The organism is Pseudomonas sp. 10C3 (assembly GCF_036346185.1).
Classification (GTDB): Bacteria; Pseudomonadota; Gammaproteobacteria; order Pseudomonadales; family Pseudomonadaceae; genus Aquipseudomonas.
The window spans coordinates 57,672-114,960 of sequence record NZ_JASJVE010000019.1; the positions used below are offsets into that span (position 1 = coordinate 57,672).

Consider the following 57,289-nt stretch of genomic DNA (forward strand, 5'->3'; position numbering starts at 1 on the left):
AATGGAAGCCAGAACGGACAGTGAAGCCTTGCATGATCTGCGAATCAATCTGCGGCGTATCAGAAGCCTGTTGAGGCCATTACGCAAGATAGAGGGCATTGCGCCACTAAATGATGCTGCTGCCGAGGTGGGGAGGCTGACGACTCCTGCGCGGGATCTTGAGGTGCTGATCGAAGAACTCGAGGTACAAGGGGCTATAAAACAGGCGAATATCCGAAAGGCGATTTTGCAGGCCAGCTACAATCACATCGTCAGAAGCCGGGAGATCAAACAGCTCTTTTCACAACTGGATGAGTGGCCATCAGCCTTCCGTAACGCCGAGCGGGCGGACGAATTAAGCGGAGTTCAGAAAAGGATCCGTCAACATTTGGATAGACAGGTCGAATGTCTGAAAGTCGCGTTGGCGGATGCGCAGTTTGATCGCCACCAGTTAAGGATCCTGGTCAAGCGTACGCGCTATCTGGTCGATACCTTTCCTCAGAGTTCTCCTTTGTCCTCGGAGGCCGCAGCTTCGCTCAAAACCGTGCAGTCGGCCCTTGGCTCCTGGCACGACCATTTCCAGTGGTGCCTCAAAGCCAAACAGGAAAAGGATCTACAACCTCTTGCCGATGCCTGGCAGGCATCAGCCGACGCCGCGCTTTTGAAAGCAGAGGATCACTTGGAACAGCTTTTACGTCTGCTTGCGAAGAAATAGTGATTGAAAAAATGCCTTTACCGACGTAATGCAATGTCGCTTATGAAGTGCTCACCGGCAGTGATGCTAGCAATTCATCACAGCTTACCGGCAGGTAATGGGGCGCATCGAGTCGCGCTTGCGGTCGCTCGACAAAGGCTACGGCTTCCTCCTGACTGCGAAAACCCACAGCACAGGTGCCCAACCTTACCTCCCAGCCGGCTTTTCCCTGTACCTGTTCTATCTCAACTTTCATCCGTAAAGTCCTCAGCGAAAATGACACGAGGTGTTAATGATAGCCTTTTCGTATGTTGTTTAAAAAACCTCTTGACAGCTCTATTTAGAGGCTTTCCGGCTTATTGCATCGCTAATGCCATGCGGCTTGCATGGTAACACCTCAACCTGCGCGACCTTTTCGTACGGATCCCGGAACTTCATGAATGGCTTTCTAGCGCTTGAAGAGACTTTCATGATGAGTTTTAGCACGCCCTGAACTCCCAAGAGCTTTACTGATGATCAGTACAGAGATTATCCGTTGTCGGTAATTCTGCTTTGTTAGCCAGCTTGTGTTTGCTGGCGATGCCATACACATGTGTTCCCCGTGAAAGCGTCAGGCCAAAGCAGTTTTCCTGGTTGCTAATCATCATCCTGCTGCTGAGTGGTTCCTGGCATATGATGCAAAATCACAGTCAGGACTCTTTCCGTTACTCGCCCCAGCCATATGAGTCGTCCCAGATCGCCTACGCACCATAGTGGCCGCCTCCTTAAGTCCACCTTAAGTCCACCTTAAGTCCACCTTAAGGGTGACGTTGGTAGTCTTGTTGTCCTTGCAATCCTGAGAAACCTTGTTCTGAGGTGTTTGATTCAAGGGGTCAGGGTGTGCTTGGGCTGAGTGCTGAGAGGCCGAGCGAATTCAGAATTATCTGTGTCTTGTACGCCATATGCGCATAGTCAAGGGGGCGACACACCGCATGGCACTCCAGCGAAGCGCTGGCTTATGTGAGGGGAGAGATCAGGCGATGCGAATATTACTTGCAGAAGATGACCCGATGATCGGCAGCGGCTTGCAAAAAGGCTTGCGCCAGGAAGGGTACATAGTGGATTGGGTCACGGACGGCAAGGCCGCTGTCCTCGCATTGGAAACTACCCCGTATGCGTTACTGCTACTCGACTTGGGACTTCCGCGCCAAGATGGAATGGATGTTCTCAAGGTACTGCGTAAACACGATGAGCGCTTGCCGGTAATCATAATCACCGCCCGCGATTCGCTACCAGATCGAGTTGCTGGCCTTGATCACGGCGCTGACGATTACCTGGTTAAACCGTTCGCCATCGAGGAACTGGTTGCACGCATCCGTGCCGTCAGCCGCCGTCAATCAGGCCGTGTGCAGACCGAGCTTCGAGGCGGCCCCCTGCGACTTGATCCTGTACGACACCTGCTGTGGTTACGCAACGAGCCTGTCAGCCTGTCGGCCAAAGAATATGCGTTGCTGCACGAGCTGATGAAGGAGCCGGATACGGTGATATCCCGCGAGCAGCTAGAGGATCGCCTGTACGGTTGGGGAGACGAGGTCGGTAGCAATGCAGTGGAGGTTCATATCCATAATCTTCGTAAAAAGCTTGGGGCCGAGGTAATCCGTACTGTCCGAGGTGTCGGATATCACATTGGAGAGGACGCATGAGTTCGCTCCGTCGACGTCTGCTGTTATGGCTGCTGCCAGCCACTTTTCTGGCTGGGCTGCTGGCAAGTATCGGCACCTATTGGGGGGCTGTCCTTGAATTGGATGATCTGCTCAACGACCAAATGCGTTACCTCGCAGAACACATCAATGTGGATCCTGGTGAGCATGTGGTACTGACGGATACTGGCAGGAAACCCAGTCCACTCAGTGATGATAATGCGGACGAAGTACTGCTTCAGGTTTGGAGCGCAGGAGCCTTGAGTTTTACGACTGACCCCGCACTCACGCTGCCGCCGCCGCAGCAAACAGGCCTCAGTGATGTTCGGGTCGGAGATCAAATCTGGCACACGTTTATGAGCCAGCGCGGCGACAAGTTTATCCGGGTGGCTCAAGCAGAAAATAAACGCTGGGAAGAGCTCGCCGGTTTAGCCGTGCACCTACTATGGCCAGTGGTGTCACTGATCCCCTTGCTAGCCCTGTTTTTGTGGTTTGGTATCACCTATGGGCTAAAGCCATTGCGGGCAGTGGCGACAGAACTGTCTGAGCGTAACGTGAATAGCTTGCAGCCTATCGCTTCGAAAGGGTTGCCTGGCGAAGTGAAGCCCTTGGTCGATGCTCTCAACGATCTGCTGGAACGCCTGGCAAATGCCTTCGCCATGCAAAAGCACTTCATCGCTGATGCCGCGCATGAGTTACGCACCCCGGTAGCAGCGCTCTGCATCCAGGTTGAATTGGCGCAACGTGCCACTCAGGAAGTAGACAGGCAGGTATCACTTTCTGAGGTGCAGTCGGGTGTCATGCGCCTTACTCACCTGACACAACAGTTGTTGACCTTGGCTCGCCTGGAGCCTGACGCGCAGTCGCCAGTCATGCAAAGCGTTGAGTTATCCGCTCTCTGCAAATCGGTGATCACTGATCAGGTTCGTAGGGCTGAAGCCTCTGGTATTGATCTCGGGCTGACCGAGCATGCCGCATCTAGCATTTTTGGGGATCCCGAAACGCTGCGAATCCTGCTCAATAACCTGGTCGACAACGCCATTCGCTACGCAGGTGCCCAGGCAAAGATTGACGTGGCAGTACGCGATACCGACCAAGGGGTCGTGCTTGAGGTCTGCGACAATGGCCCAGGAATAAGTGCAGCGGAGCGTGAGCGAGTGCTTGAGCGATTCTACCGAGGCAACAATCAAACGGGCTCTGGCAGCGGGCTGGGGCTTGCAATTGTTAAAACGATTGCGGAGCAACACGGAGCTCAGGTCGTACTCGATGCTGCACCAAATGGCTTGGGGCTGCGGGTTCAGGTTATTTTTCCGTTTCAAACGGAAAAATACGCAGGGTAGAAAGCTCTCTAAAAGGCTCGGTGCGAAAACAATAAGTGTTCCGCAAATACATATAGCTGATTTTTCCAAGAGGCCGTCAGGAGGTTTTTTGCGCATTGAAATCGGAGATAAGATGCCCTCACGTTTTCCTGCACCCACATCGCGGTGACCAACGCCGTCGTGAAGACGAGGGGAACTCTGAGGATGGCTCTGCTCAGTTCCGTATCGACAAGACCAGCTCCTATCCCTGGTAAAGCACATTTCCTACCGCTCTGCTAACAGGAAACCATTTGAACTCTTTGCGGAGCCGGCAGCATTCTTTGATTATTTGCGTCGCACGCGGCGCGGGCGAATCAGGATCCAGCCATTCGTTGGCGATACGAAGATGTTCAATCCCGAAGATGTGAAGTACGCCAATGGCGTATTGGCGGAGTTACCGTATCCAACAGACTATGTGCGTTTGATGACAAAGGCTGCGGTTAAAGCTGTGGATCGGGTGTGCTGACCGGCTTCAAGTACAGCAAAGCTGAGGTGCTCCTGCTCAACCCATGCCAGAAAGGTGAATACATATATGATGTCTTTTCGATCCATCAAGCAGTATTTACAGAAAAATAATATCGATCCCCTATCCAGACCGGATCATCAATCTGCACGTGGCGGAGAAAACCCAGGTCAGCAGCGATGTGCTCCGCGTGCAACTTCAGTCCGTGCGGCCGATGCTTCTGCGAATTTGTGCCTGGCAAGTATCTCGAGTTGTGGCAGCCTGATTCACCGATCATGTCGCGTGGTATTCGATTGCTAATACGCCTCAAGGCGATAGCAACGTGGAACGACACATCCGGCGCGTCGAGGTTGGTCGCTTAACTATTTAGCTATTTAAGGATATGTATGTGCGTCACAAGGGTGTTGCAATCATGGTGCGGCAGTACTGGGGTACTAAAGTCAGAATTTCAAATTAATCGATAAAGTTTCGAAATGAAATTGGAATGATTCGTCCCTTTGTAAAAAGTGCTCAACCACAAGGAAATCCCCGATTTATTTAGGTTTTGTGGTTTCACGTCTTAGTGAGAAGCAATAACGAGGCAGGTACCGCTTTAAGCCATGTAACGTTACAGTATTGCGTTGGACTTGGGTTATGCCTCTCACTCGATCTTCACGTGTATGTGAGGGTAAGAAGTAGGATGTCGCTCAACCGAGTAGCTATAGGAGATCCGGATTGGCAAAAGACTCTACTGTATGGAGTAGTGTTTTTTGGACGGCTGGTCAGTATTGTAAGTGCTCAGATTGAGCTGGTGAGTTGGGATGTGGCGGTTCGTCGGTATATTTTGTAAATTAGCTGGGAGGCTGCAATTTTTCATGTTAATGAGCTAGCAATTAGTTAAACTTCGACAATCCGATAGCAAATCAAAAAAGGACAATCGATGACTATCCACGTTCTTCCATTGCAAGATCAAGCGGCCCCGGAAGGCATCTGTTTCGGGTGCGGAAGCGCACACCCAAGCGGTCTCCACATAAAAAGCCACTGGGATGCCGACGGAGTTCATGTTGTGTGCAAACACACTCCGGCCCCTGAATTTACTGGCTGGCCAGAGTTGGTTTACGGTGGTTTCATTGCAATGTTAGTAGACTGCCACTCGAACTGGACTGCGATGGCCTATCACTATCGTGCGGAAGGGCGGGAGCCTGGAGCATTACCTCGCATTGATTGCGTGACTGGGCAGTTGAACCTCACCTACCGTAAGCCTACACCGATGGGTGTCGAGCTCACCTTGAAGGCATGGGTTGAAGGAGAGGTAGGGCGCAAGTCACGGATTATTTGCGAGGTTTGGGCAGGTGATGTTTTGACGGTAATCGGCGACTCTGTCTTTGTCAGGGTCAGCACTGAGAAACTAAGGGCCGAAGCACAAGCGGTAATCTGAGTCGCCGTACGAGAAGCCGTAGGTGCGGTGTGAGTAGGTGGCGGATTTGCAATCCGTCACCTACTCGATCAGCTAAATAGCTTTTACAAACAAGGCGACTGCAACCACGCCGGACACAATGGCAAACCCTCTTTGTAAATGAGGCCCCGAGAGCTTGGCGGCGACCAGACGTCCGCTGATCATGCCTACTAATGCGCCAATGGAAAACGGAAAAGCAATTGCCCACTGCAAGTGTCCAGCCGCCGCGCTTGCGGCAACTCCGGAGATTGAAACCAGTGCAATAACGGCTAGAGACGTTGCCAGGACTGACTGTGCTGTCAAATCGGTATATCGCTGGAGCGCCGGCACCATGACAAAGCCGCCGCCGACACCCAGCAAGCCAGAAAGTCCACCCGCGACAATGCCAGAAACTGTGAGCGCCCACGCACAAGGAGCCGTCCAGTTTAGCTTGCCTCGGCTCGCGTCCAATAGGCAGGGCGGAGGCTTGTTCTTGACGTCTGTCTTTGACTCGGCGGAAGCAGGCAATGATCGTTGAAACACTCGAAATGCAACGTACATCAGCACAAAAGCAAAGACGATCGTCAGCGGGCGGTTAGGTGTGCGTTGTGCCAGCCAAAGGCCAAATGGGGAACACACGATCCCCGCTCCAGCGATCAAGAGCGCCGCTTTATAACGTACGGTGCCGTTTTTTAACCCCATCACAGCGCCCAAGGTTGCCGCTAATCCAACAGCAAGCAAACCAATAGGCCCGGCTTCGGCCATGCTCAATCCAACGCCAAAAACGAGTAACGGAACGGCGAGTATTCCTCCGCCAGCGCCAGTGAGAGCCAGAATCACGCCAACAGTAAACCCGAGCAGCAAGACTATGATCATCTCTCCCTCCTTGCTTTCAAGTCTGACTTCATGAGTCCGCCAGCTCTGGTTTTGCCAACCATTCATGGCCCTTCAGCATGCCCTTCCAATACAGCGGCGGAAGGATCCGCTCTTTGAGCAGCCATGCCAGTCGTGATGGACGGGTGCCTTCAATTAGCCAGGATGGAAAGCTTGGCGCTAGCTTGCCGCCATAGGTGAACTCAGCCAGCACGATCTTGCCGCGCTCCACCGTCAGCGGGCAGGAGCCGTAACCGTCGTAATGGGCGCTGCCTTTTGCTTTGCCCATGGCAGCCAGCACATTATGGGCAACGACCGGAGCCTGCTTGCGCGCTGCTGCTGCGGTTTTGGCATTGCTGGAGTTGGCAGCGTCACCTAACGCATGAATATTTGCCCAGGTCTTGTGGCGCAGGGTCGCGGGGTCGACGTCGATCCAGCCAGCCGCATCAGCGAGGGGGCTGACCCGGATAAAATCCGGCGCAATTTGTGGCGGTACCACATGCAACAAATCAAAGTTGCGAGTGACAAGTTGCGTGCTGCCCTCTGCGCTTACACAGCTGAATGTTGCTGTTCGGGCAGGCCCATCGACGCTGGTTAGCGTGTTGCCGAAATTCAGGTCGATACCATAAGCGGTGATGTACTCCATCAGCGCTGGCACGTAGTCGGGAACTCCGAACAGTACTGCGCCAGCGCTGCAAAACTCGATCTTGAATTTTTCCAGCACGCCAGTACGCTTCCAGTGATCGGCTGATAGGTACATCGCCTTTTGTGGCGCGCCTGCACATTTAATCGGCATAGGTGGTTGCGTGAAAATGGCCCGGCCACCCCGTAATTTCTGCACCATCTCCCATGTGTAAGGGGCGAGGTGATACAGATAGTTCGACGTCACACCGTTGCGGCCTAGCGTGTCGGACAGGCCCTCAATTGCATGCCAATTGAGTTTAAGACCAGGACAGACCACGAGTTGTTCGTACTTAACGACTCTGCATCCATCAAGAATCACGGCATTTCGCTCAGGTTCAAACGCGGCTACGGCAGATTTGATCCAATGCACGCCGCGCGGGATGGTCGATCCCATGGTGTGGGCTGTTTTGGCCGCGTCGAAGACACCGCTGCCGACAAGAGTCCAGCCAGGCTGGTAATAATGCACATCTGCTGGGTCGATAATGGCAATGTCGAGTTCAGGATCTCGTGCCAATAGGCTGGATGCGGTCGCGATACCCGCCGCGCCGCCGCCAATAATGACAACTGCATGCGAAGCCTCGGCAACTTCAACAGGAGTGCGCCCCTGGTTCGCGATCCGGCGAATGACACCTTTCATATCGAATCCAGCTTTTTTTGCTGTATCGACGATCTGCGGCAGGGGCTGCTGACCCGCTTGTGACAGTGCCCACATCGTTGTCGAACGCATGCCGGAGCGGCAATACGCCAACACTGGTTTCGGAAGGGATTCAAGTAGCTTGCCGAAGGCAACACCTTGCTCGTCAGTGACCTTGCCCGATTCAGCAGGGAGGTAGTGCGCCTCGATACCCATCGCTTGCGCTGCGCGCTGGATCTCGGCAAACAAAGGCTGATCAACGCCCTCGCCATCTGGACGGTTACAAACTATGGCGCGAAAACCGGCGTCTTTCAGTTCTGCCAACTGATTGGGCAAAATCTGCTCCGATACCGACAGTCCTGGCACGAGGTGGCGAATGTACATAGGTGTCTCCGTTAAAAATATTTTTGTTATGGGTATTTTTGCGGGCGACGTCAGGCGACGTTGAGCGGGATTTTCAGATAGCGTGTGCCGTTTGCTTCGGGCTCAGGAAAATGTCCAGCCCGCATGTTTACCTGAACCGATGGCAGGATTAGCGTCGGCATTTCCATTGATGCATCACGCTTGGTGCGCATCGCTACAAACTCCTCCTCACTGATACCCTTACGGACATGAACGTTGTGCGCGCGCTGGTCAGCAACGGTGCTGATGAATTGCACTTCACGACCACCAGGTTGATAGTCGTGACACATGTACAGCAAAGTATTGGCCGGCAGACTCAGCACTTTGTTAATTGACTGGAACAGCGTGCGAGCATCACCACCGGGGAAGTCACAACGTGCGGTACCGTAGTCGGGCATGAACAGGGTATCGCCGACGAAAGCTGCCGTTTCCTCACCATCGCTAACCACATAGGTCATGCAAGCTGGCGTGTGGCCCGGGGTATGCAGCGTTCGGCATTGCAACGTGCCAATGGCGAACGACTCATCATTCGTGAACAGGTGATCGAACTGACTACCGTCACGGGCCATGTCGCTACCTGCATTGAACAAAGCGCCGAAGACCTCCTGCACGGTCGCTATCTGGCTACCGATGCCTATTTTCCCGCCGAGACTTTCCTTCAGGTACGGCGCTGCCGTCAGATGATCCGCATGGACATGGGTTTCAAGTATCCAGTCGACCTTCGCGTTGAGTTCGGCCACTCTCGCAATTAACTTGTCGGCAGACGTCGTGGCGGTGTGGCCTGATTTCGGATCGTAATCAAGTACGCTGTCTACCAAGGCGCAGTGGCGGGTGGCTAGATCTAGCACAAGATAGCTGACGGTACTGGTAGCAGGATCGAAGAAACCTTCAACGTGAAGTTTTGCGGTCATGGTCTGTCTCCTTAGGGGGACTCTTACCGAGTCGCTTGCACCAAGGGTTGGTACAGGCAATAAAGATACCAACTAAAATCTCTGCTTAAAATAAATTTATCTAATTGATTTTGTTAGGTTATTTATTTTTTTGATGGGCTGGTTTCGTATTCAAAAGCAAGAAGGCACTGCCATTGGCAGTGTTTGTTGGCAGAGGTGGCAGTGCCACAGCAGTTGCCCGATCTCACTGGCTCGCTGCTTCGGCAGTCCGTCGCGAACGAGCTCATGGAGTTTGGTACAGCGTGCCGGTAATCCCACGTTTGTCCGAACATTTCCAAGGATGGGCGACCCAGAGTCGTCGTCTTATATGACCTTCATTGGAATGCGTACTCGCTCGCGTCGCCCACCTTCAGTTGGGCTCTGGCCTGCAAAAGCCCAAGGATAAAGTCATATGACAGCTCAGGGTTTTGCTCTGCAATACGGCCTAGGGTGGCCCAGTGCTCAATTTGCTTGGGGGTTGAACGATGTGCGGCTGAAGCATAAAAACGAGCAATTTCAATCAAGGCACTGTCGAGCTTGATGCTAGTACTGGGCATAGTCGGCTCCATTCAAACGTCTTGAGAAAGTCACAGTGGCTGGTAGTCGCAGCGCTTACTTGGCAAGTCTTGAAATATCGGGGCGCAAGCTAATCCTGCATGTCAAATCGATCGCCGGTGGGTTTGACGCGTGGGTTAGTGTAGGAAAGCCGATCGTAGACCCGCCTTTACCAACCTTCGAGTAACGCCTTAGGTTTTATGGACGATCCAAGAAGACTCTGGGTCAGAGGATGCAATGGCACGTCTGGCTTGAAGGTGGATCGTCCATTGAAGGGAGAAGGGCGCAATGCCTTCAGCGGGCAGGCGCGCTGACAAAACGCTGTATTTATCGCTGCGTTGCCAAGCATTGGCCTGTCGAACTGGCGGAGTAACAGGATCTTTCCAGTATCAACGGTAGACGCTAAAAAGCGGCGGAGGTGAGTGATGTCATGCTCGAATATAGAACCAACCTTCTGATTGCATTTTGACAAGCTCAGAAACGGCACCTTGTGCCAACACTCTTAGTGGCGCCGACACGTCGCGATCAAGACTTCTTAGCGTGTTTGGACATATCCAGGTTATCGCGTCCATTTCACCATTTGGATCATCAAGGGCCGCTGCAACAGCCTTTGAATTGACTATGATTCTGACGGTTGCCTGAGGAGCATCTTTCAATAGGTTCACTGCATTGTTGCGGGCACGTGCCAAAGCATCGGGAGTCGGAGCATGCAGCACAACATGAAGGTTATCGATTTCGCTGAGATCCATTATTCAAGGCCTTCAAGGTCGATTAACGTGGTAGATAACGCCTATTTTCATAGGCGTAAACGGCATAGGGCGAGTACTGCATGACATTTGTTCAATAGAAAACGGTATGACGCCATGCGTCCAAAACAGGGGTGAACATCGGCATCTAAATAGCGATCAGGTTGGAAACTACTTTGTTCCCTGACCCATCAAGACGCCATCTACTTTCTAGCCGTAGAGATTAACCCCGTCATTGGCGTGAAGCTCCACCCTCGTTTGCTCTGGCTGGCTTGGCCTTCACCGAGCGCAAGGAAAACGTTGTTCTGCTGGGCCCTTCTGGTGTTTATTTGATGTGAAGGACGACTCAGGAGAGGTAAAGGGCTGAGTCAGAACGAGTGACTCTGAGTCGGAATACACTCCACTGACACAGGTTTCCCTGCACAACTTTGAGGCTGAGCTTTGCTCATATGATGGCAAGATAGGCCATGAGCAAGACTCCCAGGACTGCGGTGAGCACATTCACTACAGGGCCAGAGTTGATGCTGTATCCCTCTGGGATTTCAACTGGTTTCAGAGCTTTAACCACGCGTTTGTACTGCCAAGATGACCAGCATGCAACCCATGAGCCCAGCATCAGAAAAGCCAGTCCTATCCAGAAGGAAAAATGTTTTTCTGGGCTGCCCGACGCCCCTGGTTTTAGCATCTGTAACAGTAACCCGGATCGTTCAATCACAAAGCCAAATGCCATAAGCGAAAGACTGGTTCGGTTCCATGCTAGCAAGGTTCTCTCAGCGGCAAAGAACACTCGTGGATCGTTCAGGTCGGACATTAAATACTCCTTGGCCCAACAATGCGTGAAATTAATCTGGTCAGATGGCGCATAAATTGGACAGTGTTTCAGTCATTCGCTTCCATGGCTATCTTCTGGTTAACACAGGCGGCGGCTTTCTAGTGCAGAGAACAAATACTTACCGGCCAACATATCCTCGCTCAATTGCTGCTCCATGAAGCCAACTGCCAGTGCTATTACCCTCTGAGTTTCACCACTGCGGCCAGTGGCCGCGAGTGGCGCACTCCACCGCTGTGTGGAGGCCTGACCGAAACGGTCAGCGGGCATACCCGCTTCCTCCACGACGGTCGTGCGCGCAGTATTTTGGTGGCCATTCTCCGGCACGGTGGCGAGGCTGAAGGTGCGCGTAAGGCTGTTAAGGGTAGCGCGCTGTGCAGTCCTTTATCAATTCCTGGTAGCGCAGAAACAGTCCAGCGGTTGTCTAAGGCTATTTGCTCAATTTCGTTTTCGTCCGAGCCCAAAGATCGAACCGAGTAAGCGACCTCCGGTGAGTTGGTGAGCGAGCGCGAAGACTGTATGGCCACACCAGTATATCCACAGCATCTCGCCGAAAGATTTATGCTGCAATGTATAGCGGGTGAAAGCCATTGGGTCTGAGGGAGGGCCTACGTGGCCTGGAGGGATCATGGCAAACATGATCATACCAGTGCAGGCACAACCCGCTCAGTGCCAGTAGGCCGAGACCATGGACAAACCCCGAGAGACCAATGCCTCGTCCTGTACGCGGTAACCGTCCGCGAAACAGCGCGAAGCTTTCGCGCAGTACCTCGCGTCGCGCGTCTCTCCCCCAAGGGAAGAGCATCTTCAGATCATAGATCGCATAGCTGTACAGCCAGAACAGCAGCAGGACGATTGCTGCCACGGCTCCAACAATGCGGTGATATGGGACAGGAACTGGGTGCCGGGGTTGGACATGTACATGCTGCTGAGCTGCTGGAAGGTCGCCGTGAGGGCGATTGCCCAGTGCAGCAGGCGCAGTTTTATGTCCCAGCCTTTCCTTATCAATGGAGTGCTCCCATTATGTCTGCGGGCGACGTGGTATCGACGGAATGGGCGACGGACTTTCCCGCAGGTTAGTCCGTCGTCTCAAGGCCTAGTCGCTCAGTCGAGCTGTTCCGATTCGGAATCCCTGATTATGAGGCGTGCTCTGCACGCTTGTATCGGGTGCCTCAACTTCATCTTGCCCCGCTCCCAGCGGAATAGACTGCCCGTCCGCATCAAGCTTGTCGATATAGCCGCAGGCGACACATTCGCGATGCGGAACACCGTCTTCGTACCACATCTGAATCTTGTCTATTTCATTGCATGCCGGGCATGTTGCCCCGCAAATGAATTGTTTCCTTGGTTCGCTCATAGATATGTTCACCGGGGAAGAAGAAAGATCTGCGGGTACTGCTAGCCAGTTGTAATGGCAGAAGTGCCGCAGGGTCGTGAAATCGCTGAGTGTTCTGTACGTTTCATACAGGAAGTCGGTCGTTTGTAAAAAGGCCTGAGCTAAGACTTTTCGATGTGGTGGTACGCTCCGCCTAGTCAGCCGGAAAGAAATCAAAGAACTTTTCCCGGATCGTTCTGGTGCTGGCTACAGGCATGTTGCGTACCATCTTGACGCTAGGCCCAACGCGCGTAATGTCGCCGGAGTGATCAGCCAGTTGTTTCAGCACCTGATAGCGCCCGAGTTGCTGGCAGAGCACGACCTCATGAGTGTTTTCCATGATTGCTCTTTGAGCATTGCGGCTCCGCTTGACCTGCAAAAATACCTACGACGGTTGCTCTGTATTTAATGTCTACAAGCAGCAGTAACTCTTCAACTATGCCTTTGCCACAATATCATTTAATCCTGCCCTATCAAGTTTTGCGGCGCCCAGCGGCCTGCGACGTTCTGGCGCAGGCGAATCCACGGATGAACGTTGCAAGGGTACTGAAATTATAGTGCGGCGGACTGTCGCAGCTGCATCGAGTTTGCCTCATGGATCAACAATGTTCAGATAAGCAAGCGGGACGATTTACCCTTTTATAAAGCGTGCGCAAGAAGCAGAAAATCCCTAATCTATCTAGGCTTTGTGGTTTTCACCGTAGTGTGAAGCAATAGGGACGCAGGTACGCCTTTAAGCCACACCTGCGCTGCCCCCGCAACTGTGAACGGTTAGCTCTCCCGTATATACAACTGGTCTGTCAGTGACTGGGAAGACGCGGGAACGCATTGATCTGTAAGCCAGGAGACCTGCCACGAATGTTGCCGAAATCTGGCATTTCCTTAGTTCGCATCCCTCTGAGGGAGAAAGATGCATATCGAACCCGGCGTGCTCAATTCCGCCAAAGTGCTTTACGCCAACGTCACCGCTACCTTGGCAGCCTTTTCACCCACGCTGATCACTCGCCCGGACAACGTAATAAAAACCTTGCTGGCGGCTGCTTTCTTTTCGGTATTTATGGAGGTCTTCCATTTGCCAGTGGGGGCGTCTGAATTGCATTTTGTTGGCGCATCGACGGTCTACTTTGTCTTCGGCTTTATCCCTACGCTGTTTGGCTTTGCAATGGGTCTCCTGCTTCAGGGGCCGTTTTCCGAACCTCATGATTTAGTGCATCTAGGCGTTAACTCGCTGTCGTTGATGCTGCCTTTGATCGCGGCGCGTGGTTTGCTGGGTCGCCGTTTTTTCTCAAAAGGCGAACGCAGCATTCGTTGGGCTGAAGTCGTCACGTTCGACGCAGTGTATTACACCGGTGTAGTGGCCATGGTCGGTTTCTGGCTGTCCTTGGGTGAAGGGCCGACGCCGTTGAACAACTGGGCGTTGTTCTCGGTTTCGTATTTACCTTTGGTTCTATGTGAACCTCTGTTCACCTGCTTGATCGTACGTACGCTGAAGCGTTATACCGACAACCTTCTGGTGGGTCGTTTCACTTGCGTGAAAACACGCAACCTCGCCTGATCGTCAAAACAGACGATATGAGGATCAAGAAAGATATTTTGGCGGTGATGGGATCCTCCCCATCACCGCATTTATTGAGCGCTCTAATTCAATGGCAACCGCTACGATGAGCAAGGCTTGCCACCAGAATATCTGGGTCGCTGCGTTTCTGGCGATAATCCTGAAAGTGCTGGCGCTGCCGATGACCAGCGCGCTCGGCACGGTCAATTTGGAGCAATTGCTGTTAGGCAGTTTTTGTTCGTCTGGCGGTGTGCAGCAAGTTTCTCTTTTACTCAAAAAGAATCAGCCTTCAAGTACTTCGAAAGTCGACCAATCGCACTGTTGCTGTTCCCAATCTGTTGGTGCAGTCCCCATCCCACCGGCCAGCTTCGTACTACCGGCCTTCCTGCTTCAAGTCGACTCACTTCTATCCCAAGTCATTTTCTCGAACTCACCTCGCTGGCGTTGGCCTTCTCTGAACCCTCGTGCCTCCCCCGTAATCAAGCCTGACCGATTGTTTGTATCGCTTTCAGAGCGCCCGAAGCTATCACCCTCAGCTTTCAGGCTTCTCTGATCTGTGTTTTTACGGTTACTTGTGACACAAAAGGAGCATGAGATGTCTCGCGCAATCTGTTACCCGCTTCCGTCTGGACACACCAGATTGGTTAGCAAGACTGCTCGAATGGGCCGTCGCGACGATTTTCTTCTCCCATTCCCCGACTACCCCTGCAATGCGCGAAGCTTCGTTCATTTGGACGCTAGACTTCTTCCGTACTGGCACACTCTGTTTGATGTTTGTCCCGGATTGCTAAAGCTTGATCCGCCTGATGGCTTGAACCTTTTTCGAAGTTTCATGACGTGGGCCTACCGCCATAATCCAGCACTCAACTGGACGTACTACCTGAGTGTGTGTCGCTGGCTATTCAGCTCGAAATACCAGGCAAAGGCCAATGAGGAACACATTGAGTCCTTCATGGTAGCTGCGGCAGCGCGCTGGATAAATACGGACGATAGCCAAGCACGAGGGCTCGTACTGGCTTGGCAAGGTGCTCCCTTACTTGTTTTTGAATGGAAAGAGCGGCTGCGTGCCTCAGCAGCTCTGGTCACTGAGCATGAGGAACTCCCGCCGACGCCTTGGGACTTTGCCTGGAGTCCGCTTACCGGTAAGGGGGGGACGGGCTTTCGTCGATGGCTACCGATACCCTTATGAACTAGGGATTTTAAAATTATGACCAGAGGTAAATACTCCGGTGTCGCTCCTGGTTCATAAACACGTATCGAGAGGAGGGTGGATGCTGCGACAAAACACCACACATAAGCACAAATTGATGATCAAAGGATGGGCTTGATGCTCAGCAGGTTTTTATGCGTCAGATTGTCGCAGTTGATGCGATACCGCTGTCCTCATAAAGTGTGCAGGCTTTGAGCGGAGGCAGACTCTTCCAAGGTAAGCTCAAGGCGGCGTCCTTAGACCAGATGATAGTTTTGGTTGTATAGCCCTCTTCCCCGGAGGGCTTTTTTTCGTGCGCCAGGCATGGCGCGTTGCGCGTATCCGACAGGCATAAGCAGGAAGGTCGTGCGAATTCCCAAGGGATATCTGCACGTTTGCCAGTGTGCTACCGAGCGTCGCGAGGTGACGGGATGAGCGTGAAGAAGTCAACCGAGGCTGTAGTAAGTCACGAATAACCTCGTCATGCGTCTTTCTGCTGACAGGGATAGCGTGGCCTGATTCGCGATCTCGGCGGCGATGCCGCCTTCGATCGGGTGGTCTCATTCCTTGCCCAGCTGCTATCACCGTTCTACTGCTCTGTCTTCAGGTCAAAGAAGTGGTGTGCTTGTCCTGTGCTTCAGCATTGGCCTGGCGCCAATGGTAACCGTCGGTGCGGCGGCAGCCATTGGCGCCAAGCAGTCCTCCAACCGCTGGCCTTGGATGGGCACCGTTGCTTGTCGCGCACCTTATCTGTCCAGCGCGCTGATCATCGGAGTCGGTCTCTACGTAGGTATCCATGGCTGGATAGGCCTGAACAACATAAGGCGACTCTTAAGTGTTTGAACTCACCAGCTATGTTGGTCTGTTCCTGGCGGCATTAGGTGCCGCCGCGTTGCTGCCAATGCAGTCTGAATCGGTATTGGACGGGATGTTAGTTCAGGCCAATACGTTGCCTCGACGATACTGGTGGCCGCGATCCTCAATGCACAGGTGTTAATCCACTTAGCTTGATGGCTGTCCTAGCTGCCTTTGAACTCAAGTATCTCAACAGCGTCGTAGCTTCCTCTTGTTGTACATTTCCAGTTGAGATAGCAGCTGAATACATTGTCATTTTTTGCACCTGATCTGGAATCAGTCCAATCACATCGATGCCTTCCACATGTATGAGTTCACTTAATTGTTGGAAGCCTATTTCCGCTTCGCCACGGGCGACTGCTTCTCCGACGGGCTCGGCGGAAATCGTTCGGGTCTTGATCCTCAACCTTTCTGAGATGTGCATTTGAGGAAAGAGAATACGTGACAGATATGTTCCGCTGGACGTATCCGATAGAGCCAGGGACTTTGCGTTGAGTAACGTTTTTTTGAATTTCTTCATGTTGCTTATATCGGGTTTTTTAGCACCTTTGCGGACGGCCATGGCAATGAATGACTTACCAAGATCGATTCGACTCGTTTTTTGCAAATGACCTTGATCTATCAGTTTTCGCAGCTCCCAATCCTCCATGATTACGACATCCTCATTTTCACCGCGCGCCAGCCGATTGGTGATTGCCATTGGGGTATTGCCGGTAGGTGGGGACTCTTTGATGATCAGGCTGAATCCCGTCGCTTTTTCATAAATGGGGGCTATGGATTGAATCGCCGCGATGAAGCCTCTGGTCGTAAATATGGTAAGCGTTTTGGTGGGAGTGGCATCCTGTGCCTCAATACCATCTGCAAATAAAAACAAGCAAGCCAATGCGAGCCTCGATAAGGTCTTCGTCATGACGAGGCATCCTGAATTCGGCGTAGAAGTGGGGTTTAGCAGCGGAGGCGCGAAAAAATAGCTGCGTTTTCCATAACGACAAAATTAAAGCGAATTAAGAAAAATTTAGTTTACCGTCCGATGCGCGCTACCTAGGCTGCATCAATCTTGAAAATATACGACACTTGGAGCTTGCCTGAGTTTTAGGCTTGTAATCGTTGTACGGAGTAAAAATGAATCGCGCGCTAGTGATAGAGGATGATGAGGTCACAGCCAAGGCCATTGTTAACGCGCTAACCTCCCATGGGTTTGATGCCCGATGGGCAGCTAACGGTCGCGATGGATTGTCAGCGGCCATTTCTGGCGGCCATGATGTGATAACGCTTGACCGGATGCTGCCTGATTTCGATGGTTTGACGATAATTAGTACGTTGCGAAGCCTCGGTATTCAGACGCCTGTCTTGATGATCAGCGCATTGTCTGATGTAGATGAACGAGTCAAAGGGCTTCGTTCGGGAGGCGATGACTATCTGACCAAACCTTTCTCTACGGTCGAAATGATTGCCCGCTTGGAAGTGCTGCTGAGGCGTCCTACTGCTGGCGTGAGTGAACGTCGCTTAAGCTTCGGGAACCTCCACATGGATCTCATTGATCAATCACTCAGTCGCGCTGACGTGCAGATACCGCTTCTCCCGACCGAATTCAAATTGCTCACTTATTTCATGCGCAACGCGGGTCAGTTGGTCACAAGAACCATGCTCTTTCAGGCAGTTTGGGGATATCACTTCGATCCAGGTACGAACATTATTGATGTCCATATCGGTCGGCTTCGAAAAAAAATCGAGGGTGGCGGCTCACCTGTCATTCACACAATACGCGGTTCTGGCTATGTTCTTACCACCCAAGAATGAGCGCTGGCGTTCTTCCAATAGCCGCCTTATTGGGATCTATGCCGTGTTTTTTATCGCCTGGGGAGCCGTTTTTACGGGTGTGCTTTATTGGAAAATCTCTACCTATCTCGGGGCTGTTGCTGAGCGGACATTGATGCAACGGGCCCACTATTACCAAAAGATTGATGATGCAAGCCTAGAAGGTGAACTCGCTGCCAGCGAGGTGTATTCGACTTCAGGGATCGACGCATACGGCTTGTTTGAAGCCGACGGCACCCATATCGCCGGTGACCTGCTCCGCTTGCGAGCAAGTCTGCCAGATGACGGCCAGGTACATTATCTGGAGCGAGGCTTGAGCATCGCCTTACCAAGAGAGCAAACCCGAAGTAGCCATGCATTGATGCAGCATCGCGGCGATGGTCGAATTTTGATCCTGTCGCGTGATGGGGGGTCTATTTCCGCAGTCGGCGGCATCATTGCGCAGGCATTATTTTGGGGGTTTTCCCTTACCCTTATCCCTGGGCTGATAGGTTGGTGGCTCTTGAGGCGAAGGCCCTTACGCAGAGTACAACGACTTCAAAGCTGCACTGAGAGTATCGTCTCGGGCAACCTCGGTGAACGCCTGCCGCTATCTTCACGCCTCGATGAACTCGATATGCTGGCCAATGCCGTCAATGTGATGCTTGAGCATATCGAACAGCTTATGCACGAGGTTAAGGGGGCGTGTGATGGCATCGCGCATGATCTACGCACTCCCTTGACACGCCTGCGTACTCACCTTTACCAGTTGCAGCAGTTGCCCCTTGATAGCTCTCATGCAGCGACCCTGGACATGGCGTTGGAAGAGAGTGAATCCATCATGTTGCGTTTTCAGGGGTTGCTGCGAATATCTGAACTTGAAGATACAAGGAGAAGGTCAGGTTTCGAATCGTTTCAACCAGCATCGCTACTGACACAGGCGCACGAGTTTTTCGAGCCCTTGGCGCAGGAGCAGGGGCTGACACTGCTCCTGGAGTTGTCTGACGATATTCCAGCGTTATCTGGTGATGTTTCTCTTCTGTTCGAGGCGCTGGTTAACCTTTTGGATAACGCTATCAAATTTACGCCCAAGGGAGGGGTTATTCACTTGACTGGCGCTCTGACGGACAGTTCTATCAATATTGAGGTCTCGGACAATGGCCCTGGTATACCGGAAGCTGAGCGTGAAAATGTGATCCGCAGGCTGTATCGCGGGGACTCTACTCGTCAGAAACCTGGCCATGGATTGGGGCTTTCTCTGGTTTCGGCGATTGTTAGGTTGCATGGGTTCGTACTACGCATCCAGGAATCGCCGCGCGGTGGCGGAGCCACAGTCTCGATTATCTGTCCATTGCCCGAGATGATCGTCGCCAACGTCTAATTAAATTTATTTTAATCTGGGTTAATTTGAGCCTTCCCAAATCCTCATCTAGTTTGGCGCGTCTTTCTGCTAATCCGAGGCTGGCGCTTGTGAAACACCCTAAATTGCGGCTTACACTCATTCTTGTGTGTTATTTTTTGACACCAGCTTGGGCGGCTCCAATATCCACCCCAAGTCCTGTTTCACCGACTGCCCGAGCGATGATCCCAGCACCACCGCAATTGGGCGCGAAATCCTGGGTGCTGATGGATGCAACCACAGGCACGATTATAGGTAGTCAAAACGCTGATATGCGTTTACCTCCGGCCAGCTTGACCAAGTTGATGACGGTGTATGTCGCTACCAATGAAATTCAGGCTGGACGTCTTAAGGCCGACGATACGGTTACTGTCAGTGAAAATGCATGGAAAACCGGTGGTTCTAGGATGTTTCTGGATCCGGGCGCAGTTGTTCCAGTGCATGACCTACTGCGTGGTGTGGTGATCGATTCTGGCAATGACGCCAGTGTGGCGCTGTCTGAGCATATAGCGGGTAGCGAAGATGCATTTGCCGGGTTGATGAACGCCACAGCAAATAAACTTGGGTTGACTGACACTCACTTCATGAACCCTACAGGCTTGCCGGCACCTGGGCACTATTCTTCGGCTCATGATATGGCCCGGCTTGCGCGGGCGATTATCAATGATGAATCAGCTTACTACTCGTTGTACGCGCACAAATATTTCACCTGGAACAGCATTCGCCAACCCAATCGCAATCTTCTCCTCTGGAGCGACCCAAGTGTTGACGGGCTCAAAACGGGCCATACTGAGGAGGCAGGATATTGCATGGTGACCTCTGCTCTTCGTGATGGGCGGCGTCTTATTAGTGCGGTTTTTGGCTCGACCACGTTGAACAATCGTGCAGAAGATACTCAAAAAATACTGAACTACGGCTTCCGCTTTTTTGAGACGAAGACCTATCAGCAAGGCGGGCAAGTTTTAGCTCAACCACGACTGTGGAAAGGCGAGAAAAACATAATTTCTGTTGGGTTGCTCGATGATGTGACATTGACTCTACCCAAGAATAGTAATCGCAAGGTGGAAAGCCGTCTGCACATTAATAACGCTCTAGAGGCACCTATTGCTGTCGGCGACGTAGTCGGAAGTTTCGAACTGTATGACGGTAAAAATAAACTCACGACCCAGTCACTCATCGCACTAGAAGCGGGAGAGGCTGGTGGTTGGTGGACGCGTGCCTGGGATGCATTCCATCTTTTTTTTGCAGGACTATTTGATTTGAAGGATGACTCCGGAGATGTCAAGGCCTGAATCTGAACGGGTGATTTCGAGTCGCAATACACCTCACTGACAACCTCTGCAGTATGTGGGTTGGCAGCAGCCTTAATCTTGATGTGCCGCACTAACGGTGTGGCCGGTATTTCTTTAGAAAACCTGTTCGACCCGGTTCCGCTGGGCGTAGCGCTGGGCCTGTTGGTGGGCAAACAGGTTGGCATTTTCCTATTGTCTGCTCTGGCCATTCGTATGGGCTTGGCCAGGCTGCCGGAAGGGAGTTCCTGGGTGCAACGCTATGGTCTAGCACTGTTGTGCGGCATTGGTTTCACCATGAGTCTATTTATCGGCAACTTGGCGTTCGCCGGATCAGCTCATTTGATTGATGAAGTCAAAGTCGGGGTATTGATCGGTTCGATCCTGGCTGCGACTGGTGGCGTCGTTGTCCTACGCCGCAGCAGCGTACTAGCAGGCGCCGCCGTAGCTAGACAATCCCGCGTGAGCTGATCACAGTATTTTTCAGTGCAAAGAAATTCTGTGGTTTAGAGACCTCTCTCAGCGAAGCAGCAATAGAGGCATCGTGACTGTTCGAAGCATCGTTGTAGTCGTGCTGCCTACGAAGAACTCACGTATGCGTGAGTGCCCGTAGGCTCCCATGACCAGCAAGTCGATACGGTGTTCTGTCTGATAGGCATGGAGCATTGGCTCAACCTCTCCTTGCCTGATTTCTGCGTGAACATCAAAGCCTGCGGCCACCAAAATAGCCTTCGCCTTTTGGAGATGTGCGAGGCTGTCATTTGACTCCGCCCCTGCCATGACCAAATGAATTGGCAGGTTTTGGCACAGAGAACTCTCGGCAAGTATCTGTACGGTTTTATACCCCGTAGCGCTGCCGTCGAATGCGAGCAGCACTCGTTCTGGTTCTTTAAACGTGCTCGCGGCTATCAGAATCGGCCGATGAATCGTCCTGACAGTGGTTTCCAAGTGACTACCTACCTGGTGTCCAGCCTTTGAGCTACTTTCGCCTACGCGGCCGATTACCAAGAGGCGGGTATCATCTTGAAGATCGACTAAGCTATCTACAAAATGACCATGACGTTGCTTTATCTCAAGATGATCAGCCCCAAAACTAATGGCGCGTTTCCTGGCCGTTTCCAACAGGTACTGGCCTTGCTCCAGTGCCAGCTTGGCGCGTTTCGCATCGAAGTCGGTAAGTTCTGCCAATAGGTGTTCGCGGCTCCCCAAACCAATGTTTCCGCTCAAGTCCCCCGTTACAGGGTATTTACCTTGATCAAGCACATGAAGCAGTGTGAGTGGTGCCTTCATCTGCTTAGAGGCCCAGGTCGCGTAATCGCAGACAGACAGGGATGATAGTGAGCCATCGATACAGGCCATTACTTGGGTCATTGCTGTTCTCCTTTTAGTGGCTCATGAGCTTGTCGACTGCATCAGGCTTGTCGTGTACGCCAAAGCGATCCACGATGGTTGCGCTGGCTTCGTTCAAACCTAGCACCACAACCTCTGCACCCTCTCGACGGAACTTGATCACCACCTTATCCAGCGCAGCCACTGAGGTGATGTCCCAAAGGTGAGCTTGCGTAAGGTCGATGGTGACCTTCTGAAGCGCTTCCTTGAAGTCGAAAATCGAGTTGAATTTGTCAGCTGAGGTGAAAAAAATCTGCCCAGTTACCGTGTAGATCCGATGTGAGGTTTTAGCATCGAGTGTTGATTGGATGGCTAGGTAATGGCTGACTTTGTTTGCGAAAAATAGTGAAGCGAGAAGCACGCCGACCAGCACCCCATAGGCGAGGTTATGGGTGGCGACCACTACAACTACCGTCGCGACCATCACGATATTGGTCGAAAGCGGATGCTCTTTGAGATTGCGCAACGAGTCCCAGCTGAATGTACCGATGGACACCATGATCATCACGGCTACAAGGGCAGCCATTGGGATTCTAGAAAGCCAGTCACCCAGGAACACAACCATGAGCAGCAGGAATATGCCTGCACACAGTGTGGAAAGTCGGGTGCGGCCCCCAGATTTTACGTTGATGATCGATTGGCCGATCATGGCGCAGCCGGCCATACCGCCCAGTAACCCGGCAGTGATGTTAGCGATACCCTGACCTTTGCATTCGCGGTTCTTATCGCAGGTGGTGTCGGTCAGGTCATCAACGATGGTCGCAGTCATCATCGACTCCAGCAGACCTACAACGGCGAGTGCGGCGGAGTAAGGAAAGATGATCCGTAGGGTTTCAAAATTGAGCGGAACCTCTGGCCAGAGGAATATAGGTAGCGTGTCCGGTAACTGGCCCATGTCCCCGACGGTATGAATGTCGAGCCCGAGATAGAGGGTCACTGCGGTAAGCACCAGGATGCAGACCAAAGGGGAAGGAAGGAGCTTCCCGATCTTCGGCACGTATGGAAACAGATAAATGATTCCAAGACCCGCTGCTGTCATGACGTAAACATGCCAAGTGACATTTGTAAGCTCAGGCAGCTGGGCCATGAAAATCAAAATGGCTAACGCGTTTACGAATCCAGTTACAACTGATCGGGAGACGAAGCGCATGAGCGAGCCCAGCTTGAGAAACCCAGCCAGAATCTGAAGAACACCGCACAGCAGTGTGGCGGCTAGTAAATATTGCAGACCATGATCTTTGACCAGAGTAACCATAAGCAGTGCCATGGCGCCCGTGGCGGCGGAAATCATCCCAGGGCGTCCTCCCACGAACGCCACTACCGCGCAAATACAGAACGAAGCGTAGAGGCCTACTTTAGGGTCGACACCGGCGATGATGGAAAACGCAATGGCCTCGGGAATCAAGGCAAGCGCCACGACAATCCCTGCCAGCACGTCTCCACGGATGTTGGAGAACCAAGTATTTTTGATCGATTGAAGCATAAGAATATCCAAAGCAATGCACCGCACGGCACGCCGGGCAAGCGGCGAGCAGGTCGACACGAGTTCAAATTGTAAGGGCGGATTCGCTGCGTGCGTCAGGTGTTAGAACCGTGCATACAGCAGAGCGCGGCCGCACGTAAAACGGGCAGCAGCAGGTGCGGCGAGGGGGCGTTGCGCTAAGGCGGCGTAGGCTGCCAGAAAATCGTTTGGAGTACAGTCATGCTGATGTTCCTGTGCTCGAGAAGGTATGTCACTCGCGAATCGTACAGCATTCAGCATCACGATTGCGACCCAAGTCGGCATTAGTGATGCTTTCACAGATACCGTTACCAGCCTTTCGACAAGAGCCCGCGTCATCTCGCTAGCTGCGCAAGGATCTATGTGAGAAGAAATCTACGATTGACTGGTTTCTCTCGGCCTACGGTCTCCGAATGGCGCCATCGTTTTCAGTCGCTCAGATTGGAAGGCCTGCTCGACAAGCCCGGCCGTGGACGTAAATTGCCTCTGCCTGCCAACACAATCCGTCGCGTGCTTGATCAGGTTGCTCAACCTCGTATCGGTGAGCTCCGCTGGAGCTGGCGAAGCATGGCCCGTGCCGCTGGCATATCAGCGCCCTCCGTGCATAAGCGGTGGGCGGCCAATGACTTGAAGCATGCAAAAGTCCAAACTTCTGATACGAGTGATCCTAAGACTATTTGAAAGAACCATTTTATTCCTGAGCGCAACGCCTATGCAGCTTATCTATTGTTGGTCAGAAATGTGAGCCGACATCATCTGGGATGACACAAACCCTATCCATGAGATCGAAATGCTGCTTTTCTCGCTGGCCGATGCTGACATTTATAAAGATGTGTTTAATCGTCTCTCGAAAGCTGAAGTAAAAAATGGTAATTCGATTTGTGGTGATGGTTTGAAAGGTACTGTTATTTTGAAACTGGCTTGAATACACTAAAGATACTAATCTAGAAGAGGTCTCCAATGTCTAAACTCGCAGAATTTCGCCAGCTCGAAAAACACCTAGCCGAACAGCTCCAAGCGCTCGAAGCACTGAAAGGTGACGCTGGCCTCAAGAAGGAAATTGAATTCGAAACCAAGCTGCGTGAGCTGCTTGCTCAGTACGGTTACAGCCTGCAGAACGTGATCAATTTGCTTGACCCACATGCAGGTCGTCGCGCGCCAGCAACCGAGTCAAAATCCGGCACTCGTAAGCCACGCCAAGTGAAGGTCTACAAAAATCCGCATACTGGTGAAGTAGTAGAAACCAAGGGCGGGAATCATAAAACGCTGAAGGAATGGAAAGCCGAACACGGCGCTAACACCGTGGAGTCTTGGCTGACTAAGTGATCTTTGTTTGAGTACAAAAAGGCCCGCTAAGGGCCTTTTTTATAGCTATAGAGGTTCATTTCATCTAGCGTTAGTGAGCGTACGCTCGCAGGTGCGGCACTAGAAAGAAACTTCTCCAGTCAGCCTAAGAATACGACTTCTCCCCAACTGGCTCGCCGTGTATTTCTCCTGAAGAAACGAAATAGCCTTGGTCAGTCAAGTTACTGGCATTGAGCTGTAAAGACGTTTTCTTGCCCAGTAAGTGGCCGATCTTCCAGGATGCAAAGGCGTCCTGGGTGGTGTAGTCCGGAAACCCGAAGGAGTTGTTCAGATCTCCCGCCCGCTTGCCTACATAACATGCTCCGGTGGCTAAGGCGCGGCCTGCTCTCAATAGGACTGCAGGCACCTGGTAGGTCAGGTACGCTCTCGATGTGATCCATGGCCGCTTTCTTGGCAGCCTCTGCATTTCTGGTCGAAAGAGCGGCAATGATTTCGTCGTGCTCATCGGTGACCACCTTCAAATGAGCGCTGAAGCCACAACTTTGTACGATGAAAAAATCGGAAAGCTCGAAGTTCGCCAGTTGTCGGGTCGAGACGATGGGAGAGCGTGCCATTGCATGAAGCAGCCGGTGAAACTCGACATTGAGATTGCGGTAGCTATGTGAGATGAGCTGTTTGTTCGTAAAGCGGAAACACCCAGCGCTGATTGTCTGCGCCTGTTAGCGTCAAGTTGGAGGGGCTTAGCGTCGCGACGGAAAGTACGTCTCCAAAAATCCTAGATACCCATCCAGATCGAGTGGATAGGATTCATCTGAGGCAACAATTCATTTTTGTTGAGCGTGATGGCTACCTGGGGTCGGTTGAAGATATTCCTGAACCTCACGAGTTCAGCGCGCGCTTGAGCCTCGGACATGCGGGTTACTCTCATGATTATGATCTGGATTACCAGGAACACGACCACGGACACGCGCATTCCGAACTGGAAGGCTTAGAACTGTCGATTGATGGTTATCAGGATGCGCATGAGCTTGCTCATGCCAACGATATCCGTAAGCGCTTCACCAACCGTGAAGTCAGCACTGGTCAGATCATCATGTTCGGGTTGACCGGGGGCTGATTCCTTGCCCTGCAGCTATCACCGTTTTGCTGCTCTGCCTTCAGGTCAAAGAAGTCGCCTTGGGGGGTGTGCTGGTACTGTGCTTCAGCATTGGTCTGGCCCTTACGTTGGTAACCGTCGGTGTGGCTGCGGCCATTGGCGCGAAACAAGCCTCCAATCGCTGGCCTTGGCTGGGCACAGTTGCGCGTCGTGCACCATACTTTTCCAGCGTACTGATCATTGGTGTTAGCCTCTACGTGGGTGTCCATGGCTGGATCGGCCTGAACGCATAAGGCTCAGTTGGGTGAGCGGGGAATTGAACACATGAGCTGGAAGAATGGACTGAGCCAATCGGGCGTATTGGCCGCTCTCGGTGCAGCCGTGCTGTTCGGCGCGGGAACACCGCTGGCGAAAATGCTGTTGAACAGTGTCAGTCCCTGGTTGCTAGCGGGCCTGCTTTATCTTGGTTCAGGGCTGGGGCTAACGCTATATCGCTTGCTGAGCCGCGCACCCAGCGTAAGTCTGCCACGCAACGAAGCGCTCTGGTTCGCAGGAGCGATTGCAGCGGGTGGCATTGTTGGGCCGGTATTGTTGATGGTGGGACTAGCCGGCATGCCCGCATCCGGCGCGTCACTGTTGCTCAACGCCGAGGGTGTATTTACCGCCCTGCTCGCGTGGTTTGCCTTCAAGGAGAACTTTGACCGGCATATTGCCTTGGGCATGATCGCCATCGTGGCTGGCGCGCTCGTTCTGAGTTGGCCAGGTGAAGCGCATTTTTCCGGCTTATGGCCAGCGCTGGCAATCTTAGGCGCCTGCTTTGCCTGGGGAATTGATAATAACCTGACCCGCAAGGTGTCGCTGACAGACGCAACCTGGATTGCGTCGGTTAAAGGCTTGGTCGCTGGAACGGTCAATCTAGTCTTGGCTTTTGTTGTAGGGACGACGTTGCCGCCGCTGCCCAACTTGGTAGGAGCGCTGGCGGTAGGCTTTTTTGCCTATGGCGTGAGCTTGGCGCTGTTCGTCATAGGCCTGCGTCACCTAGGCACCGCCCGCACGGGGGCTTACTTCTCTGTGGCTCCGTTCCTAGGAACATTGCTTGCTGTGGCGATGGGCGATCCCGTCACGCTGCCGCTGCTAATCGCCGGATCGCTAATGGCCGTTGGCATTTGGTTGCACCTGACCGAACGCCATGAACATAAACACCAGCACGAGGCAATGGAGCACGAGCACGAGCATGTACACGACGAGCACCACCAACATGCACATGATGAACCCGTCACGCCGGGCACCAAACACCGACATTGGCATCAGCACCAGCCCATGGCCCATGATCATCCGCACTTCCCCGACGCGCACCACCGACATGACCATTAAGTGCGTAGGTGGTTTGCAGGCTGGGCGGTGGGCCAATAAACGAGCTTTATCAAGCGGGCCGTTGTGGAATGGGGTATCTGACAATATGTCGGTTTGCTCCGTATACCGAAACTCGTCTCAGGCATAACTCAGCGCCCCTCCCGTCGTAAAAGAGGTTCCTGACGCGCGGAGTGCAAAAAAAAGAGAGCCCCTTCTTAGGGGGTTGGACGCGGGTAACCGCGTCTGACTACCCGACAACCAGATCCGGCCATGGGCTCTTGGACGCAAGAACTGGCTCTTTGCAGGATCGCTACGCAGTGGAAAACGGGCGGCGGCGATCATGAGTTTGAACCAGTCGGCGCGGCTGAATGGGCATGATCCGTATGCCTATTTGAAGGACGTTCTCATGCGTCTGCCGACGCAGCGGGCGAGTGAAATCGATCAGTTGCTGCCGCACAAGTGGCAGCCAGCTTGATCGCGCCAGGCGGGTTGCCCGGGGCGCATACTGTCTCCTCCCCGAGCCCTGCGGTTGTCCTGACTGAACCGTGCAATGCATTCACGCGACGTCGTGCCAAATCATTCCAATGTTGATAGCGCTCAGGGAACAAAGTATCTAAAGCGCTCGAATACTATTTGGCGATAGCCGCACCAAAAGCGAGCCAGCGATCTTTTGATAGGGTGCGAGCCTCCTCAAACAACCAGTCTCGAAAGGCCTTTAATCTCGGTAGGCTTACACATTCCGAGCGATAGACAACGTAATAGGCCAATGGAGAGACAAACTGAATGTCCGGAAACAAGCGGATCAACCTACCAGCAGCCAGATCATCTTGCGCCATGACGCTGCGCGCAAGCGCAATCCCTTGCCTATCTATTGCCGCTTGAAGCACCGCTGCAGAGTTGTTGATCTTCATCCCCCGCTGCGTCGATAGGTCTTTCATCCCAACCGTTTGCAACCAGGTAGCCCAAGTCGTGAATCCGGCGTGTCCGTCCATCGACAGGTCATGAATCAGGGTTTCATTTGCCAATTCAGCCAGCGTTTGCAAACAGTCCGGCGTATTTTTCAGTAGAGGTGAGCAAACAGGGTAGATTTCCTCGTCCATAAGTTTTTCTGCGATCAGTCCAGGCCAGTGACCGGCACCATATCGCACTCCGATATCGATTCTTTGAGTCAGGAAGTCTACTGCTTTGAGCTGCGTATCAAGCCGGACGTCAGTATCTGGCCAAGCGGCGTGGAAGCGTTCAATTCGCGGCAATAACCATTTGGCGGCAAATGCGGGACTGACCGTGACCGTCAGAACCCCGCTGGGTGAATTCTCCCTCATCCGTTCCATGCCCAACGTAAGCCGCTCGAATCCAGCCCGAATGTCAGGGAGCGCACGCTCAGCAGCCTCCGTAGCGACCAACCGTGCCTTGCCACTGGAGCCTCGATGGAACAGGGGCGTGCCTAACCACTGCTCAAGGGTGCGCACTAGCTGCCCAACGGCTGCCGGGGTGACGTTCAACTCTTCGGCAGCAACAGAAAAGCTTTGATGACGAGCACTGGCTTCAAAAGCCCGCAGTGCATTGAGATGGACGGGCGCTGCCATAGCGGTAAACCTTTTCTTTATCGACCTGACACTTTATCTCGTTTGTACCGCCATCGATAGAGCTCAATAATTCGCTCGTACCTAAGCAGCACATCGTAGGGGCGGATGATTAAGGGCCACGTTTTAAAGGCTGATGACCGGTTCTCGGTTTCCCGCATAGCCTCACTCACTATCTGGAGTATTTAAATGAGCAATCAATTCACCGGCAAGAAATTATTAGTCGTCGGCGGCACCAGTGGAATGGGCCTGGAAACCGCGCGACTCGTATTACAGCAAGGCGGTAACGTAGTCATCGTGGGCAGCCGTGCAGAGAAAACCGAGCAGGCTCGTCAGGAGCTGGCAGCATTCGGCCAGGTGAGCGCGCTGACTGCAAATCTGACCGACGCACAGGGCCTGGCAGCGCTGCTCCAGGAAATTGATCAGCATCACGCTGACTTCGACCTTCTGGTCAACGCGGCGGGCGTATTTTTCCCTAAGCCTTTTCTGGAGCACCAGGACGCCGACTACGATCAGTATATGCAGCTGAACAAGGCCTCCTTCTTCATCACCCAAAAAGTCGCTGCCAACCTCGTCGCCAAGGGGCGTCCCGGCGCAATCGTCAATATTGGTTCCATGTGGGGCAAGCAGGCTATCGCCGCCACTCCGTCCTCCGCTTATTCGATGGCAAAAGCCGGCTTGCATTCGCTGACTCAGCACTTGGCGATGGAACTCGCATCCAAGCATATCCGCGTCAATGCCGTATCGCCTGCGGTGGTGCAGACCCCTATCTACGAAGGTTTCATTCCCAAGGCTGAGGTTCATTCAGCGCTGCAGGGCTTCAACAGCTTCCACCCAATCGGACGAGTGGGGACTCCTGAGGAGGTAGCAGAGGTGGTTGCCTTCCTGTTGTCCGAAAAAGCCAGTTGGGTCACAGGTGCTATCTGGGACGTCGATGGCGGTGTAATGGCCGGGCGTAATTAATTTAGATCCAAGCATGCCTTCAGAGGCAGGCATGCGCGATTGCTATCACTTGAATCGCCTGGAGACACTGCAATGATGTAAGACTGGAATGCCTATCGCGACGCTCTTCTTGATCGCGTTGGTGAATACGCGAAACAAAGTCCCGATGTTGTGCGTGGTTTGACGACGATGGACGGCGCAGCTGCCAAGACTGGCCATCTGGATGCCAAGCCGCATGAGTTGATCGCATTGGTTGTGGCGGTGACTACCTGCTGTGATGGCTGTATCAGCATCCACACCAAGAAGGCTGTCGAACATGGCGCAACCCGGGGCGAGATTGCCGAGGCACTAGGTGTTGCCATCGCGCTCAATGCAGGCGCTGCATTGGTGTATTCGGCAAGAGTCCTGGAAGCACACGCTCAACTGCCTGTTGCTTGAGAATCGATACGCGGCGGCGGTGATCACCTTCGCCCAATACCTGCATGTAATTCCCTGGAGAACAGCCGTGCTCATCAATGCTGACTTTACCCAGCGTGCTACTGTCGCTGCTCATGACTACAAATGGGTGGCATCGCCACAGCCAGGCGTAGAGCGAGTCATGCTTGATCGAGTCGGCGGCGAAAGAGCTCGTGCAACGAGTATTGTTCGCTACTCAGCCGGTTCCAGTTTTGCCCCTCATCAACACCCTGGTGGAGAAGAAATTCTCGTGCTTTCCGGTACGTTTGTAGACGATGACGACAGCTATCCTGCAGGCTTGTATCTGCGCAACCCTCCGGGTTCCAGTCATGCGCCTTCCAGCCCTGAAGGCACGGTCATTTTCGTGAAGCTTTGGCAGATGTCTGCTGATGAGCAGGTCAAGGTGCGGATCGACACGCGACGGCCAGATGCATGGCAACAAGAAAGCGGCCGCGAGGTCTGCCCGTTACATGCCAGTGAATCCGAGGCTGTTTGTCTGGTGCGCTTACCTGCGGGTGCACTGTTATTCGATACTCCCGTCGAGAACTCCGAGCTTTTGGTCTTGGCTGGAAGTTTGGTCGAAGCCGGACGGCATTACGAGGCTGGCAGCTGGCTGCGTTTTCCATCGGGAGAACACCCGAAGCTGTATACCGCAACAGAGGGGTGCACGATCTATTTTAGGCGTGGACGCCTGATCGGGCTCTCAAGCAAGGCATTACCATGAACCGGATTCGCATCGCGATCATCGGCGGCGGCATCAGCGGGCTATACGCGGCTCATTTACTCGAATCCCAAGGCATCTATGATTATGTCTTATTTGAAGCCCGCGAGAGACTCGGAGGACGGGCTTTATCCGTTGCCCTTGAGGGCACAGTCGCAGGCTTATCAGATCCCTCCGACCGCTTTGACCTAGGGCCGTCTTGGTTTTGGCCCGATTTCCAGCCACAGCTTGACAGCCTGGTAGCCGATCTCGGCCTAGAGCGGTTTGTGCAGAACGTACAAGGCGATAGCGTGATCGAGCGCATTGCCGGAGCGAGGCCCATACGCACGCAGGGCTACTCTACTTCGCCGCCTTCGGTACGCTTACTGGGAGGCATGGCGGCTTTAGTCGATGCGCTTGCTGCCAACGTAAATCCCGAAAAAGTGCGCATGGGATGGGCAGTACGTCGTCTCCATGCCTGCGAGCAGCACTTGGAAATAGAGAGTGAGAGCGGGGATGGCCGCCGAGAATCATGGGTGGTCGAGCATATTCTGTTAGCCGCTCCACCGCGATTGCTGGCCCAAGACATAGACTTTTTACCAGGGCTTCCCCCTTCGGTTGCGCAGCTATGGCGAAGTACCCCAACCTGGATGGCTCCTCACGCCAAATACCTCGCCGTATTCGACTCCGCATTCTGGAACAAAACCGGATTGTCCGGACAAGCACAGAGCGCAATAGGCCCTATGGTGGAGATTCATGATGCCTCGTCGCCTGGTGGACATGCTGCGCTGTTCGGCTTTATAGGCATCCCGGCTCAGATGCGCAACGTAATGCCTAAAGAACAGTTGCAGACAATGTGTCGCGCTCAGTTGGTACGGCTTTTCGGGCCGGAGGCGGGTAAGCCTGTGGCTGAATTCCTCAAAGACTGGGCGCAGGATCCTCTCACCTCTGTTGCTCAAGATTTGCTCGACGGAGGGCAACACTCAATCAGCCTGGAAGCAACAGTCGATTCCTCCCCTTGGGCGGGGCGGTTGATTGGAATTGGCAGTGAATGGTCACCGCAGTTTCCGGGGTACATCGCAGGCGCCATCGAAGCAGCTGCATTAGGCGTGCGCCTGATGCTCCAAAAATAGAGCTGATCGCGCTCGGCGGACTCGGCCATTTCACACGGATACCCAAAGGATCTCTCATATGAACGAAGCGACTCTCGTGCTGTCGGAGCAAACTCAAAGCCGCAACATCTGTATGCGTCCGGGCATCCCGTCTTGCGTAACTAAACGGGTTGCCATTTATGCGGCAGCAACTCGGAAATCTCACTCGCCCGCTGCGTCGGCAGGCGCGTGAGAACGTCCTTCAAATAGGTATACGGATCATGCCCGTTTAGCCGTGCTGATTGGATCAAACTCATGATCGCCGCCGCACGTTTTCCGCTACGCAGGGAGCCTGCAAAGAGCCAGTTTTTTCGACCCAGAGCCCATGGTCGGATTTGGTTTTCGGCCCAATTATTGTCTATGGGTACGGCCCCGTCATCGAGGTAACGCGACAGCGCCGCCCAGCGTTTTAGGCTGTAATCTAAAGCTCTGGCGATAGCCGAACCATCGTGCACGATCTGACGCTGGGCGATCATCCAGGCATGCAGGGCATCCATCACCGGCACGGCTTTTTCTTGCCGTCTCAGGCGGCGAAAATCAGGCTCTAGATCACGGACTTCACGCTCGACTTCATACAGCAGCTGGATGTATCGCAAGGCTTGTTCTGCCAGTTGGCTTTTGTGCGTGGCGTGCAATTCGAAAAACTTGCGCCGCGCATGGGCCATACAGCCGATCTCGGTCACGCCGAGTTCAAAACTGGCCTTGTAGCCGCCAAAATCGTCGCAGACCAACTTGCCTTTCCAGCCTTCCAGGAAGTTGCGGGCGTGTTCGCCTGCGCGGCTGGGGCTGAAGTCGTAAACGACCGCCGCCAAGTCCGAAAACTGGCTGGTAGCGTAGGCCCAGACATAGGAGCGATGGGTTTTCTTTGCGCCGGGCGTGAGCATCTGTACCGGCGTTTCGTCGGCGTGGATCACGCCGTGTGCAAGAACGGCATCACGCAAGGCATCCACCAGCGGCTGCAACTGCACACCACAGTTGCCAACCCATTGCGCCAAGGTTGAGCGAGCGATGACCAGGCCAGCTCGACCAAAAATCGATTCCTGACGATAGAGCGGTAGATGGTCGGCGAACTTCGCAATCATGACATGGGCCAGCAGCCCTGCGGTCGGGATGCCCTTGTCGATAACGTGCGCCGGAACCGGTGCCTGGATCAGCGTTTCGCAGTCATCACAAACCCACTTGCCTCGGATGTGGCGTTCGACAGTGAACACGCCCGGCGTGTAGTCGAGTTTTTCGCTGACATCCTCGCCAATACGCTTGAGGGCGCAGCCACACTGGCAATGGCTATTGTCGGGTTCGTGATGGATCAGGGGGCGCTGGAACTCCGGCGGTAACGCTGTGCGCTTAGGCTTTTGCTTTGTTTCGGTAGGAACGGAAGGTGTTTGCAGTGCCTGAAGCTCAGCTTCAATCGCAGCGATATCGGTATCGATCAGATCGTCCAGCAAGCTGGCTTGTTGCGGATTTAACTGCTCGCTGCGCTTGGCAAACTTGAAACGTTTGAGCTGTGCAATCTCGTGGGTCAGCTTCTCGATCACCGTTTGGTCACGATGAATCTTTTTGCCCATTGCCTCGACTGCCTGATCGAGACTTTCGACACGCTGCATCAACTGCGCCGCCAAAGCACGCAGTTGTTCAGGGTTTAGTTGGTCGAGATTGGGGAGCGAATTCATACCGCCGATTTTGCCAGAACAGGCTAATACCGACGATAGATCCATCGGACAATTGCACGGCCCGACTGGCTATGGCGGGCGTTATAGGATGGAAATTGCGCCACTTGGCCCGACTCTTTGCCAAGGCAAACCCAGCACTAAAGCTTGCAACTGTTCCGCACCCAACTCCACCTGAGTACCGTGTCGAGAACCCGGCCAGACGAACTTGCCCTGGTGCAGACGGCGGGCCGCCAGCCAGATACCCAACCCGTCATGCACCAGCACTTTCATGCGATTGGCGCGGCGATTGGCAAACAAATAAGCACAGTGCGGCTGCGCCGCACCGAACACTGCCACCACTCGTGCCAGAGCAGTTTCGGTGCCGGCACGCATGTCCATGGGTTCGGTGGCGAGCCAGATTGAATCGATGCGGATCATCGCAACAGATCTCGAAGAAAAGTTGCACAGGCCGCTGCGTTTTCGGTTGGCCAGCTCACTTTGACGGTGCCACGCGGGTGTGGGATTTCGAGGCAAATAGTGGCTGGATTGATATCTGAGCGAGAGACGGGCGATTGTAGAGCCAGCGGAATGAAGGCTGGTTGCTTGGCAACACTTGTCTGCGATTGCAGTCGAATCCACTTATGGACGAGGTTTGCGTTGATGCCGTGGCTCAGTGCGACGCTGGCAATCGAAGCGCCGGGCTGGGCGCACTCTTGGATGACCTGGGCCTTGAAGGATTTGGAGTAAGAACGACGTGGTGGTTGCATGCGATACCCGCTTAAAAGGCTAGAACTGGTGTCCACTTCAATTTAGGTGGACACCATCGCCTTTGGCTCTGGGGTCAGGAAGATGTGTTGGCCGGACGCATACGCCAGTACGCGTCATTATTCTCGTTGAGCTGGTTGGAGTGGTTGTCGTTGTCGCTTTTGGAGCTCATGGTTTTTCCCTCGATAGCTGATTTACCCACCTGATGGAATACATGCGGGTGAAACCAGTATTGGCTGGGACACATACGCGCCAATAGGGATCCAGCGAGGAAATTTCGCCCAGCACCTCGTTCATGAGCCGCCAAATCATCACACGTGCCACCGCATGACAGATGCGAACAGAGGGTCACATACGCTTACCCCGTTCGCCATGGGTTACCTTTCGATTTCCTCGACCGGATAAGGGTCAGCCTTATGCACAAGGACGTAATTTAGGAAGTATTCAGGCCGGCGTGTCGTCTACTTCATCATTCGGTTAGATTGTCGAGCCTGAGCCCCCTAAGGAAAGACGTGCAATGAGGCGAATCGAGAGTACGCGAGCCCCTGGTGAGACTCGCCGAATGCTGCGTGAGCGATTGTCACGATTTTTGCCAACAAACCCAGCATCTGCCAACGTCCGACACCAGGCAGCACGGCCTCCAGTATCGGACATGGAGGTGGTAGACCTTTATTTGAATCTTGAGTTTTTCCCCGGCGATGAGCTCTCTCGAGGCCAAAGCTTGTACGAGCAAGCGTCTCAATTACAGGCCATTCCTGCGGCATCAGCACTCTTACTTCAACCGGAGCTTGTAGCGCCTGTTGATGATCCTGAAGAGGAGGAGTTGAGCCCCGCAGTACCTGACTCCCTTGAGGCTGTTGGTGCGAACGAAGTACCGGCCGAGCCGGTGATCTCTGTTCAAATCATTGCTGCATCACCAAGCCTTGACGCCCTTTCTCCATCACCATCGTTCAACGAACTCGTTGAGCACGGTTGGATTCTAGTTTCATGGGGGCGATTCACGGTGCCGAGAGACATCGTGATGGCTGTTCTCCACAATCCGCAAACTGTGGGAACCGCCTTCAGATTACTGATTGAAGAGCGCGATCGAAATGTCTTTCGGCTAAAGAGTGGGTTCAACCCGAGCGGCGTTCTTCGCGATATCGCCGAGGACGTCGTTGCAGAACGGTATCAGCTTGGTGCGATTGCATCCGTCTCGCGAGATTGGATAGCCGCAAGACTCTGGGACGCCAGCTCTGGGGTGAAGAACGGTCTGAGCGTTGATCAACGTATAAGCCAGTGGATAGACAGATGGCAGTTCTTGAATTGGCCACAGTTTGCGATGAGCAGCCATCTTGAACCTGCGTCATTTGAGGAGTTTGTAGACGCAGCGATGGAAGTGCTAACGGTGCCCTCGACGACACCTGGATGGGATGAGTTCAGACGCGCGGCTGGAGCGCCAACAGCTCTTCTCTTCCAGCATCAAGGACGGGTTCTGGACAACATTGTTCCTGCCATTCCGGCAACGACGATCAACCGTATTCAGTGGATGGAGCGAGGAGCTCCAGAAAAAACGTTTCATGAATATCTGGGCACCAGGGGTGCAAGTCTGCTCACCGTGCTTCTCAATGAACTTCAGGGCGCAATGTTTGACCCATTAGGGCTGTCGTTGCGCCTGATGGATTTTGTCGTCGACCGTCCGGTCTTGCTCCGACAACTAGCGATGACGGCTCAGCGAGCACCGGCCTTGCTTGCCGACATGCTAATGGCTCCGTCAACGTGCACGCTAGCTTGCAGCCTCATTGCAAGCTGGGAATTTAATGATGGTGGTTGGAACAGGGATTTCCAGGTGCACGCCAATCGCACAACCGAGCTACTGGCTTTCGAAGATGCGCTGGCGCTTCTGGGTGGTCATCTTGACGCAGGTTGTTTGCGCTCAAATGAGGTGGCGGCGCTATACCTGTACGTCTATGAACTGGCATTTGCCCCTCGACAATCGACCCATCGAGACACGATGTTGTCATTGCTTCGAGAAGAAATAACTGCAGCAGATAACGGCGTTCAAGACGCAGTTGTGGCCGACTTAATTATTTTTTCTACAGCAGGCCTAGATCCAATGACCGCATTCTGTGCTGCGCTCGACTTGGCTTCTGACGGCGGCTGTGCAGATCGAATTTCCCCCTCCGAAGTGGTATCACTTTATCTAGACGTAGTGATGCCAAAGGGTGAGCGCCTGGGCCTGCGAAAATTGGAACCTAAGAGTGCACGGTCGTTGGTCGCTCTCGCCTTTAGGTGCGACGAAACCCTTCGCAGTCGGTTCCTAGGCGCTATCGATTTGCCCACATGGCTCCAGATGGCTCCTACGTCTGAACAGGAACAGTATGCATACCACGACCTGCTGATAGGTCGTATCAGGTTGCATATTAGAGTCATATCCCGGGCGATAGCAGAGTGGCCGAACGAAATACCAAATGAACTCGTGGGGGCTCTGGGTAATGCCATACACGCAGGGGCAATGGATCGGCCGGAGCGAAACAGAGTCGATGCATTTGTTCTTCGGCAAGAGTATGGATATACGTGGGGTGCCGATGAGAGTCCCATTGCTCTAGACCTGGCGGCCGCACTCGGAAAGCTTCAGGGAGGAGCCTTACAACGCGTCGTCACCCAGCTCTGCCAAGTAGAGGAACCAGCCGTTCTAGCTGGCATTATTGCTAACACTCCAGCAGCACTGAATGAGCAAATCAGGGCGCACCTTCAAACTCTGACACCTACCACTTCGTCCGATGTTTGGAGCTTGCGAGAGTTACAAGGCCGAGTAGAAGCACTGCTGAATGCAGGACTGCCTGACATTGCTGAAACATTTATAGTTGTCGAGCGTAGCGCTGTGACCTGGGGGCCAGTACCGGGCCGACAAATATCGTCAATGAGGACAGATCTTCGGCTCATGTTTTTGCGAGAGCGCTGGCTCGAAATAGCTTCGTACAATTTTCCTGAAGGGATGTCTGACAGTCTGAGGCAAGAGGCAAACGACGTGTTGCTGTTTTACCAAGGTCTGGCAGGGCTTAAGAATCCAGAAGGTAATTTGCAAACGTCTGAGGCGATATTTTTAGGGCTAACGCAACGTAACCGGGGCGTCCCCGCGTACCACACAAACCTCTTTGCCTGCAGGGTTAACCGCCTCCTGAACAGCGATGCCTTTCAGTTACTGTCTGGAGAAGCGCTCAGCGAAGCCCGGCTGTATCTTTCTGAATCAGTGCGAGTGACGCGACCTCTCATTCAGCACTCAGCGTCTGATCTGAAGGCGCTAGAGATGAACCGAGTAATGATGCTCTTGGCAGTCAATCGACCCGGGGAGTGTCTTCAAGTTCTGCTGGAGTTGAGAGAAACAAACTTCGACGAGAACATTGAAGGCTTCAGGGCACTCGCGCTGGCTCGACTGGGTAGCAAGAGAGAGGCCCTTTCTGTCATCACCCAAGCTGAAAACACCTTTGGTCGCACCGTGTTCCTGTGCGCAGTTAGAGAGAACATAGACACTCATCGACCCTACGCAACCGCTCCAAACCTTGCGTTGGATGATGACCCAGTACCGGGAATTCGCCAAGCGTTTGAGGCATTCACTCGGCTAGGTCACGTTGAGCAAGCCGAAGTTCTTCAATCTCGTGGCCAACTTGACCTTTACTTACTTGATGAGATTCGCGGAGCGTGTGCAAGCCTCGTTGCCTTAGCTCCCATGATGAGGGGGCTCGGTCTAGTGCGTTTTGAGGACGATATTTCAGCCGTCTTGAAGCAAATTTTACGTTCTCGCTTGCTACTTCAAAAGTGGGTGGTGGAAGACCAGCCTCGTGGCGGGTACTCTGGTTCGGGCGGCGTGGGTGAGCGAGACATCGTAGTGAGCAACGGTACTGCGACGTTGGCGGTAATCGAAACAGTCGTCACCGATTTCGTCAATAAGGGTAACCTGACCTCCCATTTCAACAAACTGTTGGGGTACGACACATGCCGATTCTTCTTTCACATCACGTATGCACGTCGATCAAATTGCGCGGCCATCCTCGCCCATTTGAGGGCGGCGTGTACTACTCCTTCGAGCGGTATTAACTACATTAATTCGTCTAACCTAGGCGACTTCGATTCGATGCCAGTGGGATTTAAAGCCCACTACGAAATTGACTCACGCCATATTGTCGTAGTCTTCTTGGCGCTGGAGATAGGTCAGCACATCCAGCGGGCTACTGCGGCATCTCAATGACGGCGGTGTGTTGGCGCCGATGCCGAACGTGATCCACGTGCCAACGCCAGACCGCCCCCACCTCCAATCGCTACAACTCCAGCACAGGCAATGGTTCGCAAGGAGTCAGATTGGGTCAGTGACATCTCGGCTAGTGGGTCAATTCGGCATCGGCGCCAACAGCTTGGCGTGATACGTCGAGTGAAAGCTTCGCTCAGCGTGGCTGTAGTCATCGAACCAGGCGTAATGCGCGATACTGATGGGGAAGAGCAGTTTGGCTTCAAAAAGGCGAGTGCGGTTTTTCATGTTTACGGTTTTGCCGATCTTGAACCCGTGGTCTGAGCGGATCACGTAAACAAAACCAGGCGTCGCAACGGTGGAGGGTGTCGCCATGGGTGCCGGAGGTGCAGGGAACTTTTCGACGAGAATTCAGAATTTCGTGCGCTTTATCGGTACGTGAATCGTGAGTCACATGCTGACGCGGTTATTCTTACGAATTTCGGGGAAATTGATCCGACTCAGTGCGTCGCACGATCCAGAGATGTGTTCGTGAAAACTGAATTCGAGGAGTATTTCGGCAAAATGAAGGGCTAAGACCTATTTACTACCGCAATAGCTATGAAACTTATGGATCCAAAGACCTTCTTGCGCCGACAATCTCCCTGCCAACAACGGGCTTCGATAAGCATCTTGAACATTGGATTGCGTATTGCCCGCTTTTTAGCGCGTTTACTTGTCTTCGATTGGCCTGCTAGTAATTGCGCCAGATCCTCCAAGGACTATTCATCGCATGGATTCATCGCCTCCACTGAAAGCCCTTATCTTTGATCTGGAGGCAGTTCCCCCGACAGACAATCAGGCTGCCCGAATTATCAAGCTAGGTGCCTTGAGGCCTGACACCGGAGAGACGTTGGAACTCAACACCTCTCGCAACCTAGTCGATGCTTTGGCCCAGCTGGATCAGCTCTCAGAAGGCGCCACTTGGGTGCTGGGGCATAACGTTATCGATCATGACCTCCCTTTGCTAAAGACGAATGCACCAGGGCTCGCATTGCACGACTTGGGTGTGATCGACACTCTGCGATTATCTCCGCTCGCCTTCCCGCGCAATCCGTACCATCGGTTGATCAAGGACTATAAACTCATCAGGGAGAGTCTGAATTCACCTTTGGCGGACTGTCACTCCACCTTGACTTTGTTTCAGGATCAGAAAGCCGCCTTTGCTCAATTGTGGACGGCAGATCCTAAGGAACTGCGATGCTATCAGAGCCTGGTCGCGCCTTCAGGCAGTGATCTGGAAGCCGTATTTTTTGATGCAACCCAACTACCGCCGCTTGCGCGAAACGAGCTGTCAATCGCTATCCAGGATCTGCTGCGTGAGTCGGATCCGATGTATGAGCGAGACCTGAAGGTCTGCCGTACCCGCCTGACGAAACTGCTCGATCATGATTTGTCTGACAGCGAGATGCACTGGCCGGTGGCGTATGCATTGGCTTGGCTGCGCGTGTCCGGCGGCAATTCGGTTCTTGCCCCCTGGGTGCGGTATCAATTTCCGGCAGTGACTCAGTTGATTGCTGAGTTGCGCGATGTGCCATGCGGCAATTCGGACTGTCAGTACTGCAATACGACCCATAATCCTCGTAGTGAGTTGAAGCGCTATTTTGGTTTCCCTGATTTCCGGTACGAGAAGGACGGGGAGAGCTTGCAATACGAGGTTGTACTGGCCGGTATGCGCGGTGAAAACGTCCTCGCGATTCTCGCTACAGGCGGGGGGAAATCACTTTGTTACCAGTTGCCGGCGCTTAATCGTTACCACCGAAATGGTAGCCTGACAGTGATTGTCTCGCCGTTGCAGTCACTGATGAAAGACCAAGTGGACGGTTTGCTGGAGCGAAACGTCCAGTGCGCTGCTAGCCTCAACGGGATGCTCACTATGCCCGAGCGAGCAAATGTCCTTGAGAAAATTCAGATGGGGGACGTCGGGATACTTTTGGTCTCCCCTGAGCAGTTCCGGAACAAGGCGTTTCGCAGCGCAATCAAGCAGCGGCAGATCGGTGCGTGGATTTTCGATGAGGCGCACTGCCTGTCAAAATGGGGTAACGACTTCCGCCCGGACTACCTCTATGCCTCACGATTCATTAGGGAATATCACAGTGGTCAGCCGTACGCTCCCATTGGTTGTTTCACTGCCACAGCGAAGCCGGATGTTCTGGCTGACATACGAGCCCACTTCAAGGACGGACTAGGCATTACGTTTCAGGAGTTCCTTGGCTCCCACGAGCGTAATAACCTGAGTTTTTCGGTATTGCCATGCACTCGCGCGGAAAAGTGGCCCAGGGTGCATCATCTTCTTGATGACAACCTAGGCAGTCGGGAAGGCGGCGCGGTCATCTTTGTCTCAAGCCGTAAGAGCGCCGAGGAACTCTCGGAGTTCCTCGTAGGGCAGAGTTGGCCTTGTAAACATTTCCATGCGGGTCTTGCGCCAAATGAGAAAGCGGATATCCAAGACGACTTCAAGAGCGGCAAGCTCAGGGTCATTGTGGCTACGAATGCCTTCGGTATGGGCGTGGACAAGTCCGACATTCGATTGGTCGTGCACGCAGACATACCTGGGTCTTTGGAAAATTACCTCCAAGAGGCTGGTCGGGCGGGTCGAGATCAGGACGATGCCCAGTGCGTGTTGCTCTACGATCCGCAGGACATCGAAACCCAGTTTGGATTGAGCGAGCGCTCGAAGCTGAGTCTGCGAGATATCCAGCAAATCCTGCGCAAACTGCGGTTCGAGAGTAGTAAACGCAAGGGTGGCGAGCTTGTCATCACTGCTGGCGAAATCCTGATGGACGCTTCGGTGGAGACGAGCTTTGCCGCTGAAGACCGGGACGCCGAAACCAAGGTGACAACGGCTGTCGCCTGGCTGGAGCGAAGTGAATATCTCAAGCGTGAAGAAAACCAGACCCGCATTTTTCCTGCGCGGCCAGGTCTTACTGCGCAGGAAGCCGAGCAACGTCTAGTGAAGGCCAATTTGCCTGATCGTCGCCTGGCCGAGTTTAAAGCCATCCTCACCTTCATTTATGAGGCTGGCGCTGATGAGCGTATCAACACCGACCAACTGATCGCACTGACCGCTCAGTCTCATGAGGAAGTCGCGGGCATCCTGAAACAGATGGAGCAGATGGGTCTTCTTATCAACGACTCACAGCTGACTCTCTACGTAAGACACGGTATCGCTGGGTCTTCCATGCAGCGCCTTGGTCAAACGTTAAGCCTCGAGAAGGCCCTGTTCGAACTATTGCCGGAGCTGGCACCCGACGCGGAGCAAGGAGGCTGGCAAGACCTCAATCTCACGCCACTGACCACGGGTCTGCGAATTGCAACAGGGCAGAAGGACTTACTGCCGTTGCATGTGCTCAAGCTCCTGCGCAGCCTCGCCCAAGATCGTGATGGCGAAAGCCAGCAGCGAAGCAGTTTTGAGCTTCAACCGATAAATCGTGACTACCTGAAGATTCACATCAGCGGCGGCTATACGTGGGCAAAAATAGAGGCTTTCGGTAAGAAACGCCGTGTTATCGCTAGCAAAATCATGGATTTTCTAATCGACAGACTTGCGCCTGGGGCTCGGAGCAAGGATCTGCTGATTGAGACAACTTTCGGCCAGCTTGTCGGGGTAATTGAAGGGGATCTCGAGCTTTCTCAATTGATACCAACGCCACAGCGCCGCAAGGCTGTGGAGCATGTACTGCTCTATTTGCATCAGCAGGAAGTGATCATTCTGAACCACGGGATGACTGTGATGCGGCGTGCAATGACGATTGAGGTCAATGCGGAGAAGAAAGGTAGTTACCTCAAGGATGATTATTTACGGCTCGACGAACACTATCGCGAAAAATGTATTCAGGTTCACGTCATGCGTGAGTACGCCGAGCATGGCCTCAAGGAAATGGCACATGCCTTGCGCCTAGTGTTCGACTATTTTAGCCAATCCAAGAGGGACTTCATCCAGACCCACTTCCCGGGGCGCGAAGATGTCCTGAAACTCGCAACGAGCGAAGACTCCTGGAAGTCTATCGTGCATGCGCTAAGCGCCAGCCAAAGGCTAGTGGTGGCCGACAATGACGATCAAAACCGCCTGGTGCTCGCGGGGCCTGGTTCTGGCAAGACGCGGGTCATCGTTCACAGGATCGCCTACCTGTTGCGTGTAAGGCGCGTACCGGCCAGTAGCATCATCGCTCTGGCCTTCAATCGCCACGCAGCCACCGAAATCCGACGACGCCTGCTCACTTTGGTTGGCGCGGATGCCTATGGCGTCAGTGTCATGACCTATCACGGGATGTCCATGCGGCTGACTGGGACTCGATTCGAACGCGGAGAAGTCGTCGATGAGGAAAAGCTCAAGCTAGTAATCGAGAGTGCCGTGAGGTTGTTGGAAGAGGGCGGGAAGGGTGATGGTGATGATGACCTGTGCGAACAACTGCTGCGAGGTTACCGCTACATCATGGTCGACGAGTACCAGGACATCGACGAGATGCAGTATCGCCTTGTCAGTGCGTTGTCTGGTCGCAATGCAGAGGAAGACGGGCAGCTCTGCATTCTCGCAGTCGGAGATGACGACCAGAATATCTACGATTTTCGCGACACCAATGATCGCTATATCGAAAAATTTTGTGAGGAATATGGCGCTCGAATTAGCTATCTGGTCGAGAACTATCGTTCCAGCTTGAACATCATCAATGCCTCAAACAGCGTGATAGGCGTTAACCCCGACCGACTTAAACTCGAGCACCCCATCCGAATCGACAAGGCACGAGTCGAGTTACCAACTGGCGGTCATTGGGAGGTTCGAGACCCTCAGCGTCAGGGACGAGTGCTTCGGATACAATTTCCAAGCAGTGATCGGAAGATGGGTAATCTCCAGGCCCAAGCGGTCGCGCAAGAGATGCGGCGCCTGATTAATCTGGAAGATGAGCCTGGATGGAATAACTGTGCGGTGCTCGCAAGAAACCATGCCTACCTCAAGCCTCTGCGAGCGTGGTGCGAGCTAAACGACGTCCCTTATTTTCTGGCCGCTGACAAGGAGACGGGATTGCAAGTTATGCGTCAGCGAGGGTTCGTCAGGGTTGTGAATGCCCTGCGTATCTGTGAATTACCGCTAACCCCCAGCAGTGCTCTGCACATGCTAACGCCTCATTTGATGGATGAGCATTGGGCTATTTTCTTTGATACAGCGTTCATGCACCTCACCGTGGAGGTTGGGGATTGTCAGCTATCTGGACGTGCCGTCGTTGACTGGCTCTACGAGTATGCCCGGGAGCTTCGTCATCAACCCCGAAAAGGGCTTTATCTCGGCACCGTCCATTCGGCTAAGGGCCTGGAGTTCCGCCATGTGGGTCTCCTCGACAGCGGTTGGTTGGACAGCCCGCAAAAAATTAACGATGAACGTCGGCTGTATTACGTCGGAATGACCCGGGCTGAAGAAACATTGACCCTCTGCGAATTTTCCTCTGGCAACCCCTTCAGCCGTCAGGTTTCGGGGGCCGTCTTGAAAAGCAATTTTGTAGGTGAACACGATGCTCGACTTGATAAGGGTTACAAGCAGCTCTCGCTCAAAGAGATAGACCTGAGTTATGCCGGCCGCGAACATCCTGATTCCGGTATCCATGCCGCGATTGCCGATTTGAGGCCAAACGATCCTCTGTTCCTGAAACCCGATCATGAACGTTTCCTGATCCTGGACGGACAGGGCAGGGAGGTGGGCCGTACCTCCAAGGCGTTCACGCCAGGTATCGACATTGAGCAATGCCAGGTGGCCGGGATTCTCGTGCGATACACGGAAGATAATGGAGAAGAATACCGGGCAGGCATGAAAGTCGATACTTGGGAGGTCGTGGTGCCAAGGATAAGCGGTAGATCGCTCTGATCTCCAGATGCTGGGCATGGCCTAATGGTTTGGTGATTATTTGAAGAACACCCCGTTCGAAATGTCCGCAGGACATTTCCGACTGACGACGTTCGTTTGATGACAAAGGCAGCGGTGGAAGCGGTAGACCGAGTTTTCAGGCCCGGTTTCAAATACAGTAAGGCCGAGGTGCTCCTGCTTAACCTTTGCCAAAAAGGCGAATACACGGATGACCTTTTTTCGATCTCCCAGCCCGAAGCGACCGAGAAAGTGATGGGCGTGTTGGACGCAATAAATGGGAGGTGGGGTAGGGGGACGATGCGCTTGGCGAGCGTGCCTGTGGATCCGGACTGGGGTATGCGGCGGGAGATGATGAGTCAGAGTTTTACGACGCGGGTTGATCAGCTTTGGACGGTTTACTGCAAGTGAGGCGACCTTCGCCATCGGCAGAGCGCCGCCGACGATGAAGAGGGATAGTCTGAATTATTCCAAATTAAGGCCCAGCGATAATTATTGCTGAGCCATGATTTTTTGGCCCGCATGGATGGTGTTAGAGGAGAACTCAAAATTACATCCTGACGAGCGCTGCCGCAGACGGCCAACAACAGGTCAGGCCTAGGCGCTTTACCCAACACACTGCGAGCAGTCAAAACGGGTTTACACCAGCGTGCGAGACAGAAGGGTATTTGCCGTTGCACTTGTAGGGTAACCGTCGATGCCTACTGCACTTGCGTTGTAGGTAACGTCAGCGCGGACGAACTGCCTGAGACGTCTCCAGTCCTGATGGTTCAGGCAGTCGATATAGCCCTGGTAGATTTCGACCAGCTCCTTTCTTGTCATAGGTTTCTCTCCATACGTGGGTTTGAAGTAGCCTATCGGAATTCATCATCAGCGGTTATTGCGCAAGATGGAAAAATTCAATGCCGCAGCTAAACAAAGCCACGCAAGGTAAGGAAATAGAATCAAGCCAGTGATCACGTCAAGCTGCATTGCCATCACCACCATTGCAGCGGCCACAAGCCAGAGTAATGTCAGGATCAACATGCTGGCGAAGATTTGGTGCGCGCCGAAGAACACCGGTGTCCACAGCGTATTAAGCGCAATCTGCGCCGCCCATAAAGCCAGCACCACCTGACTTCCAGGTATCAAAGTTAACCGGTATCCGGCCCAAGCGAGCAACAGATAGATAATCGACCAGGCGACGGGAAACAGCCATTTGGGTGGCGTGAAGCTCGGTTTAGCGAGAGATTCATACCACTGGCCAGGTTTGAAAAGAATGCCTGTGCTCGCCGCAGCACCACATGCTAGTAGAAATATAAGAAAGGTCATCACTTGTCCTTGGCTGAGGTCAGCTATCTGAGGATGCAAATCCTTGTCGGCAGTATCAAAGAGAAGATGCCTGATGAAGCGGAAAGTTTAAATGGATGGATGACATTTTCGGGTCACCGAAAGTGAGCCCGTCGATGAAGCGAAAAATTTACATAGACTGTCTTGCTGATACCGAGCAGTCGATCCTTACCACCAGAGTTGTGTTGCCTCGGTGTCAGTCCCAGCGAGGCGGCAAAATGTCGGCCATTGGCAAACTGACGGGCATCACCGAGAGCGACGATGAGCGCGGTGGTGTTGGCGCCGACGCAGATTGCTCCAGTTGCCGAGATGTCACTGGCCCAGTCTGTTCTTCGCGAACCATTGCCGTTGCTGAATGTGTGTAGATTTGGAGGTGGGTTAGTCTTGCTTCAGCACTTGGGTCAATTCGGCGTCGACGTCAACAACATTATCACTCTCCTAGGCCCGTCGAGACTCATATTATTTATCAGTCTCTGCGTACGCTATGTGGCGCGGCCGGGCCTGTAATACTTATAAAACGAGATCCAGCCTTTCGCACTAACTGGCGCCACTCGCCATCGCTGATAAGCCCCTCTATTTCCATCTTGTCTGCAACCTTTAACAGCTCGTGGTACTGCTGCTCAGCGTTCATCCAAGTTGCTGGGTGCTCAAGGATCCTACCCCACGAGGCCAGCGCCCGCGTTCTTAGCTCACCCATACAACATCAACCCCTTGAAGCGTGATATCAGATAGCCACTACACATAAAAAGTCCAGACATCTCTTCACTCTTCGCTACGTAACCGTCCGCCCAACACACGTTCCCGACCCCAACACTTAGGGCAATGATTCCAAATCAATCCAAAGCGGACACCTGAAATGCCCATACCGGCACAGTCGCATTAGTTTTGGCTAGGGTCAGTTATCCCACCATGCGTCTCGAAGCGTGTTTGCCTGCGATAAAAGGCGTGAATTGCCCACACCACCCCTACAAATAGCAACCCTGTCCCAAGCGCCTCCATAGGAGAGGGCCAGCGTTGGTTGATGAGCAGGCCCATCGTAGTTGCATAAATGGTTTCGCTGGCGATCAATTGCCCGCTTAGAGCCAGAGGTAGGCGCCGAGTCGCGATTGACCATGCCCAGGCACCTGCAAGGGTGGCCCCTAACCCCTGAATTAACCCACAGATTATTAGCGCCTGAGTGCCTGCTAACCCGCTTGGATGGCTAGCGAAGTGGGACAGTTTCAAGTACAGCCCAACTGGGATGAAGGCCAGCATTTCGACGCTGCACATGAAGATCAGCATGGCTGACCACAACATGGGAGATATGCTTGGGCGTTGAGCCAAAGCACTTTCATTTAACAATCCAAAACCAGTCCAAAATCCAATTGCCATTAACGATGCGAGCAGCCCAAGCAGTATCGAACCGGTCGGGAGCACCACCGTTGCGCTGCTAAAATCAAACACGCTCAGGTTGACCAAACTTATGCCCAATGCCGCCATCAGCAGTGGCCCGGCAATGGCGCGCCAGGGCACGCTGGAGCTTCGCATGTTGCCGGTAATCGCGAGCACGATCGGTACTGACCCCATCATCACCGGAGGGATCACCGGCCCAGCAGCCAAGACCGCAGTGGTAATCAGAAAGAAGTAACCGATGTATCCCAAGAAGCCCAGCAGTGCGGCGCAGGCCCAGTCACTCAGTCGCAATTTCCGCACTTCGCTACGGTAAACAAACAGCACTAGCAGGCTACCTAAACCGGCAAAGGCATAGCTCACCACAGCCAGATCAAAAAGGCTGTAATCGCCGACCAGCCCAGGAAAGATGTAGAGCAGCGACCAGGAAAAAGTGGCGGCAATGGCCGCTAATAAGCCTAGGGTCATACGCTCTGCTCCTGCTGGCCCTGCTTCCGGATCCAGCAATGAGCTACGTGCCGGGCAGTGTCGAATACCCGCACGTCCTGGCCCATGGCGCCGCTGACAAAACTGCCCTCCAGCAAGATAAACAGCCCCTCAGCAACTACGTCAGGGTCGCTTATACCGGCGCTCATGGCCAATGCAGTAAGATTTTCGCGTATCCCTTGCTTATGCCTGCTCACTGCCAAATGCACAGGGTGGCTAAACTGGGGAAATTCAGCCGCGCTGTTGACGAATAAGCACCCGCGCCCGCTATCTTGCAAAAGAAAGCGTTGATACAAATCGAAAAACGCGAGCATGCCACTGACCGGGTCAGGATGCCCTGCCAAAGTGCGCGCTACCTCTTCACGCCAGCGTCGGTCACGCTCCTCAAGGCAAGCGACTATCAGCGCATCCTTGGAGGGGAAATGGCTGTATAGCGTCATTTTGGTAACACCCGCCATCGCGGCGATGGCCATCACACCAGTAATGTATATACCTTGTGACAGAAACAGCTTCAGCGCTGAGTCAATCAAGCGCTCACGGGTATTGTCCAATTTAAGGCACTCCGGCATAAGGGACGGAGTTGACTATACTGACCGGTAAGATTTGGGTGCGTCCAATTACGACCTGAATCATGGCCGCTACGACACAGACCGCAGCAGGCCAACGCAGCAGTAAATCTTAGGATTTGGCCAATCAGGAAGTTCGCTACGCTAGCTAGGCGCCCCCTGCATCAGCTTGGATAAACGGACGCCCATTTATGCGGCAGCAGCTCGGTAATTTCATTCGCCCGCTGCGTCGGCAGTCGCGTGAGAACATTCTTCAGGTAGGCATATGGATCATGTCCATTAAGTCGCGCCGACTGGATCAAACTCATGATCGCAGCCGCCCGTTTTCTGATGCGTAGCGATCCGGCAAACAACAAATTCGAACGCCCAAGGGCCCACGGCCGGATCTGGTTGTCGGGTAGTCAGACGCGGTCACCCGCATCCAACCCCCTAAGAACCGTGCATGCGAGTTTCCCTGCACACGGCTCAAGCCTCTGCGAAGGCGCTGTTAATAGAGGGCCTTACGCGGCCTCAAGGTAAGCCTCCAGCCCAGCCACCTTTACGCGGTGGCTGTTCTCAAAGGCAGCAGCTCATCCAGCCGGCTATTCGGCCAGGTCGGCAACTTCTCCAACGTATCTTTCAACCACGCACTCGGCTCGATACCGTTCAATTTGGCTGTCGCCAGCAAACTCTGGATCGCCGCCGCCCGCCGACCCGCGCGCTCTGACCCGGTAAACAACCAATTCTTCTTACCGACAGCGATCGGCCGAATGACGTTCTCGACGGGATTATTATCAATGGGCAAGTCACCGCTCAGCGCGTAGCGCGACAGCGCTGGCCAGCGCTTGAGGCTGTAATCCATGGCTTTGGCCAGGCTGCCACCATTGGCCACGCCTTGACGAGTCGATTGCAACCAGTCGTGCAGCGATTGCAACTTGGGGTCTGCTTCTTGAGCGCGCAGTTGTTGCCGCTGTTCTGTGTCGAGTTTGCTGCCGCGCCCTTCGATCTCGTAAAGCTCGGCGATCCTTCGCAGTGCCTCAGCGGCCACTGGGCTCTGATTGGCCGCATGCAGTTCGAAGAACTTGCGCCGTGCGTGGGCCATGCAGCCGACTTCGGTAACCCCCAAGCCAAACAACGCCTTGTAACCGGCATAGTCGTCGACCACCAGATGACCTTTCCAGCCATCCAGAAACGCGCGCGCATGCGCACCGCTGCGCCCGGTTTGATAGTCGAACACGGCGAGGCCCGGCCCTTCATCCAGGTCGTTGCTGCGGTAGGCCCACAGATAGGCCCGTTTGGTTTTCCCCTTGCCCGGATCAAGCTGCTGCACCGGTGTTTCGTCGGCATGCAGAATCAAACGCTGGCGCAACAGTTCGGCCAGTCGATCCGCCAGCGGTTGCAGGGCAAAACCATAGCGGCCAATCCACTCCGATAAGGTCGAACGCGCCAGAATGACGCCGTCACGACTGGCAATCTGTTCAAGCCGATACAGCGGCAAATGATCGAGATACTTGCTGATCAAGATCCAGGCAATCAAACCGGGGGCTGCCATACCACCGTCGATGACAGCCGGTGCAACGTCGGCGGAGACAATCCTTTCGCAAGGACGGCAGGCGTACTTGCTGCGAATATGGCGGTGGACGAAGAACTTCGCGGGTTCGACATCGAGCTGCTCGGTGATGTCCTCACCGATTTTCACCAAGGCACCACCACACTGGCCGCACACGCAGACTTCGGGTTCGTGATGATGTTCGATGCGCGGCAGATGTTCCGGCAGCGCCTGACGCCCGGCTCGCGGACGCTGAACCCGCAGTTCAGGCACTTGCACCTCGACTTCAGCCTCGATGGCGGCGCAGTCGGCGTCCATGGTTTCGTGAAACAGATCGCGCTGCTCGGGCGACAGGGCTTCGTTCTTGACGCCGAAACGGATGCGCTTGTATTGAGCGAGTTCGAAGGTCAGCGCCTGGATTTTCAGAGCGTCAAGCTCAACTCTGGCGCGCAACCTCTTCGCTTCTGCCTGGAGCGGCAAAAGCTCGGCGACGAGCTGTTCCCGCAGTGCGGGATCGAGGTTCAGGGCGGTGAGTTTGTCAGAAAAAGGCATGGGCGGATTTTACTGGAAACACCCCCGTCATGCCTGAGATCGAGCGGTTCTAACGCGTTTTTTTTTACACCTGCCACTGGTGGATCGGACGCGCTTCCAGGCGCTGCCAGTCCACTCCTGTGATCAGCCATTGCCACTGGGCCTGGGTCAGCGTGAAGGTTTTGTCACCCTTGCTCGGCCAAACGAAAGACCCTTGATGCAAGCGCCGCTGGCTCAGCCAGACGCCAGTGCCATCCCATTGTAAAAGCTTGAGCCGAGTGCCTCGGCGGTTGCGAAACGCATAGGCCGTGCCGTCACATGGCGAGCGCCCCAGCGTTTGTTGAAGGCGTGATGAAAGGCCATCTATACCCAGACGCATGTCCATGGGATCGAGCACCAGCCAGACTTGATCAGGCAACACCATCACACCATCTCTCGCAGCAATCGCGCCAGCCAAGCGGGTTCGACCGAAGGCGACAAAACCAACTGCCAACCGTTGGCATGGCGCAGCAGTACTTCAGTCGTGCCAATGGGTTTACTGACTTTGACGGGAACTAAGGTCAGGGTATCGCTGGCTCGCTCGTGGATTCTTACGCGATAGCCAAACGCTTTGGTTTTAAGGCTATGTAGCTGGCAGTAAGCGACTTGAGTGAGGCCGCTGACCTGCCACTGTTCAATGTGTTTTGCCCAGAAAACACGGCGTGACTGAAGTGATTTCATCAGAGTGTCCCTTGAAAACCACAACATCTCAGAACGCAGGATCAGATTACAGGTGGCTGGGCTGGAGGCTTACGCCTCAAGTATCAATGCAGGAGGAAATATCACAGGCGCTGAAACTGTGTTCTCGCTCCAAGGCAGCCGTTGTCGAGATGTTCAGTGATTTACGCATGGGGCGTGCAATTGAGCTGGAGGGCATCGGCGGACTGGTTGAGGACATATCCAATTCGTTACTGCGTAATTCCCATGCGCTGATCAGTGTGGCGCGCTTGAAGCAGTCCGACGTATAACCGATACCAACGCGAAGGTTTCGAGGTCGTCACCACGGTCGATGGGGGCGTATACGTCGTTGCTCACTGGCTTTTTGAAAATGTTGCTTTAGACAGGTTCGACAGGGTTCATTGATGTCGTCCAGGGGCGTTTGTGTATCAAAAAATCGAAGGTAAAGGGAAGTAGAAATGGCTATCCCGAGAAGCATTCTGGATGCCCAAAATATTGATTTTGGCGTCAACGTCACTGGGTACCTGTGCTGCACCGAATTCCAACCGCCGTGTTTGATAGGCATTGTTTTTACAGACGCACGGGGCCGCTTTGCGGATGGAAGAAGGATCCGTACGTCCAAGATCGAAAAAGTCTTTCAGCTCCAGGGCTATCTGCTCTGCGAGACGTTTAGCGGCAGGCATGGGACTCCCCTCGATGCGTCAAGCAAGTTCCGTTCCTCCCAATCGCGCCTGGAATAAAAAAGGCTCCTTCCGGAGCCTTCTCTTTCAAAAAATAGCTATAGCGAGTCAGTAAAAAATACCGAACAGATCACCATGGTCTACGAATTGACGCGAGTCGCATAGAACCTGCTCCAAAAGGAGGGGTCGCGCGCTGCTTTCTTGGCGTACCAAGGATCGGAGCAGTATGCATCTCTTAAACGTAGTGATCCCCGCGCTCGCCTTTCCGCCTCCTGCAAGGTAATGACTCCAGCTTCCAAAAACTGGTTCCAATAGCTGTCTTCCTTCAGAATCGCAGAAGGTTTTTGCGTGGAAGTCATAGTAGGCATGGGTTATCTCCGGCACAACGCTTACAAGGGATGCTATTACAGTCTCTATCATGTGCTGGATGTTGTCCAGCGTCTGCCCTCTCACCCATCTGAGTGGAGGTACTCCTAAGCGTTCACAACCAGTGATCTGGTCAGGATGGGGAGCGAGATGATCTGTACTCCCGTACTTGATTGCAGAGCATAACATGTTGTCAAGGCGTCGACGAAGCGCCAAGTCAGACAGCCCGTCGGGATCTCCGACGAACGTGAGACCATTATTGTTGGCAAAGGTCGCAACAGCTGCATAGATTGAAGATCCACCGAGACCGGGATTGCTCTCTGAGACGTCTAGCCAGGTTTCGATGGAATTTACGTAAACATTAAAGAAAATATCTCTTTGAGCGGTTTTGAAAGCGAAATCGTAGCGAAACGTCTCAGGTCGATCTTCCACTGCATGGATGCTGTCCAGGGTTGAACCCGGCATGAAGCGCTCCACGACTTGCATGAGGTTTTTTTCTCCGGATCGCGGGTTGAAAAAAAGATCCTCCTCTCTTGACAGCACCAAAAGCCACTCGACTGCAAAAGCCCCATTTTCTCTAGTAGCCATTCTCAACCTGCTCATGCGATCGGAGCAAAAGCCCAGTAATTTCATGCCGTGATACGGCGGAGGCTATGCTTCGCGCTCTAGGCTGATTTTTCTTCAGGTACGTTCATTCCATACGGCTCACGCTGGCTATCGCCTGTACAACTCCGTAGCCTCGGAAGCCTATATTATTCGATAGGTTCGGGCGATGCCGTACGAAATTGGAGCCGATAATTTTAAGACGAAGGGGATGATTACGGAACGGTGCCGTTGAGCCTGGCAGGAGCAAATTGCGTAGAGTCTTGAGCGATGCTCTTGGGGAATTTGCTGAGTTACATTCCCGAGCTTCGATAAATTCAAAAAACCGGTGATCAATGCGCAGTAGAAATGACGGAATTTCAATCGGGCTGGTAATTATTTTTGCTGCTGCGGCCTTTATTACTTATGAAGTCTGGCAGTTTTCAGAGGCATTGCATGTGTCCTTTGACGCCGGGTCAGCAATTTTCGGTTGGACGGTTGCTGCTGCCGTATTTTTATTAGTGATCCATTTCAGCGCTGGTTTTGGAGTTATACCTCTGGAGCTTACTTGGCCAATTGCGCTTGGAATGATCTTTCGAGGTTTCTGGCCAGCGATCAAGGAGTGGGGTGAGAAGATTCCTGTTCTCCATGGCAGTGAATTTGCTGGACTCGCATGGTGGGCAGAGTGGTACACGTTGTGGCCGATATTGATTGCTCTTGTTGTGGGCGGGTACGGGTTCAGCTCATCTTTCGATCGACGTTACTGATTCAGCATCATTCTTGGAGCAATGACGTTCATGCCATTAGTGAATGTCATCGTCTCCCCAAACGGCACGCTTACAAGCCGAGTTCGCCTCCCAGTTTGCTTTCCCATAGATACTCAGGAAGCCAGTCTGGAGGGCAGCGTCGCAGGGCCGCCAAGGTCAAAAGGTGCCAGACCTGTTGTTCGATGTATTGCGCGCCCTCACCAGAAAAACCGGGCATGAGTCGTAGCGGTCTCAATACCTGCCTGAGTACCTTCACCACTCCGCGAGGATAGCGACCTCGTCCGCTGCTATCGCTCAGCGGTACAAATAAAAATCCGTCGAATCGAGCAAGGCTCCCGCTCACGATGCTTTTCGCCCAGGCCCTAATCTCCTTTTTGCTCATTCGCGAGGCGAGCGTCCACCATATCAGCTCTACATCTTCGACCTCAAAATCGCCTGGCTGCGAGCATTGAGAGTCTTCATCCCCGGGTTCCTGTCCATGCGATCGGGGCCAGGGGCGAGAGGGTTGGCGGGGTGGATGCTCGTTCATATAGCCTTTTGGAGGTGAGTAGGTGAGGCATTCGTGAGAAGGGTGGCATGTTGAGCTCGACGTCATGAAAGACCTAGCAATCCGCGTTGTTGGAGGTCAATTGCTTATTGGTCAATCGACCGGCGCCACAGACTTTGATAAGTATTCCAGAAATTTTCGACCCTCATCAATCTTCTGTAGCGTTTCAATTTCTGTGACAAGTCCGTAGGAGCTATATAAACCCGTGATCGTGTATTTTTCAGTGGGTGTGGTGACAACCTTAGTTATGTCTTTAAAGTCTCCACGCAACTTGGTGTAGACCTGAAGGGTGATAGCCAGATATTCCCGGAGCTTGGCAATATTTTCATGCGCCCCAGCATCGGCCAGCGCATTGGAACCTGTCCCTGTCTTGGTGCCACTAAGCCTGTCTTTTAGGAGATTGAGCTGAGCATTGAGGCTGGCTATTTTGAGCATGGCGCTCTCGGAAACGGCCTCAGGCTGTTCAAGAGTCCCTCGGCTGTGCTCAAACATTGCGCTGACAAGACGCCTATAGCCCTCATTACGAAGCAGTGTGACATAGCTGAAAGGGCGCACGACCTTGTTGTAAAACGGTGTGGAGGGGTCTCCTGCTTTCGCAGCACGAATCTCGGAAATGATGGCCGCCAGTGCCTTACAGTAATCTGTAAGATTACTGTAATTCTTAGCATCGACTACACGTAACGTGTGCTCGATGATCTTTTCGATATGCGCAGATCGTTCGGCAACGTATCGATCAAACGTCGAAGGTTTCCTGGGGCGGGGCACATTGGATTTATTTTTCATTTATCTGCCAACCAGCCTCAGGCGACCATCTGGATCAGTTTGGGAGCATCGTTAGCGACTGTCGCCAGCCGCTTGATCGCTTCGTGTTCTCCAGTGCTTGCTGCATAGAGCTCGAATACATCGATAGCTCCAGATTTCACCATGCTGGAAATCTGCAGGGCGACTTTCGATGCCAAGGGTAATGAGTTGTCTTCACCAATGCCCAGCAGGGCTGAAAGATTTCCTTCTCTCATGAGTAACGCGTGGCGCAGGTGGGAAAGGCGAATGTTTAAATCTTCGCTACTGGTGTCGGGAAAGTTCTGGACATCAATCAGCCGCTTAAGCAATCGCTCTTCACCGGGCAAATCCAGCTTGTTGTAGTGCACGACAATTTCCTCCTTGTTTTTCACCATCAGCTCTTGATCCAGCCCGCTTTCGTACATCTGGACGAGCTGATGCTCAATTGCTTCCAGGAGACATGCTTCTCTGGCGAAACGATCATTTTCCTGCTCCAGTTGTTCAAGCTCGGTTCGTGTCCGGGCTTCAGGTTTGCGGGTCAAGTATCTTTCAATGACTTTCAAGCTGCCCACCATTAGCTCTTTGTACTTGTCTTTTCTGGCTGAAACGGCGGGGAGGTGAGCGACACCCCTTATGGCGTACGGACAAGCTGAGCAACAGTTGACCTCACCGAAAAGATCGATCACTTCCTTTGGACACGTGTTGTTGAACGGGCAAATGTGCGTGTGATTGAAAGCGAGCTCGCTAACTTCCTGAGCGATGATGCGATCCAGCCCTGTGTCCATCTCCCGCTTGGCGTTCGACAGACTCATCAAACGGTGCTTGGTGATTGCCGCTACCGGGTTTTGCGCAATGTCGTCGTGCAGCGTTCGATTGATCTTCGCAATCGCTTGCGCCAGTTCAGGAAAATCGCCTGCAGTGAGCTTGTCTTGGTTGCTCATAAGGGCACTGCAGAGCATCTGCTGGTGTGTCATACCTAAGTCATTTTCGTCGAACACCGAATAGTAAGAGACCAATGGCTCAGACTGCCCGGTCAACCACTGGCCGACGATGCTAGGCGGAAGAAATTTGATGGCTTCCGAGACAAACCCTGCGCGCAGACCATGAGGGGTATAATCACTCGTCAGCGTACTTGCAGTGACTGAAGTGAGTCCGGCAATCGAGTTGTCAGTGATGTAAACGGGTTCGTCCGGCTCGCCTGGCAGCGATTTTGTCCAGACAAGATCGGGCACATTTTGGTCACCCAGTTCAGACTTGATGAAGTACTGTAGGCACAGCAAGAGCAGACGATATGCGTCGTAGTTGGCCCAACTGCTTGGAGTGAGTGGGAGTCTGAAGAGTGGCCTATATTGGCCAAATTTTGATCCTTTATTTAAATTGTACCAAATCTTTTGTTTATAATCGGATGAAGTGCAGCGGCGATACCACGCATACTGCCTGTCTAAAAGAGCTATTACCCTACTTGATACGATAGCAGTCCATTCGCCATGAGCCTTATCGCTACTAATCAATAGAGGCGCAAGTGGTCTGCGTACCGGGCGCTCCACGTAGTTACCGTAGCGATCTACGTCCAGCCAAAGAAGGTGCTGCTGTCGAATGCCGGTTTCGCACATAAGCTGAGTCACGCGAACGTCATTCATGATGATACGCGGCTCTACCTTGCCGTTAATCTCAATGTCCGAGATTCGGTAGAATCGCGGGATATATTTGAATGGCCGTGGTTTTCCCTCGTAGTAGAAAATGGGAGAATAATTCAACGCCGAAAAATCCAGGCAAGCGCAGTTCATACCTTCAATGCCCCACAGGCCAGCCCAGTCAGAGCTGTGACTGAGCTCACTTATATTGGGACACTTCAAGACTCCCGCAACAACTCCATTCGTGGTGCCGTCTGCCATATCGTTCAAGTGCATCGTCAGGTACTCCAGAGAATCCAGCATACTCACGAAGGTAGAAAAGTAGGGTCGTGGTATCGGTTTTTTAATGGTGCCCCAGCGTTTCTGTAGTTTCGGATAAGAATCCGGAGAAAAGCTGTTGCGTACCCGATCGCAGTTGGGGATTAGCTCTGACTGAGAGATGATATAGTCGAAAAACCCCTCAATAGGATAGATTCGTTGGTAATGCGTATCAGATGTCCATTGATTTAAGTCCACCAAAGTCTCAATCAGATGAAGTAACGTTTCGGGAGGCTCTTTTTCAAATACAGCTAGATCCTTTAATAAATCATGATCTGCGGTGATATACAGTGCGCAAGTGAAATCATTGAACGTGGTGGGGTATTGTTCAAGATGTCCATCTCGATTCATGAAGAACTTATA

General features: G+C 53.3%; 48 protein-coding genes, 14 pseudogenes and 1 riboswitch (2 of these 63 only partly in view). Of the genes and pseudogenes, 29 read left to right on the plus strand and 33 right to left on the minus strand.

The window, feature by feature from the left end:
• On the plus strand, positions 1-694 hold the 3' portion of the coding sequence (locus QN399_RS19030) for a CHAD domain-containing protein (RefSeq protein WP_322178475.1). It extends 71 nt beyond the left edge of the window; 694 of the gene's 765 nt are visible here — the last part of the coding sequence; the start codon falls outside the window, past its left edge; the stop codon is at positions 692-694.
• Positions 695-734: 40 nt separating this feature from the next.
• On the opposite strand, the gene QN399_RS19035 is transcribed toward QN399_RS19030, so the two are convergent.
• Positions 735-929 (minus strand): hypothetical protein, encoded by a 195-nt coding sequence (locus QN399_RS19035; protein WP_322178476.1) that lies wholly within the window; start codon positions 927-929, stop codon positions 735-737.
• 763 nt (positions 930-1,692) lie between these two features.
• On the opposite strand from QN399_RS19035, the gene QN399_RS19040 reads away from it, so the two are divergent.
• From QN399_RS19040 to QN399_RS19055, 4 genes and pseudogenes are all read left to right on the plus strand, one after another.
• The gene (locus QN399_RS19040) at positions 1,693-2,355 is read left to right on the plus strand and encodes a response regulator (RefSeq protein WP_322216354.1); all 663 of its coding nucleotides are present in this window, start codon (positions 1,693-1,695) and stop codon (positions 2,353-2,355) included.
• Between the two features lie 98 nt (positions 2,356-2,453).
• On the plus strand, positions 2,454-3,692 hold the full coding sequence (locus tag QN399_RS19045; RefSeq protein WP_322178478.1) for an ATP-binding protein: 1,239 nt from the start codon (positions 2,454-2,456) through the stop codon (positions 3,690-3,692).
• 358 nt (positions 3,693-4,050) lie between these two features.
• Positions 4,051-4,256, plus strand: a pseudogene (locus QN399_RS19050) (DNA polymerase V subunit UmuC); the annotation flags it as partial.
• Between the two features lie 836 nt (positions 4,257-5,092).
• Entirely contained in the window at positions 5,093-5,590 is a 498-nt protein-coding gene (locus QN399_RS19055) for a hotdog domain-containing protein (protein ID WP_322178479.1), read from the plus strand.
• A gap of 72 nt (positions 5,591-5,662) precedes the next feature.
• Here the strand turns inward: QN399_RS19055 and QN399_RS19060 are convergent, their stop codons facing one another.
• From QN399_RS19060 to QN399_RS19085, 6 genes are all read right to left on the minus strand, one after another.
• Positions 5,663-6,463 (minus strand): sulfite exporter TauE/SafE family protein, encoded by an 801-nt coding sequence (locus QN399_RS19060; protein WP_330201424.1) that lies wholly within the window; start codon positions 6,461-6,463, stop codon positions 5,663-5,665.
• 28 nt (positions 6,464-6,491) lie between these two features.
• Positions 6,492-8,162 (minus strand): TIGR01244 family sulfur transferase, encoded by a 1,671-nt coding sequence (locus QN399_RS19065; protein ID WP_322178481.1) that lies wholly within the window; start codon positions 8,160-8,162, stop codon positions 6,492-6,494.
• Positions 8,163-8,212: 50 nt separating this feature from the next.
• Positions 8,213-9,091, minus strand: a complete 879-nt coding sequence (locus QN399_RS19070) for an MBL fold metallo-hydrolase (RefSeq protein WP_322178482.1) — start codon at positions 9,089-9,091, stop codon at positions 8,213-8,215.
• Between the two features lie 353 nt (positions 9,092-9,444).
• Positions 9,445-9,678 carry a hypothetical protein gene (locus tag QN399_RS19075; RefSeq protein WP_330201425.1) on the minus strand — a complete coding sequence of 78 codons (234 nt, stop codon included), beginning with the start codon at positions 9,676-9,678 and terminating at the stop codon, positions 9,445-9,447.
• Positions 9,679-10,092: 414 nt separating this feature from the next.
• The gene (locus QN399_RS19080; protein ID WP_322178484.1) at positions 10,093-10,413 is read right to left on the minus strand and encodes a hypothetical protein; all 321 of its coding nucleotides are present in this window, start codon (positions 10,411-10,413) and stop codon (positions 10,093-10,095) included.
• Positions 10,414-10,855: 442 nt separating this feature from the next.
• Positions 10,856-11,221, minus strand: coding sequence for a DUF202 domain-containing protein (locus QN399_RS19085; RefSeq protein WP_323566182.1), 366 nt, complete (start codon positions 11,219-11,221; stop codon positions 10,856-10,858).
• Positions 11,222-11,383: 162 nt separating this feature from the next.
• Here QN399_RS19085 and QN399_RS19090 point away from each other — a divergent pair.
• Positions 11,384-11,593, plus strand: a pseudogene (locus tag QN399_RS19090) (di-heme oxidoredictase family protein); the annotation flags it as partial.
• 844 nt (positions 11,594-12,437) lie between these two features.
• On the opposite strand, the pseudogene QN399_RS19095 reads toward QN399_RS19090, so the two are convergent.
• Together QN399_RS19095 and QN399_RS19100 are read right to left on the minus strand one after the other, a co-directional pair.
• Positions 12,438-12,602: pseudogene (locus tag QN399_RS19095) on the minus strand (YheV family putative zinc ribbon protein); the annotation flags it as partial.
• 166 nt (positions 12,603-12,768) lie between these two features.
• Positions 12,769-12,954: a hypothetical protein gene (locus QN399_RS19100; protein WP_322178486.1), complete on the minus strand. Its 186-nt coding sequence runs from the start codon at positions 12,952-12,954 to the stop codon at positions 12,769-12,771.
• A gap of 332 nt (positions 12,955-13,286) precedes the next feature.
• A riboswitch (cobalamin riboswitch) is annotated at positions 13,287-13,486 on the plus strand.
• A gap of 38 nt (positions 13,487-13,524) precedes the next feature.
• Between QN399_RS19100 and QN399_RS19105 the strand changes: the two genes are divergently transcribed.
• Positions 13,525-14,169 (plus strand): energy-coupling factor ABC transporter permease, encoded by a 645-nt coding sequence (locus QN399_RS19105; protein ID WP_322178488.1) that lies wholly within the window; start codon positions 13,525-13,527, stop codon positions 14,167-14,169.
• A 24-nt stretch (positions 14,170-14,193) separates the two neighbouring features.
• On the opposite strand, the gene QN399_RS19110 is transcribed toward QN399_RS19105, so the two are convergent.
• Positions 14,194-14,445 carry a hypothetical protein gene (locus tag QN399_RS19110; RefSeq protein WP_322183152.1) on the minus strand — a complete coding sequence of 84 codons (252 nt, stop codon included), beginning with the start codon at positions 14,443-14,445 and terminating at the stop codon, positions 14,194-14,196.
• Here QN399_RS19110 and QN399_RS19115 point away from each other — a divergent pair.
• From QN399_RS19115 to QN399_RS19130, 4 genes and pseudogenes are all read left to right on the plus strand, one after another.
• The gene (locus QN399_RS19115) at positions 14,351-14,722 is read left to right on the plus strand and encodes a DUF2946 family protein (RefSeq protein WP_322183083.1); all 372 of its coding nucleotides are present in this window, start codon (positions 14,351-14,353) and stop codon (positions 14,720-14,722) included. The genes QN399_RS19110 and QN399_RS19115 overlap by 95 nt on opposite strands.
• A 108-nt stretch (positions 14,723-14,830) precedes the next feature.
• Positions 14,831-15,358, plus strand: coding sequence for a putative natural product biosynthesis protein (locus QN399_RS19120; protein ID WP_322178489.1), 528 nt, complete (start codon positions 14,831-14,833; stop codon positions 15,356-15,358).
• A gap of 550 nt (positions 15,359-15,908) precedes the next feature.
• A pseudogene (locus tag QN399_RS19125) lies at positions 15,909-16,201 on the plus strand (nickel/cobalt efflux protein RcnA); the annotation flags it as partial.
• Positions 16,194-16,333, plus strand: a pseudogene (locus tag QN399_RS19130) (DedA family protein); the annotation flags it as partial. The pseudogenes QN399_RS19125 and QN399_RS19130, both read left to right, overlap by 8 nt.
• Positions 16,334-16,337: 4 nt before the next feature.
• On the opposite strand, the gene QN399_RS19135 reads toward QN399_RS19130, so the two are convergent.
• Complete coding sequence (locus tag QN399_RS19135; RefSeq protein ID WP_330201426.1) at positions 16,338-17,123, minus strand: substrate-binding domain-containing protein; 786 nt, start codon at positions 17,121-17,123, stop codon at positions 16,338-16,340.
• Positions 17,124-17,335: 212 nt separating this feature from the next.
• On the opposite strand from QN399_RS19135, the gene QN399_RS19140 reads away from it, so the two are divergent.
• From QN399_RS19140 to QN399_RS19155, 4 genes and pseudogenes are all read left to right on the plus strand, one after another.
• Positions 17,336-18,013, plus strand: a complete 678-nt coding sequence (locus QN399_RS19140) for a response regulator transcription factor (protein ID WP_322178491.1) — start codon at positions 17,336-17,338, stop codon at positions 18,011-18,013.
• Complete coding sequence (locus tag QN399_RS19145; RefSeq protein WP_330201427.1) at positions 17,991-19,391, plus strand: HAMP domain-containing sensor histidine kinase; 1,401 nt, start codon at positions 17,991-17,993, stop codon at positions 19,389-19,391. The genes QN399_RS19140 and QN399_RS19145 overlap by 23 nt, the downstream gene beginning before the upstream one ends.
• Before the next feature lie 137 nt (positions 19,392-19,528).
• Positions 19,529-20,701 (plus strand): D-alanyl-D-alanine carboxypeptidase family protein, encoded by a 1,173-nt coding sequence (locus QN399_RS19150; protein WP_330201439.1) that lies wholly within the window; start codon positions 19,529-19,531, stop codon positions 20,699-20,701.
• A gap of 99 nt (positions 20,702-20,800) precedes the next feature.
• Positions 20,801-21,169 (plus strand): annotated as a pseudogene (locus QN399_RS19155) (Na+/H+ antiporter NhaA); the annotation flags it as partial.
• Positions 21,170-21,217: 48 nt separating this feature from the next.
• On the opposite strand, the gene QN399_RS19160 reads toward QN399_RS19155, so the two are convergent.
• Together QN399_RS19160 and QN399_RS19165 are read right to left on the minus strand one after the other, a co-directional pair.
• Entirely contained in the window at positions 21,218-22,069 is an 852-nt protein-coding gene (locus tag QN399_RS19160) for a universal stress protein (RefSeq protein WP_322178493.1), read from the minus strand.
• A gap of 13 nt (positions 22,070-22,082) precedes the next feature.
• Positions 22,083-23,570: a SulP family inorganic anion transporter gene (locus tag QN399_RS19165; protein WP_322178494.1), complete on the minus strand. Its 1,488-nt coding sequence runs from the start codon at positions 23,568-23,570 to the stop codon at positions 22,083-22,085.
• Between the two features lie 343 nt (positions 23,571-23,913).
• Between QN399_RS19165 and QN399_RS19170 the strand changes: the two are divergent.
• The 3 genes and pseudogenes from QN399_RS19170 to QN399_RS19180 all read left to right on the plus strand — a co-directional run.
• Positions 23,914-24,221 (plus strand): annotated as a pseudogene (locus QN399_RS19170) (helix-turn-helix domain-containing protein); the annotation flags it as partial.
• Between the two features lie 157 nt (positions 24,222-24,378).
• On the plus strand, positions 24,379-24,513 hold the full coding sequence (locus tag QN399_RS19175) for a hypothetical protein (RefSeq protein ID WP_322178495.1): 135 nt from the start codon (positions 24,379-24,381) through the stop codon (positions 24,511-24,513).
• A 35-nt stretch (positions 24,514-24,548) separates the two neighbouring features.
• A complete protein-coding gene (locus tag QN399_RS19180; RefSeq protein ID WP_322178496.1) occupies positions 24,549-24,914 on the plus strand; it encodes a histone-like nucleoid-structuring protein, MvaT/MvaU family in 366 nt (121 codons plus the stop codon).
• A gap of 124 nt (positions 24,915-25,038) precedes the next feature.
• Here the strand turns inward: QN399_RS19180 and QN399_RS19185 are convergent, their stop codons facing one another.
• Together QN399_RS19185 and QN399_RS19190 are read right to left on the minus strand one after the other, a co-directional pair.
• Positions 25,039-25,398: a TonB-dependent receptor gene (locus tag QN399_RS19185; protein ID WP_330201428.1), complete on the minus strand. Its 360-nt coding sequence runs from the start codon at positions 25,396-25,398 to the stop codon at positions 25,039-25,041.
• Positions 25,379-25,507 (minus strand): annotated as a pseudogene (locus tag QN399_RS19190) (GntR family transcriptional regulator); the annotation flags it as partial. The pseudogene QN399_RS19190 and the gene QN399_RS19185, both read right to left, overlap by 20 nt.
• Before the next feature lie 215 nt (positions 25,508-25,722).
• Here QN399_RS19190 and QN399_RS19195 point away from each other — a divergent pair.
• From QN399_RS19195 to QN399_RS19205, 3 genes and pseudogenes are all read left to right on the plus strand, one after another.
• A pseudogene (locus QN399_RS19195) lies at positions 25,723-26,282 on the plus strand (nickel/cobalt efflux transporter); the annotation flags it as partial.
• 31 nt (positions 26,283-26,313) lie between these two features.
• Positions 26,314-27,363: a DMT family transporter gene (locus QN399_RS19200; protein WP_322178498.1), complete on the plus strand. Its 1,050-nt coding sequence runs from the start codon at positions 26,314-26,316 to the stop codon at positions 27,361-27,363.
• Between the two features lie 214 nt (positions 27,364-27,577).
• Positions 27,578-27,817: pseudogene (locus QN399_RS19205) on the plus strand (transposase domain-containing protein); the annotation flags it as partial.
• Between the two features lie 154 nt (positions 27,818-27,971).
• Here the strand turns inward: QN399_RS19205 and gcvA are convergent.
• Complete coding sequence (gene gcvA, locus QN399_RS19210; protein WP_330201429.1) at positions 27,972-28,928, minus strand: transcriptional regulator GcvA; 957 nt, start codon at positions 28,926-28,928, stop codon at positions 27,972-27,974.
• A gap of 186 nt (positions 28,929-29,114) precedes the next feature.
• Here gcvA and QN399_RS19215 point away from each other — a divergent pair, with 186 nt between their 5' ends.
• The 4 genes and pseudogenes from QN399_RS19215 to QN399_RS19230 all read left to right on the plus strand — a co-directional run bounded on the left by QN399_RS19215 (position 29,115) and on the right by QN399_RS19230 (position 32,156).
• Positions 29,115-29,888, plus strand: coding sequence for an SDR family oxidoreductase (locus QN399_RS19215; protein ID WP_330201430.1), 774 nt, complete (start codon positions 29,115-29,117; stop codon positions 29,886-29,888).
• 75 nt (positions 29,889-29,963) lie between these two features.
• Positions 29,964-30,305, plus strand: a pseudogene (locus QN399_RS19220) (carboxymuconolactone decarboxylase family protein).
• Between the two features lie 67 nt (positions 30,306-30,372).
• Entirely contained in the window at positions 30,373-31,047 is a 675-nt protein-coding gene (locus QN399_RS19225; RefSeq protein WP_330201431.1) for a cupin domain-containing protein, read from the plus strand.
• On the plus strand, positions 31,044-32,156 hold the full coding sequence (locus tag QN399_RS19230) for an FAD-dependent oxidoreductase (RefSeq protein ID WP_322178502.1): 1,113 nt from the start codon (positions 31,044-31,046) through the stop codon (positions 32,154-32,156). Before QN399_RS19225 ends, QN399_RS19230 begins: the two co-directional genes overlap by 4 nt.
• A 140-nt stretch (positions 32,157-32,296) precedes the next feature.
• Here QN399_RS19230 and QN399_RS19235 read toward each other — a convergent pair whose 3' ends face one another.
• The 3 genes from QN399_RS19235 to QN399_RS19245 all read right to left on the minus strand — a co-directional run bounded on the left by QN399_RS19235 (position 32,297) and on the right by QN399_RS19245 (position 34,590).
• Positions 32,297-33,844 (minus strand): IS66 family transposase, encoded by a 1,548-nt coding sequence (locus QN399_RS19235; protein WP_330201432.1) that lies wholly within the window; start codon positions 33,842-33,844, stop codon positions 32,297-32,299.
• Positions 33,845-33,925: 81 nt separating this feature from the next.
• Entirely contained in the window at positions 33,926-34,261 is a 336-nt protein-coding gene (gene tnpB / locus QN399_RS19240; protein ID WP_236255050.1) for an IS66 family insertion sequence element accessory protein TnpB, read from the minus strand.
• Positions 34,258-34,590 (minus strand): transposase, encoded by a 333-nt coding sequence (locus QN399_RS19245; RefSeq protein WP_236255051.1) that lies wholly within the window; start codon positions 34,588-34,590, stop codon positions 34,258-34,260. The genes tnpB (QN399_RS19240) and QN399_RS19245 overlap by 4 nt, the downstream gene beginning before the upstream one ends.
• 650 nt (positions 34,591-35,240) lie before the next feature.
• Here QN399_RS19245 and QN399_RS19250 point away from each other — a divergent pair.
• Positions 35,241-38,816: a hypothetical protein gene (locus tag QN399_RS19250; RefSeq protein ID WP_330201433.1), complete on the plus strand. Its 3,576-nt coding sequence runs from the start codon at positions 35,241-35,243 to the stop codon at positions 38,814-38,816.
• 138 nt (positions 38,817-38,954) lie between these two features.
• On the opposite strand, the gene QN399_RS19255 is transcribed toward QN399_RS19250, so the two are convergent.
• Complete coding sequence (locus tag QN399_RS19255) at positions 38,955-39,188, minus strand: GIY-YIG nuclease family protein (protein ID WP_323568289.1); 234 nt, start codon at positions 39,186-39,188, stop codon at positions 38,955-38,957.
• Positions 39,189-39,585: 397 nt separating this feature from the next.
• Between QN399_RS19255 and QN399_RS19260 the strand changes: the two genes are divergently transcribed.
• On the plus strand, positions 39,586-44,709 hold the full coding sequence (locus tag QN399_RS19260; RefSeq protein WP_330201434.1) for a RecQ family ATP-dependent DNA helicase: 5,124 nt from the start codon (positions 39,586-39,588) through the stop codon (positions 44,707-44,709).
• Between the two features lie 75 nt (positions 44,710-44,784).
• Positions 44,785-45,117, plus strand: a pseudogene (locus tag QN399_RS19265) (DUF4113 domain-containing protein); the annotation flags it as partial.
• Between the two features lie 228 nt (positions 45,118-45,345).
• Here the strand turns inward: QN399_RS19265 and QN399_RS19270 are convergent.
• The 11 genes and pseudogenes from QN399_RS19270 to QN399_RS19320 all read right to left on the minus strand — a co-directional run bounded on the left by QN399_RS19270 (position 45,346) and on the right by QN399_RS19320 (position 52,886).
• Positions 45,346-45,528 carry a hypothetical protein gene (locus QN399_RS19270; RefSeq protein ID WP_322178509.1) on the minus strand — a complete coding sequence of 61 codons (183 nt, stop codon included), beginning with the start codon at positions 45,526-45,528 and terminating at the stop codon, positions 45,346-45,348.
• Positions 45,529-45,576: 48 nt separating this feature from the next.
• A complete protein-coding gene (locus tag QN399_RS19275) occupies positions 45,577-46,017 on the minus strand; it encodes a TspO/MBR family protein (protein ID WP_322178510.1) in 441 nt (146 codons plus the stop codon).
• A gap of 161 nt (positions 46,018-46,178) precedes the next feature.
• Positions 46,179-46,307: pseudogene (locus QN399_RS19280) on the minus strand (transposase); the annotation flags it as partial.
• Between the two features lie 607 nt (positions 46,308-46,914).
• Positions 46,915-47,892, minus strand: a complete 978-nt coding sequence (locus tag QN399_RS19285; RefSeq protein ID WP_322178511.1) for a DMT family transporter — start codon at positions 47,890-47,892, stop codon at positions 46,915-46,917.
• The gene (locus QN399_RS19290) at positions 47,889-48,461 is read right to left on the minus strand and encodes a TetR/AcrR family transcriptional regulator (RefSeq protein WP_322178512.1); all 573 of its coding nucleotides are present in this window, start codon (positions 48,459-48,461) and stop codon (positions 47,889-47,891) included. Before QN399_RS19290 ends, QN399_RS19285 begins: the two co-directional genes overlap by 4 nt.
• A gap of 179 nt (positions 48,462-48,640) precedes the next feature.
• A pseudogene (locus tag QN399_RS19295) lies at positions 48,641-48,871 on the minus strand (transposase domain-containing protein); the annotation flags it as partial.
• 143 nt (positions 48,872-49,014) lie between these two features.
• On the minus strand, positions 49,015-50,556 hold the full coding sequence (locus QN399_RS19300) for an IS66 family transposase (protein ID WP_330201435.1): 1,542 nt from the start codon (positions 50,554-50,556) through the stop codon (positions 49,015-49,017).
• A 64-nt stretch (positions 50,557-50,620) separates the two neighbouring features.
• A complete protein-coding gene (tnpB, locus tag QN399_RS19305; protein ID WP_330201436.1) occupies positions 50,621-50,959 on the minus strand; it encodes an IS66 family insertion sequence element accessory protein TnpB in 339 nt (112 codons plus the stop codon).
• Complete coding sequence (locus QN399_RS19310; protein ID WP_322178515.1) at positions 50,959-51,255, minus strand: hypothetical protein; 297 nt, start codon at positions 51,253-51,255, stop codon at positions 50,959-50,961. The genes tnpB (QN399_RS19305) and QN399_RS19310 overlap by 1 nt, the downstream gene beginning before the upstream one ends.
• 425 nt (positions 51,256-51,680) lie before the next feature.
• Positions 51,681-51,935 (minus strand): hypothetical protein, encoded by a 255-nt coding sequence (locus QN399_RS19315; protein ID WP_322178516.1) that lies wholly within the window; start codon positions 51,933-51,935, stop codon positions 51,681-51,683.
• A 105-nt stretch (positions 51,936-52,040) separates the two neighbouring features.
• Entirely contained in the window at positions 52,041-52,886 is an 846-nt protein-coding gene (locus QN399_RS19320) for a hypothetical protein (protein WP_322178517.1), read from the minus strand.
• Between the two features lie 350 nt (positions 52,887-53,236).
• Here QN399_RS19320 and QN399_RS19325 point away from each other — a divergent pair, with 350 nt between their 5' ends.
• On the plus strand, positions 53,237-53,647 hold the full coding sequence (locus QN399_RS19325) for a hypothetical protein (protein WP_322178518.1): 411 nt from the start codon (positions 53,237-53,239) through the stop codon (positions 53,645-53,647).
• A 640-nt stretch (positions 53,648-54,287) separates the two neighbouring features.
• Here QN399_RS19325 and QN399_RS19330 read toward each other — a convergent pair.
• Together QN399_RS19330 and QN399_RS19335 are read right to left on the minus strand one after the other, a co-directional pair.
• A complete protein-coding gene (locus QN399_RS19330; protein ID WP_322178519.1) occupies positions 54,288-54,977 on the minus strand; it encodes a hypothetical protein in 690 nt (229 codons plus the stop codon).
• Positions 54,978-54,994: 17 nt separating this feature from the next.
• A protein-coding gene (locus tag QN399_RS19335; protein ID WP_322178520.1) for a hypothetical protein crosses the window boundary here: on the minus strand, positions 54,995-57,289 show its 3' portion. It continues 1,089 nt past the right edge of the window; only the last 2,295 of its 3,384 coding nucleotides appear in the window; its start codon lies beyond the right edge, outside the window — the gene reads right to left on this strand; its stop codon occupies positions 54,995-54,997.

Bases quoted from the DNA above. Each gene is read 5' to 3' on its own strand.
- QN399_RS19325 (WP_322178518.1), top strand. From the start codon at position 53,237: ATGCGCAGTAGAAATGACGGAATTTCAATCGGGCTGGTAATTATTTTT.
- QN399_RS19035 (WP_322178476.1), bottom strand. From the start codon at position 929: ATGAAAGTTGAGATAGAACAGGTACAGGGAAAAGCCGGCTGGGAGGTA.
- QN399_RS19320 (WP_322178517.1), bottom strand. From the start codon at position 52,886: ATGGCTACTAGAGAAAATGGGGCTTTTGCAGTCGAGTGGCTTTTGGTG.
- QN399_RS19115 (WP_322183083.1), top strand. From the start codon at position 14,351: ATGACCAGCGCGCTCGGCACGGTCAATTTGGAGCAATTGCTGTTAGGC.
- QN399_RS19315 (WP_322178516.1), bottom strand. From the start codon at position 51,935: ATGCCTGCCGCTAAACGTCTCGCAGAGCAGATAGCCCTGGAGCTGAAA.
- QN399_RS19275 (WP_322178510.1), bottom strand. From the start codon at position 46,017: ATGACCTTTCTTATATTTCTACTAGCATGTGGTGCTGCGGCGAGCACA.
- QN399_RS19180 (WP_322178496.1), top strand. From the start codon at position 24,549: ATGTCTAAACTCGCAGAATTTCGCCAGCTCGAAAAACACCTAGCCGAA.
- QN399_RS19230 (WP_322178502.1), top strand. From the start codon at position 31,044: ATGAACCGGATTCGCATCGCGATCATCGGCGGCGGCATCAGCGGGCTA.
- QN399_RS19060 (WP_330201424.1), bottom strand. From the start codon at position 6,463: ATGATCATAGTCTTGCTGCTCGGGTTTACTGTTGGCGTGATTCTGGCT.
- QN399_RS19200 (WP_322178498.1), top strand. From the start codon at position 26,314: ATGAGCTGGAAGAATGGACTGAGCCAATCGGGCGTATTGGCCGCTCTC.
- QN399_RS19120 (WP_322178489.1), top strand. From the start codon at position 14,831: ATGGGCCGTCGCGACGATTTTCTTCTCCCATTCCCCGACTACCCCTGC.
- QN399_RS19255 (WP_323568289.1), bottom strand. From the start codon at position 39,188: ATGGCGACACCCTCCACCGTTGCGACGCCTGGTTTTGTTTACGTGATC.
- QN399_RS19140 (WP_322178491.1), top strand. From the start codon at position 17,336: ATGAATCGCGCGCTAGTGATAGAGGATGATGAGGTCACAGCCAAGGCC.
- QN399_RS19055 (WP_322178479.1), top strand. From the start codon at position 5,093: ATGACTATCCACGTTCTTCCATTGCAAGATCAAGCGGCCCCGGAAGGC.
- QN399_RS19065 (WP_322178481.1), bottom strand. From the start codon at position 8,162: ATGTACATTCGCCACCTCGTGCCAGGACTGTCGGTATCGGAGCAGATT.
- QN399_RS19185 (WP_330201428.1), bottom strand. From the start codon at position 25,398: ATGAGCACGACGAAATCATTGCCGCTCTTTCGACCAGAAATGCAGAGG.
- QN399_RS19310 (WP_322178515.1), bottom strand. From the start codon at position 51,255: ATGAAATCACTTCAGTCACGCCGTGTTTTCTGGGCAAAACACATTGAA.
- QN399_RS19135 (WP_330201426.1), bottom strand. From the start codon at position 17,123: ATGACGAAGACCTTATCGAGGCTCGCATTGGCTTGCTTGTTTTTATTT.
- QN399_RS19160 (WP_322178493.1), bottom strand. From the start codon at position 22,069: ATGACCCAAGTAATGGCCTGTATCGATGGCTCACTATCATCCCTGTCT.
- QN399_RS19100 (WP_322178486.1), bottom strand. From the start codon at position 12,954: ATGGAAAACACTCATGAGGTCGTGCTCTGCCAGCAACTCGGGCGCTAT.
- QN399_RS19250 (WP_330201433.1), top strand. From the start codon at position 35,241: ATGGAGGTGGTAGACCTTTATTTGAATCTTGAGTTTTTCCCCGGCGAT.
- tnpB (WP_236255050.1), bottom strand. From the start codon at position 34,261: ATGATCCGCATCGATTCAATCTGGCTCGCCACCGAACCCATGGACATG.
- QN399_RS19075 (WP_330201425.1), bottom strand. From the start codon at position 9,678: ATGGAGCCGACTATGCCCAGTACTAGCATCAAGCTCGACAGTGCCTTG.
- QN399_RS19285 (WP_322178511.1), bottom strand. From the start codon at position 47,892: ATGACCCTAGGCTTATTAGCGGCCATTGCCGCCACTTTTTCCTGGTCG.
- QN399_RS19040 (WP_322216354.1), top strand. From the start codon at position 1,693: ATGCGAATATTACTTGCAGAAGATGACCCGATGATCGGCAGCGGCTTG.
- QN399_RS19175 (WP_322178495.1), top strand. From the start codon at position 24,379: ATGCTGCTTTTCTCGCTGGCCGATGCTGACATTTATAAAGATGTGTTT.
- QN399_RS19245 (WP_236255051.1), bottom strand. From the start codon at position 34,590: ATGCAACCACCACGTCGTTCTTACTCCAAATCCTTCAAGGCCCAGGTC.
- QN399_RS19235 (WP_330201432.1), bottom strand. From the start codon at position 33,844: ATGAATTCGCTCCCCAATCTCGACCAACTAAACCCTGAACAACTGCGT.
- gcvA (WP_330201429.1), bottom strand. From the start codon at position 28,928: ATGGCAGCGCCCGTCCATCTCAATGCACTGCGGGCTTTTGAAGCCAGT.
- QN399_RS19260 (WP_330201434.1), top strand. From the start codon at position 39,586: ATGGATTCATCGCCTCCACTGAAAGCCCTTATCTTTGATCTGGAGGCA.
- QN399_RS19330 (WP_322178519.1), bottom strand. From the start codon at position 54,977: ATGAAAAATAAATCCAATGTGCCCCGCCCCAGGAAACCTTCGACGTTT.
- QN399_RS19070 (WP_322178482.1), bottom strand. From the start codon at position 9,091: ATGACCGCAAAACTTCACGTTGAAGGTTTCTTCGATCCTGCTACCAGT.
- QN399_RS19080 (WP_322178484.1), bottom strand. From the start codon at position 10,413: ATGGATCTCAGCGAAATCGATAACCTTCATGTTGTGCTGCATGCTCCG.
- QN399_RS19145 (WP_330201427.1), top strand. From the start codon at position 17,991: ATGTTCTTACCACCCAAGAATGAGCGCTGGCGTTCTTCCAATAGCCGC.
- QN399_RS19300 (WP_330201435.1), bottom strand. From the start codon at position 50,556: ATGCCTTTTTCTGACAAACTCACCGCCCTGAACCTCGATCCCGCACTG.
- QN399_RS19215 (WP_330201430.1), top strand. From the start codon at position 29,115: ATGAGCAATCAATTCACCGGCAAGAAATTATTAGTCGTCGGCGGCACC.
- tnpB (WP_330201436.1), bottom strand. From the start codon at position 50,959: ATGGTGTTGCCTGATCAAGTCTGGCTGGTGCTCGATCCCATGGACATG.
- QN399_RS19085 (WP_323566182.1), bottom strand. From the start codon at position 11,221: ATGTCCGACCTGAACGATCCACGAGTGTTCTTTGCCGCTGAGAGAACC.
- QN399_RS19270 (WP_322178509.1), bottom strand. From the start codon at position 45,528: ATGACAAGAAAGGAGCTGGTCGAAATCTACCAGGGCTATATCGACTGC.
- QN399_RS19105 (WP_322178488.1), top strand. From the start codon at position 13,525: ATGCATATCGAACCCGGCGTGCTCAATTCCGCCAAAGTGCTTTACGCC.
- QN399_RS19165 (WP_322178494.1), bottom strand. From the start codon at position 23,570: ATGCTTCAATCGATCAAAAATACTTGGTTCTCCAACATCCGTGGAGAC.